This window comes from Bacillus sp. ISL-34, from assembly GCF_018613325.1.
In the GTDB taxonomy this organism is placed as follows: domain Bacteria; phylum Bacillota; class Bacilli; order Bacillales; family DSM-1321; genus Peribacillus.
In genome coordinates this window covers 115,343-173,013 of the sequence record NZ_JAGGQJ010000036.1, presented here as the reverse complement: position 1 = coordinate 173,013, position 57,671 = coordinate 115,343, and the positions used below count along the sequence as shown (strand labels likewise).

Here is a 57,671-nt window from a genome sequence, read left to right as displayed (position 1 = left end):
TTGTGGAAATGGCCAAAGCTGTAGAAGAAGGCGGGGCCGACGGGTTGACAATGATAAATACATTAGTCGGCATGCGGTTGGACTTAAAGACTGGCAAACCGATCCTTTCGAACGGAACGGGTGGGTTATCCGGTCCTGCAATAAAACCTGTTGCGCTCCGGATGATTTATGAAGTAAGCCAGCAAGTGTCGATTCCAATAATCGGAATGGGCGGCATCGCTACAGCGGAAGACGTCATTGAATTTTTCTATGCGGGTGCCAGTGCTGTTGCGGTGGGAACCGCGAACTTCGTGGATCCCTTTGTATGCCCGACCATCATTGAAGAATTACCTAAATTGTTGGATGAGCTGGGATTTGACCATATTTCAGAATGTACCGGAAGGAGCTGGAAGCAGAATGAAACAGTCACTAATTATCGCTCTTGATTTCCCTGACTTCATTCAAACAGAGAAATTCCTGAAACAGTTCCACTCGGAAAAACTCGCTGTAAAAGTGGGGATGGAATTATTTTATCAGAATGGACCATCAATAATCTCTTTCGTAAAAGAGCAAGGCCACGATGTGTTTTTGGACTTGAAGCTTCATGATATTCCGAATACGGTCAAAATGGCCATGACAGGATTGGCAACTTTAGGTGCCGACATGGTCAATGTACATGCGGCGGGCGGCCAAAAGATGATGGAAGCAGCCATTGAAGGCCTGGATAAGGGAACATCCGCTGGTAAAAAACGTCCATTATGCATAGGGGTTACCCAACTGACGAGCACATCACAAGAACAAATGAATGTTGAGCAAAACATTGCCGGATCCCTGGAGGATTCGGTCCTCAATTATGCAAAACTTACTAAACAGGCAGGATTGGATGGCGTCGTCTGTTCCACCCATGAGGTAAAAAACATCCATGAACGCATCGGTCATGAATTTTTAACGGTCACACCTGGAATCCGAAATGCAGGAGGACAGACGCATGATCAAAAGAGAATTGCCACGCCTGAACAGGCTAGGGAATTTGGAGCGGATGCCATCGTTGTAGGGAGAGCCATAACGGGGGCGGAGGATCCATTACGGACTTATTTGGATATGAAGGCAGCTTGGGAGGGAATATCATGTTAAATAAAAAGATAGCGGAACATCTATTGGAAATAAAAGCAGTGTACCTACAGCCGAATGACCCATTTACTTGGGCATCTGGAATTCAATCACCCATTTATTGTGACAACCGCTTAACTCTTTCGTACCCAGAGGTTCGCAATGAAATAGCGGAAGGATTGAAAGGATTGATTGACCAGCATTTCCCTCAGGCTGAACTGATTGCAGGCACAGCAACTGCCGGCATTCCGCATGCAGCTTGGGTGAGTGAAAAATTAAATGCACCGATGTGCTATGTTCGATCCAAAGCCAAGGAGCACGGAAAGGGCAATCAAATCGAAGGCCGCGCTGTTCCAGGACAAAAAGTGGTGGTTGTGGAAGACTTGATTTCAACCGGCGGAAGTGTAATTACTGCTGTTAACGCGCTGAAAGAAGCAGGCTGTAATGTTCTAGGAGTCGTTTCGATCTTTACTTATGAATTGGAAAAGGGAAAAGAAAAATTCGAAGCTGAGGGCATTATTAACCATTCGTTGAGTGACTACTCGACTTTGATAAAAGTCGCTAATGATAAAGGGTACGTCACGGCAGATGAATTGGAAAAGCTAAAAAAATGGCGGGAAAATCCGGCTGATACAGCTTGGATTTCAGCATGAAAATAGAGGTGGCCCAATCACGGAGGATTGGGCCACCTTTATTTTTTTACTCCTTTACCGCTTCCTTTAAGCGTATGACGGTATCGGCATCCGGTGTAATATATACGGTCTGCTGCTGCTCATAGATCACGAACCCGGGCTTGGAACCATTCGGTTTCTTAACATGGCGCACTTGTGTGAAGTCAACGGGCACTGAGCTCGATTGCTTAGCTTTACTGAAGAAAGCTGCTAATACCGCTGCTTCTTTTATCGTTTTTTCACTTGGCGCTTCATTTCGAATCACAACATGTGAGCCAGGTATGTCTTTGGTATGAAGCCATATTTCATCACGGCGTGCAAACTTATTCGTCAGGTAATCATTTTGTTTATTATTCTTCCCGACAAAAATGAGATCTCCATCTGTAGCATAATAGGTTTCAAGCTGGGGTTTTGCATTTGCAGGCTTTTTCATGCCTTTTTTCTTTTTTTGCCGAATGTATCCTTCTTCCTGAAGTTCTTCGCGAATTTCCTCTATATCTCTGGGTGACGCTGATTGAAGCTGCTGATGCAACGCTTCAAAGTAGGCCAATTCCAATTTTGTTTTTTCGATTTGTTCTTGGACGACTCCGACTGCATTTTTTGACTTTTGGTATTTGGAGAAGTACTTTTGTGCATTATCTGATGGATTTTTTAATGGGTCAAGCGGGATGGTGACCATACTTTGTTCTTCATCATAATAATTGACGACTTCTATTTCCTTCATGCCTTTTTTCATTTGATATAGATTAGCTGTAAGCAGCTCACCAAACAGCTGATACTGTTCCCCGCGTTCCGTATCTTTTAATGTACGTTCGAGCTTCCCGATTTTTTTTGAGTTCTTTTCGATTTCATTCGTAATGAACCGTTCTACATCCTGGCTCTTTTGCTTAACCCGATCTCTTTCTGCCTTTCCGAAGTAATAGCGGTCGAGCATCTCGCTCAATGAAGAAAACGTACGTTGATTTCCAGTCAGATGCTCAAGTGAAAGCATATAAAAAACTTCTTTATTTCCATCTTGTTTGATCGTCGCAGCATACTTCTGTTCCGAGATTTCTTGGATAATGCTTAAAAAAGCTGATGGAAGGGTCGTGCTGTTGGCAAGTCCAGCACGGTAGACGGCTTCCTTTGCAACTAATGGTGAAACCCCAGAAAAATGGGCAACAAGCTGTCGATCCAGCTTTCCTGCATTGAAATCGATATTCTTCCTGATATCGTCCTCGGTAGCCTCGAAGGGATTATTCTTTTCTTGTGCGGGAGGAGCCTTATACTCCTGGCCGGGCAATATCGCCCGATAACTGTTTACTGCATGTGAAACATGCTTAATGCTGTCCAAAATCATATTGCGTTCTTTATCGACTAAAACAATGTTGCTGTGACGTCCCATGATTTCGATGATTAACTGCTTTTGAGAGACATCACCAAGCTCATTGCGGCCCTTCACTTCAAAAATGATCATCCTATCAAGTTCATATTGATAAATATTTTCTATCGTGTAGCCTTCGAGGTGCTTCCTGAGAAGCATGCAGAACATGGGTGCTTCTTTGGGATTTTCATAGCTTTCTTCGGTCATTTGCACCCTCGAATAACTCGGGTGGGCTGACAATAAGAGCTTATGGTTCTTACCTCCAGCACGAACAACCAGTATTACTTCATTTTTATAAGGCTGATGTACCTTATTGATTCGTCCACCTTTTAATATAGAAGCGATTTCTTCCGTCATCGCTTTCGTAAATAATCCATCAAATGACATTCTATTTTTACTTCCTTTACATAAGATTTTCTAAGATACTCATTTTGCTAGGCGTTATCAATGCATCAGGGCTGCCCATTTTAGCTAATCACAAATTTTAATCGGACTGGGTGAAAAGCTGAAGTTGCCGTTCGGGTATATTGAATGGATGTTATTTTTATAGGTTCCTGAGATTAATTTCAAATTTTGACCATCCATCATGATTAGCGGACGTTCATTCATTATATTATCCGCATCGTTCTTCTTTCCGCAATTCTGTTTAATTATAGCATTATTTTGGACGAGTCTGAATAATCATGGAAGAAGAGCAGGTTGTTTTATGTATCGGTAAGCAGGCAGGTGTTGGATGAGTAAAGCAAAAAGCGCCTGTTGAGATGTATACAGGAGCCTATTTCATTCTATTCAAAGGGATGTGTGATACTTGATGGAGTTCAAGGAAATGAATAATCAAGAAATGGAGAAAGCACTTCAAACAAACGTTACACACGGTTTGGACGATGATGAAGTAAAGGACAGGCTGCGAAAGCATGGCTTTAACGAATTGAAGGAAGGAGAAAAACAGTCTGCCATTCTTTTATTCTTCGCCCAATTCAAAGATTTCATGGTCATAGTTTTACTTGCCGCGACCTTAGTCTCCGGGATTTTGGGTGAATATATCGATGCGATTGCCATCATGGCGATTGTTTTTTTGAATGGATTACTTGGTTTTTTTCAAGAACGTAAGGCAGAAAAATCCTTGGATGCCCTAAAGGAAATGGCTGCGCCGCAAGTTAACGTGCTTCGAGGTGGACAGTGGCTAAAAATCCCATCTAAAGAAGTTGTTGTGGGTGATATCCTGAAGTTTTCGAGCGGTGACCGAATCGGTGCCGATTTACGGATCGTCGACCATTCAAGCCTCGAAATAGAAGAGTCTGCACTTACCGGTGAATCACTCCCGGCCGTTAAATGTTCTGATCCATTGATGAATGAGGTCGAAGGTATCGGTGATCAGGAAAATATGGCTTTTATGGGAACGATGGTGACAAGAGGAAATGGAGTCGGAATCGTAACCGCTACAGGAATGAATACGGCGATGGGCAAGATTGCGGATCTCCTACAGACTGCAGAAACAAAAGAAACACCGCTTCAGCGGAGGTTGGAGCAGCTAGGCAAAATTTTGATCGTCACAGCTTTAATATTAACTGTAATTGTGGTCCTGACTGGTGTCATTCAAGGGCATGACCTCTATACGATGTTTTTGGCCGGGGTATCATTGGCTGTTGCGGCGATTCCCGAAGGCTTGCCAGCCATTGTGACCGTAGCCTTGTCTTTAGGCGTTCAGCGTATGATCAAACAAAAAGCGATTGTCCGCAAGCTTCCTGCCGTAGAAACGCTAGGCTGCGCAACGGTGATTTGCTCAGATAAGACTGGAACACTGACCCAAAACAAAATGACGGTGACGAAGGTTTGGAGTGGAGGGAAAACTTGGGATGTCAGCGGTACTGGTTATAAACCTGTCGGAGAGTTTTCTTTAAAGGGGGTTTCAGTTGCCCCTAAAAACCATAATGCCTTGCTTCAAATAATTACCTTCGGCATGCTCTGTAACAAAGCTGAGTTAAAGGAGAATGGTAAACAATATATTTTAGACGGTGATCCGACAGAAGGGGCGATGTTGGTCGCGGCAATGAAAGCAGGGTTGACGAGGGAACACTTGTCCAAGAGGTTTACGATAGTCAAGGAGTTTCCATTTGACTCGAGCCGCAAAATGATGAGTGTCATAGTGAAGGATGATAAAGATAATCATTTTGTCATCGCAAAAGGGGCCCCTGACGTATTGATCGCCCAGTCCGATACGATTCTTTGGGAAGGAAGGTCGGAAATATTAAATCGGGAGAGTAAGGAAAGGGTGCAGCAGGACATGAATGAGCTTGCCTCGCAGGCACTTCGAATGATTGCTGTAGGTTATAAACCCCTTTCAAAAGGGACGGTTTTGCTTCATGAAACCGAAGCTGAGCGTAATTTGACCTTCATGGGACTGCAGGGCATGATCGATCCCCCGCGTCCGGAGGTGAAGCAAGCAGTTAAGGAATGCAGGGATGCCGGGATCAAAACTGTCATGATTACTGGCGACCATGTAATAACCGCAAAGGCAATAGCTAAAGAACTTGGTATTTTAAAAGGAAAGGACCGTGTACTTGAAGGACGGCAATTGGCGGACATGGACGTCGGGGAGCTTGAGGAAGTTGTTGAAAGTGTTTCAGTATTTGCCCGCGTTTCCCCGGAACATAAGTTGAAAATCGTAAAAGCCTTACAAAATAAAGGACATGTCGTTGCAATGACTGGGGATGGTGTCAATGATGCCCCTGCGATAAAATCAGCGGATATTGGTATATCCATGGGAATCACGGGTACTGATGTCGCTAAGGAAGCTTCTTCCTTGATATTGGTTGACGATAATTTTGCCACAATTAAATCGGCCATCAAAGAAGGCAGGAATATTTATGAAAACATCAGGAAGTTCATCCGTTATCTGCTTGCTTCCAATGTTGGGGAGATTCTGGTCATGTTTTTTGCTATGCTATGTGCCTTGCCGTTACCTTTGATACCAATCCAGATCTTATTCGTGAACCTTGTAACTGACGGACTGCCCGCGATGGCGTTGGGCCTGGATTCCGCAGAAGAAGATGTAATGAAAAGAAATCCAAGGAATGCTAATGAAGGTGTTTTTGGAAGAGGGCTTGGCTGGAAAATCATCTCACGCGGTTTTCTGATCGGGGTTTCTACATTGATCGCATTTTATGTTGTATATCGTGCAAATCCGGATAACCTTGCTTATGCACAAACGATTGCGTTCGCTACCTTGGTCCTGGCTCAGCTTATACATGTATTCGATTGCCGAAGTGAACGTTCGATCTTCTCGAGAAATCCATTCGGTAACCTTTATCTAGTGGGGGCGGTATTATCCTCCTTATTATTGATGGTAGCCGTCATGTATGTGCAGCCTTTGCAAACAATCTTTCATACGGTACCGATTTCAGGAAGGGATTGGCTATTAGTAATAGGAATGGCATCCATTCCAACTTTTTTACTGGCTGGAACCTTTTTAGCAAGAAAAGCACAATGATATATGATATAATCTTTAAGGTGGTAGAGTCTTGCTCTATTGCCTTTTTATTTTTGTAGTATTTTATTTGTGAGCTAAAGTTTTCGTGCTGTAGCTAATATATAATGAATGTTAAAGGCTAAATTACTACATTATGTTTGATAGGATGTGGAACCATGGTTACCAGTATGACGGGCTATGGAAGAGAAGAAGCGGAAAACGAACAGGTCAAGGTTTTTGCTGAAATCAAGACCGTGAACCATCGTTTTTGTGAATATACGATTCGAATGCCGCGCCAGCTTTTGGTTTTGGAAGAAAAGGTGAAGAAGAAGGCTAATCAATACATAAGAAGGGGACGGGTGGAAATCTTCATTACAGTGGAAGGTGAAAGCCTGGTTTCCAAAAAGGTGAAGATCGATTGGGATCTTGCTGATCAGTATGTGGGATTGATGGATGAAGTCAAGGGAAAATACAATCTGGAAAGTTCCATTACATTACAGGATATGCTGCAACTTGAATCGATTTTCATGACGGAAGAAGTACCTGCGGTTCCTGCCGATTTGGAATCCCTGTTATTGAAGGCTGTCACGGGGGCATTGGAAAACCTGAAAAAAATGCGGAATCTGGAAGGTCAGGAACTGGCCTTGGACATGAAACGCCAGCTTGAAAAGTTTGGTGAGATTGTTGAAGGGGTCAAAATGCATGCACCTTCAGTCGTCGAAAAATATAAAGCCCGGTTGGAAATCAAACTGGCAGAGTTGACTGATGGATTGATCGAAGATAGCCGCATTGTGACAGAAGCGGCCATTTTTGCTGATAAATGTGATATAAATGAAGAACTGACCCGACTCGATAGCCATGTACAGCAATTTTCAAGGACGCTTACCCATAGTGAACCAATTGGAAGGAAACTTGACTTCCTTGTCCAGGAAATGAATAGGGAAGTCAATACGATTGGATCAAAGGCAAATGATTCGGCCATTACCAAAGAAGTGGTGGAAATGAAAAGTCTGCTTGAAAAATTAAAGGAACAGGTTCAAAATATCGAGTAGTCGGTTTATGATGAACCTAACAAGGTGACAATAGATATGAATGGGGGACAAAAATGTCAATTAAGCTCATTAATATTGGTTTTGGGAATATCGTTTCCGCGAATCGGATCGTATCCATCGTGAGCCCTGAATCGGCTCCGATCAAAAGGATCATCCAAGACGCCCGAGACCGCGGATCCTTAATAGATGCTACATATGGTAGAAGGACTAGGGCCGTTATAATTACAGACAGCGACCATGTCATCTTATCTGCCGTTCAACCGGAAACGGTTGCCGCACGGCTTCAAGATAGAGATGACAGCGTAGAAGAGGGGTAACTGAAACAATATGAGAGAAAAAGGTTTATTAATCGTTTTGTCCGGTCCATCCGGTGTTGGTAAAGGAACTGTAAGAAAGGCGATTTTTTCTCAGCCAGGAACGGCATTCGAATATTCAATTTCGATGACGACACGGCTGCCACGTCATGGTGAAGTGGACGGAGTGGACTATTTCTTCAAAAAACGCGAGGAATTCGAAGCACTGATCAAAGAAGGCAAATTGCTGGAATATGCCGAGTTCGTCGGTAATTATTATGGAACACCCGTGGATTATGTCCGTGAAACAATCGATTCCGGAAAAGATGTATTTCTGGAAATTGAAGTTCAAGGAGCTAAACAGGTCCGGGAGAAATTCCCTGAAGGACTTTTCATTTTCCTTGCTCCTCCGAGTTTGACCGAACTCGAAAGCCGCATCGTTACTCGCGGGACCGAGACGGAGGAAGCGATAAAAGGACGGATGAAAGTGGCCAAGGAGGAAATAGAACTTATGGATCTGTATGATTATGTTGTTGAAAATGATCATGTGGATGCCGCATGTGCTAGAATTAATGCAATTGTAATTGCCGAGCATTGCCGTCGGGAAAGAGTTGCTGTTTTATATAAAAAAATGTTGGAGGCGGAATAAATTATGTTATATCCATCAATTGATTCTCTATTACTTAAAATCGATTCTAAATACTCACTTGTATCAGTGGCAGCTAAACGCGCCAGGGAAATGCAAATAAAAGATAATTGCCTCGTAACTAAACCGGTTTCCTATAAATCAGTAGGTCGTGCCCTTGAAGAAATTCATTCCGGTAAATTGACTTACGATAATTCTTACGAGGAAAACTAAGAGAACACATAGCTTGACCTATCGGGCCTGACACCCTAAAGCAAACAGGAGCGTTACATGCTTCCATCCTGCGGCCAAGGTGTCAGGCCTGTTTGTTTTGATTTTTAAAAACGGAAGTCATGAAAGCAGGCGAGATATGAAATGTTGGAAAATCCAAATGTTATTGCGCATTTCAAATGAATTTTCTTCGCTTTTCAGTCATAATTAGAAAAAATAGAAAGTATAGTTAGGGGAAATTTGCATGCTTATCGATAAAAAAGTACTTCTTTGTGTCACCGGCGGGATTGCTGTATATAAGGCTGCTGCCCTGACAAGTAAATTAACTCAGGAAGGTGCGCATGTTAAAGTGATCATGAGTGAATCGGCACGTAAGTTCGTTACGCCGCTCACCTTTCAAGCACTTTCGAGAAATGATGTGTATACAGATACTTTTGATGAGAAGGATTCATCAGTCATTGCCCACATCGACTTGGCTGATTGGGCTGACATCATCCTATTGGCTCCAGCTACAGCCAATGTCATCGGCAAGGTAGCCAATGGAATCGCGGATGATATGATCACGACCACACTCCTGGCAACGGAAGCGCCTGTCTGGGTTGCGCCGGCAATGAACGTGCACATGTACGCCCACCCGGCGGTTCAGAAAAATATGGAGACACTTCGGTCGTTCGGATATCAATTCATTGAACCGGGTGAAGGGTATTTGGCCTGCGGTTATGTAGGGAAAGGGCGATTGGAGGAACCGGAAACAATCGTAGAACATCTCAATCGATATTTCGGTGATCGCAAATCACAACAACTGCCTCTTATAGGAAAGAAATATTTGATAACGGCGGGACCGACTCGTGAAGCAATCGATCCCGTGCGTTACGTGACGAATCATTCCAGCGGCAAAATGGGCTATGCCCTAGCCGAAGAAGCAATTGAAATGGGCGCTGAGGTGACATTGATCACTGGCCCAGTGAACTTGACACCACCTTCCAAGGCCAAAGTAATACCAGTGGAATCAGCAGCAGATATGTATGATGCGGTATTCGATCAGTTTGATTCCAGTGACGTCGTAATCATGACGGCTGCAGTGGCGGACTATAAACCGAAGATTTATCATGCTCAAAAGATGAAAAAGCAGCCAGGGGAAAATGTGATTGAATTTGAACGGACAAAGGATATCCTCATGGAACTCGGTGAAAATAAAACTCATCAGATCTTGGTAGGCTTTGCGGCTGAAACGAACAATGTTGAAGAATACGCAAAAGGGAAATTAGTCAAAAAGAACGCAGATATGATCGTTGCCAATAATGTTACCGTCGCAGGGGCAGGATTTGGAACGGATACGAACATCGTGACCATTTACGATAAAGATGGAAGTGCGACCGAACTTCCAAAAATGAGTAAAGCGGATATAGCTAAGAGCATCCTGGCAGAAGTATCTCGCATGCAAAAGGAATGATGTCATATGGATATAGCATCCGTCATCGTGGATGTACCTGCTAAACAAACGGATCGAGAATTCGACTATCGCATACCTGAAAAGTGGAACCAAGTCATCAAGCCCGGAATGCGGGTCATCGTCCCATTCGGCCCAAGAATGGTGCAGGGATTCGTCACAGGCTTTAAAGCTAAAAGCGACTTTGCGAAATTACGCTATATAAAAGAACCAATGGATTTGGAGCCCATCCTTAATGATGAATTGCTTCAGCTGGGTGACTGGTTGACCAAAGAGGCGATGTGCTTTAAAATTTCAGCGCTACAGGCCATGCTTCCGGCAGCGATGAAAGCAAAGTATGAAAAAGTGATCAAAGTCGTTGAAGATAAAAAGGATCGGCTGCCTCCATTCATTCAAAACCTTTTCGGAAAAAATGATTCAATATCTTGGAAAGACGTGATTGAAGGGGAGAACGCATCCCTCTTCCAAAAGGAAATGCAAAATGGCAATCTTGAGCTCATATATAATGTGAAAAACCGACTTAATAAGAAGACGGTCCGTGTCATTAAATCTTTGCTTTCCCCTAAGGAACTGAAAGAAATGGCATCAGCCATGTCCAGCCATGCAAAGAAACAACAGGAACTCCTTCAATACTTTATTGAACATCAAGAACCCATTCCGTTAAAAGAATTGCTTGAATTGATGAACACATCAAGCGGTACCGTCAAATCCCTAGTGTCAAAAGGGGCCTTGGCGGAAATGGATCAAGAAATATACCGTGATCCTTATGAAAACCGTGTGTTCGAAAAATCCACTCCCTTTACACTTACAGCTGAACAAGCAGCTGCCTTGAAGCCTATCCAAGAGAAAATACATCATGATGAACATGATGTTTTCCTTTTATATGGTGTAACCGGCAGCGGGAAGACGGAAGTGTACCTCCAGGCAATTGCCTCTGTCATTGAAAAAGGGAAGGAAGCCATCATGCTTGTACCTGAAATCTCCTTAACGCCACAGACGGTGAAGAGGTTTAAGGAACGGTTTGGGGAGCAGGTAGCTGTCATGCATAGCGGTTTATCTGTAGGTGAAAAATATGATGAATGGCGGAAAATTCACCGTAAAGAAGTAAAAGTGGTGGTGGGCGCGCGTTCCGCCGTGTTTGCTCCTTTTGTAAACCTGGGGCTGGTCATCATTGATGAAGAGCATGAATCCAGTTATAAGCAAGAAGAAACGCCAAGGTATCACGCCAGGGACGTTGCCATTGAAAGAGCAAAATCATATAGTTGCCCGGTTATTCTTGGCAGCGCCACACCTACACTTGAATCATTTGCGCGGGCCAAGAAAAATGTCTATAAATTATTGACACTTAGCCAGAGGATGAATAAAAATGCGTTGCCAGCAGTGGATATTGTAGATATGAGGGAAGAACTAAGAACGGGAAATCGTTCCATGTTTTCGGAGCTGCTCTTTACCAAGCTGAAAGACCGGCTTGAGAAGGGGGAGCAAACAGTTCTGATGCTAAATAAAAGGGGGCATTCTTCCTTTGTGATGTGCCGAAGCTGCGGATTGGTCATCAACTGCCCTAATTGTGACATTTCACTCACATATCATCGCTTTAATGATATAATGAAATGCCATTATTGCGGATTTGAAGAGGGAATGCCTTCAGTTTGCCCTGAATGTGAAAGTGAACATATAAGGTTCTTCGGTACAGGCACTCAAAAGGTTGAAGAAGAGCTTGCGAAAATCCTCCCTGAAGCACGGGTCATACGGATGGATGTTGACACGACGAGTAAGAAGGGTTCACATGAGCGGTTGCTGAATGCCTTTGGAGAAGGGAAGGCCGATATATTGCTAGGCACCCAAATGATTGCCAAGGGCCTTGATTTTCCTAATATCACCCTTGTTGGAGTCCTTTCAGCTGATACGATGCTGCATCTGCCTGATTTCCGTTCTTCGGAAAAGACATTCCAGCTGCTGACACAGGTCAGCGGAAGGGCAGGACGTCATCAGCTTCCGGGAGAAGTCGTCATCCAAACCTATACACCCGAGCACTACAGCATCGAGCTTTCTGCCTTTCAGGATTATGATGCTTTTTATGAACGGGAGATGCATCTAAGGAGGCAAAGTCATTACCCTCCCTATTATTATGTTGTTCTTATAACCGTTTCACATGAAGACTTGATGAAGACGGTGAGTGTTACTGAAAAAATCACCAATTATTTAGGCTCACGATTGAATCGGGATTCTATCGTACTAGGTCCGGTTGCTTCGCCCATAAGTCGAATCAACAATAGATATCGCTATCAATGTCTGATAAAATACAAACGAGAGCGGGACCTGAATCAGCATTTACGCACACTTTTGGAGCATTACCAAAAAGAAACCGCTCAGAATCAGCTGCAGATTTCAATAGATTTAAATCCACAGATCATGATGTAATTGTTTAAAAGATGGATGATTACCGCGAGCTGTTACAGCTTGCGTTTTTATATAATGAAGTGTTGTTTTTCATATCTAGGAGGTTACCTTTAATTTTGGCTATTTTACCGATTGTCTTGTTTCCTGAAAAAATTTTACAACAAAAATGCGATAAAGTAACAAGTTTTGATAAAAAGTTGGCAAAGCTGTTAAATAACATGTATGAAACGATGGTGGAAGCGGATGGCGTTGGACTTGCAGCACCTCAGGTTGGCGTGAAAAAGCAAGTGGCCGTCGTTGAAATAGAGGAAGGATCAGGTGCAATCGAACTGATTAATCCTGAAGTGCTGGAAATCGAAGGCGAACAGACAGGTGTTGAAGGATGCTTAAGCTTCCCGAGTTTATATGGTGAAGTATCGCGTCCATACCGTGTCAAAGTCCGGGCACAAGACCGAAAAGGATCTTTTTTCGAGATAGAAGCGGAAGATTTCCTCGCAAGGGCCCTTCAGCACGAAATCGATCATCTGCAAGGAGTTTTATTTACAAGTAAGGTTTCCCGGTATATTTCGGAAGAAGAGTTAGAAAGGTATGGAGAAGAATGACAAAAATAATATTTATGGGTACACCGGACTTTTCAGTGCCGGTATTGAAAAGAATCATTGATGAAGGGTATGATGTGATCGCTGTTGTCACACAGCCCGATCGTCCAGTAGGCCGCAAAAAGGTGCTTACGCCGCCGCCAGTTAAGGTCGAAGCCGAAAAGCATGGGATTCCCGTTTATCAGCCCGAAAAAATCCGTGAAAAAGAGGAACTTGAAAAGATCATCGCATTGAATGCTGACTTGGTGGTGACGGCGGCTTTCGGACAAATCCTTCCGAATGAATTGCTGGATGCCCCTAAGTACGGATGTATTAATGTACATGCCTCCCTGCTTCCTGAACTGCGTGGAGGGGCGCCCATTCATTATTCCATTTTACAGGGGAAAGAAAAGACTGGGATAACCATCATGTATATGGCGGAAAAATTGGATGCCGGTGATATATTGACTCAGGCGGAAGTTGCCATAGAGGAAGAGGATAATGTCGGAACAATGCATGATAAATTAAGCAAGATAGGGTCGGATTTACTTGCAGAGACACTTCCGAAACTTATTAATGAGGAGTTACAGCCGATCAAGCAGGATGAGGCTAGAGCGTCTTTTGCGCCTAACATCAAACGATCGGAGGAAAGAATCGACTGGTCGAAATCAGGGGAAGACATCTATAACCATGTACGCGGCCTGAATCCTTGGCCTGTTGCTTATACAACCTTAGACGGGTCCATTTTGAAGATTTGGCAGGTAAAGAAACTTGAAGATGGCAATCAGGCTGCGCCGGGCACGGTCATTGATGTACAAAATGATGGTTTCATCGTTTCGACAGGCAATGAGACGGCAATACTAGTTACAGAACTGCAGCCTTCAGGAAAGAAAAAAATGCCGGCGAAAGATTACTTGCGCGGAGCCGGATCGTTCATTAAAGCAGGCATGAAGTTAGGAGAACAGAATGAAGCAAACTAAAAAGGGAGTACGTGAAATCGCTCTCGATATTTTGGAATCTGTAGAGAAAAACCAATCCTACAGTAACCTATTATTGAACAACTTGATTAAAAAGCACCAGTTATCCGCCGTGGACAGCGGTTTGCTTACAGAAATAAGCTACGGTACCATACAGCGGAAGATGACTTTGGATTATTATTTGAACCCGTATATTAAACAACCTAAAAAAACACAAAGCTGGGTCATCAATTTACTTAGACTTTCCGTTTACCAAATGGTCTATTTGGATAAAGTGCCTGATCATGCAATCATTTTCGAGGCTGTCGAAATTTCCAAAAAACGCGGACATAAGGGTACATCCTCCATGGTCAATGGCGTGCTTCGCAATATCCAAAGAAATGGTGTTCCTTCTTTAGATGAAATTAAAGATGATCTGGAACGGCTTTCCATAGAAGTAAGTCATCCAATTTGGCTTGTGGAGCGTTGGGTAGAGCAATTTGGCTATGAAAAAACCAGGGAAATGTGTGAAATCAACTTAACTGCGCCATTACAGACGGGCCGGGTTAATTTAAAGAAGATTTCACGCCGTGAACTGATCAGCATACTAACGGAAGAAGGATATGATGTTGAAGCAAGTGAAGTCGTTCCCGAAGCAATTGTCAGCTATAAAGGGAATCTTGCTCATTCGGAAAGCTATAAATTGGGGTATTTATCGATTCAGGACGAGAGTTCAATGCTTGTTGCCCATGCATTAGGTGCGAATGAAAATGATGCCGTACTCGATTGCTGTGCTGCACCTGGAGGGAAAACGACACATATCGCAGAAGGCTTGACCACTGGACAAGTATATGCGCTCGACCTTCATGAACATAAGGTCAAGCTCATTAAAGAACAGGCGGAGCGCCTAAAGCTCAGAAACAATATTAAGACAATGGCCCTTGATAGCAGAAAAGTGCAAGAACACTTTAATAAGGAAGGTTTTGACAGGGTCCTGATCGATGCACCATGTTCCGGGTTGGGAGTCATGCGCCGGAAACCTGATGTGAAGTACACTAAAACAAAAGATGATATAATGAAACTCTCAAGTATACAAAAACAATTATTGGAATCGGCTGCCCCGCTTGTTAAGCAAGGCGGACGGTTAGTATATAGTACCTGTACGGTGGATAAAGAAGAAAATGACAAAGTCGCTGCAGCATTTTTGGAAAGCCATCCGGATTTTGAAAGCGATGCAACCTTGTCCACAAGAATGCCTGAAAGCGTTCAGCCATTTATCGAGGGTCATACTCTGCAAGTTTTTCCGCAATATTTTAGCAGTGACGGATTCTTTATTGCGAGTTTTAGAAAGAAGGTGCTGTAATGGCAGAAATCACTAAATCATCTAGAGTAAGAAAAGACACGACACCAGAAAAACCATCGATCTACTCATTGGAGCTACACCAAATTAAAGAATGGCTTGTTCAAAATGGAGAGAAGGCATTCCGGGCCGATCAAGTATATGACTGGCTTTATAAAAAGCGTGTCTCCAGTTTTGAAGATATGTCCAACCTTTCGAAATCATTACGTGATAAGCTGGAATCACAATTCACCTTTACAACTTTGAAAACTTTGATTCAGCAAACGTCCAATGACGGAACGATGAAGTTTTTATTTGAACTCCAAGATGGATATTCGATTGAAACGGTGCTGATGCGCCATGAATACGGAAACTCCATTTGCGTGACAACACAGGTCGGATGTAGAATTGGCTGTACATTCTGTGCGTCGACACTAGGCGGTTTAAAGCGGAATCTTGAATCAGGGGAAATTGTTGCCCAGGTCGTTAAAGTTCAGCAAGCACTTGACGAATCGGAAGAACGTGTTAGTTCTGTCGTAATCATGGGAATCGGTGAACCGTTTGATAACTACGATAATATGATGTCATTCTTGAAGAACATAAACCATGAAAAGGGCTTGAACATCGGGGCACGTCATATTACCGTTTCCACAAGTGGAATCATTCCTAAAATCTATAAGTTTGCCGAAGAAAGCATGCAAATAAACTTTGCTGTTTCCCTTCATGCACCGAATACCGAATTAAGAAGTAAATTGATGCCGATCAATAAGGCCTACAAACTTCCAGACTTGATCGAAGCCATCAAATACTATACAGAAAAAACAGGTCGCCGTGTAAGTTTTGAATATGGTCTATTCGGTGGCGAAAATGATACAGTGGAGCACGCAGAAGAATTAGCAGATTTAATAAAAGGGATAAAATGCCATGTTAACTTAATACCAGTTAACTATGTACCTGAACGCAACTATGTACGAACACCTCGGGACCAAATTTTTGAGTTTGAAAAAACATTGAAGAAGCGCGGCATTAATGTAACGATCCGAAGGGAACAAGGCAGTGATATTGATGCAGCCTGCGGCCAGCTTCGGGCCAAGGAGCGTAAAGAAGAGACGAGGTGACCCTATGAGGGCAATATTTAAGACAGACCGTGGAAAAGTCCGCCAGCATAATGAAGATAATGGCGGAATCTTTAAGAACTCGGAAGGCGTTCGCCTTGCCATCGTTGCAGATGGCATGGGCGGCCACCGTGCCGGGGATGTAGCCAGTGCAATGACGATAGACCTTCTGAAAAAGGGCTGGGAAGTATCCACCGGAATCGAAACGGCAAATGATGCCGAGGATTGGCTGAAGCAGCAAATCTTTTCGGTCAATCAGTTGCTTTTTGAACATGCAGAAGCGAATACGGAATGTAAGGGCATGGGGACCACCATTGTTGCAGCCATTTGCACAGACAAGTTTGCTACCATTGCCAACATCGGGGACAGCCGATGTTATTTGTATAATGAGAGCGGTTTTAAGCAGGTCACGGAAGACCATTCACTCGTTAATGAATTGGTCCGTTCCGGGCAGATTTCGAAGGAAGATGCCGAAAACCATCCACGGAAAAACGTTTTATTACGAGCCTTGGGGACAGAAATGCAAGTGGAAATGGACATTATGACGGTCATCTTCGAAGAAAATGATTTACTATTGCTTTGTTCGGATGGATTGACGAATAAAGTGAGTGAACAGGAACTGGAAGAAACGGTAACCAATGGACAGTCACTTGAAGAAAAGGCAAATTCATTAATAGATAAGGCCAATCACTACGGTGGGGAAGATAATATCACCCTTGTGCTTGTTCAATTTACTGAAGAAAGTGAAAGCAGGTGAATTGAATGTTGATTGGTAGAAGAATCAACGGCCGTTATAAACTGATCGAGATGGTCGGCGGCGGCGGTATGGCGAATGTTTACCTTGCAAGGGATATGATCCTAGATAGGGATGTTGCATTGAAAATCCTTCGCATGGATTTTAATAATGACGAAGAGTTCATCAAGCGCTTCAATCGGGAAGCCCAATCGGCAACCAGTTTGGCCCATCCCAATATCGTAAGCATTTATGATGTTGGTGAAGAAGATTCCATCTATTATATTGTAATGGAATACGTGGACGGTTTTACACTTAAGCAATACATACAAAAATATTATCCAATTCCAGTTGATGAAGCCTTGGATATCATGAGGCAAATCACGGCAGCGATTTCCCATGCCCATCATAATGGGATCATCCATCGTGACATCAAGCCACAGAACATTTTGATTGATAAAGAAGGAACCGTCAAGATTACGGACTTCGGCATTGCATTGGCCCTAAGTGCAACTAACATAACGCAGACTAACGCAGTCTTGGGCTCGGTTCATTATTTATCCCCGGAACAGGCCAGAGGCGGTATGGCCAATAAGAAATCGGACATTTATTCACTTGGCATCGTCATGTTTGAATTGTTGACGGGAAGATTGCCTTTTTCGGGTGAATCAGCCGTGTCGATAGCTCTTAAACATTTACAATCGGAAACTCCTTCGCCAAAACGCTGGAACTCTGAAATACCCCAGAGTGTGGAAAATATTATCTTGAAAGCGACAGCCAAAGATTCATATCACCGCTATGAGAGCGTGGACTCGATGGAAGACGACATACGGACGTCGCTTAATCCTGAGCGTTCAAATGAACTGCCTTTTGCCATTCCCGAAGATCATGATGCAACAAAAGCCATCCCCGTCATAACGGATGATCAGCTTTCAAGCGTCGATGAGACAATCATAAGGGGTCCTGAAAAAAATACTTTAGTTTATGCGGATGATGAGGAAAGTGTTTCTGAAGCAGAGAGTAAATCGAAAAAGAAACAGAAGAAACAAAAGAAACAGAAAAAACAAAAAAGCAAGTCGGAACATAAAGGTAAAAAACGAAAGAACATGCCTGCAATCTTGGTGACCACCTTTTTAGTTCTCGCCCTGCTTGCTGTTTTATCTGTCACTGTTTTACCTCCCCTCCTTGTTTCGAAGGAAGTGACGATCCCGGACCTTAAAGGGGAAGAATTGGATGATGCCATTACTGAATTGCTTGAATTGGATTTGGAAATTGGAGACACGATCGAGATTGAAGATGAAGAGGTCGAAGCTGGTCTTGTGATCAAAACCAACCCTAAGGAAGGTAAGACGGTCAAGGAAGGTGCAGTAATCGATATTTATCAAAGCATTGGCAAAGAGACGATTTCATTGTCCAGTTATGAAGGTCGAGACTACTCTGATGTTAAATCCCTGCTTGAAAAAATGGGATTCAAAAACATAAGCGTGACCGAAAAATATGATGACAGTGCTGCCGGCACGATCATAGATCAATCGCCCTCAGGTGCCACTGAGGTCGTACCATCCGAAACTGAGCTTGAGCTAACGGTCAGTAAAGGAGCAGATCTGCTGAGCTTGAAGAACTTAACGGGGTTCAATCAAGCTGGCCTTAATGATTATTCCAATGAAAGTGGAATAAAGATCGATGTCGAAGAAGAAATCTATGATGATACAGTAGCAGAGGGACTTGTCATTTCCCAGTCACCCGAACCTGCTACGAAGGTGGAAAAGGGCAGTACTGTGAAAGTGGTCATTTCAAAAGGGAAAGAAGAGATTCCTCCCAAGAGTGTAACGGAAGAAATCAAAATCGAGTATGACCCGGTTGAGCCGGGCAAAACGCAAAAAATACAAATTTTCATCGAGGATATCAACAATAGCATGACGGAGCCTAAAGAAACATTCTTTATCTTGGAAGATGCCAAGAGAACGATCGTATTAAATGTTTCCCCGGATAAGAAAGCCGGATATAAAGTCATGCGGGACAATCAGGTCATCATTGACCAAGCGGTCTCATATCCAGAATAAATTTAATAAATTAGGAGTGTGGTTATGCCCGAAGGAAAAATTATCAAAGCATTAAGTGGATTTTATTATGTCCTTGATGGTGAAGAGGTCTATCAATGCCGCGGACGGGGAGTGTTCAGGAAGAATAAAGTAACGCCACTTGTGGGTGATTATGTTGTTTTTGAAGCGGAAAATAAAACGGACGGGACCGTGACCGAAATAAAACCGCGAAAGAATGAATTGATACGTCCGCAAATCTCGAATGTAGACCAGGCAATCCTAGTCTTTTCGGCAGTAGAACCTGATTTCAGTCCAGCCTTGCTTGATCGATTTCTCGTACTTATCGAAGATAACGAAATCGAACCGATTATCGTCGTGACGAAACTGGACTTGGTTACTGCTGAAAACCAAAAGAAATTGTCACAGTATATCAAGGACTATCAGAAACTTGGCTATACTGTACTGGAAACATCTTCAGTTACCGCTGGAGGAATCGAAGAACTAGTGCCGTATTTAGAAGGAAAAACCAGTGTATTTGCCGGTCAGTCCGGTGTTGGGAAATCGTCGTTGCTGAATGCAATCAATCCTGAATTGGCTTTAAAGACGGATGATATTTCTTCACACCTGGGACGTGGGAAGCATACCACCCGCCACGTTGAATTGATTCATATCGGCTCTGGACTTGTCGCGGATACTCCAGGGTTCAGTTCACTTGAATTCATGGAAATGGAAGCTGAACGGTTATCCTATTGCTTCCCGGAAATGCATAAGCATGGTGAAGACTGTAAATTCCGGGCCTGCCTGCACGATAAAGAACCGAAGTGTGCAGTGAAGGAAGCGGTTGATACCGGGGAAATTCCACATTATCGATATGAGCATTATATGCAATTCTTAGAAGAAATCAGAGATAGAAAGCCGAGGTATTAAAATGGTTAAAATCGCACCATCCATTTTATCAGCTGACTTTGCAAAATTGGGAGAAGAAATTCTTGATGTCGAAAGGGGAGGAGCGGATTTAATCCATGTGGATGTCATGGATGGGCATTTCGTGCCGAATATAACGATAGGCTCACTAATTGTCGATGCTATCCGCCCAATAACAAAGCTTCCGCTTGATGTTCATTTAATGATCGAACAACCCGATCGTTATATCGAGGCCTTTGCGAAGGCGGGAGCCGATTATATAACTGTACATGTGGAGGCATGCACACATTTGCATCGGACGATCCAATTGATCAAATCCTTTGGTGTAAAGGCAGGCGTGGTGCTTAATCCAGCCACTTCAGCTTCCTTGATCCAACCTATAATCGAAGATATTGACATGGTATTGTTGATGACGGTCAATCCTGGTTTTGGCGGGCAAAAGTTCATTAAATCCGTTCTTCCCAAAATTGCCGAAGTGAAGGCGATGGCGGAAATGTATAATCAAAATCTGGAAATAGAGATTGATGGCGGAGTAAATGAAGAAACGGCTAAACTATGTATTGAACAAGGGGCGACAATCCTGGTGGCCGGCTCGGCAATATATAATCAAGAAGATCGACACGCAGCGATTCAAAGGATTCGGGGAAAGTGATATAAGCCGACACTATCATATTCGTATGATGGTGATCGGCTTTTTTTATCAATCAATCAAAGGCAGCTTGGATTATATGTAGAAAAGGATGATTTCGATGATTATTAGTATAATGGCTGGAGGTCCGGAATGTTTTTGGCCGGATCTGACATGGTATAAGGAGAAGACTGACCTTTGGGTAGGGGTTGACAGGGGAGTATGGTCCCTGCTTGAACAAGGGATCGAACCTAGATGCGGTTTTGGGGATTTTGATTCAGTTTCGGAAGGTGAATACAAGATAATTGAGCAAAGGCTGGAACAAATCAATCTATATTCTTCGGAAAAGGATGAAACGGATTTAGAGATCGCATTTAAATGGGCAATAGGGCAAAAGCCAAGTGAAATTCACATCCTGGGCGCAACAGGAGGAAGAATGGACCATTTTCTTGGGAATATCCAGCTGCTCCAAAAAGAAAGTGTCCTCCCTCATCATGGCGACATGGATATATACATAGTCGATCGGCAAAATTTATTCACAGTAAAGACAGCAGGTTCATATGAGGTCACTGCTTTGAAAGATAAGAAATACTTGTCATTGCTCCCCGTAACGGCGGAAGTCACCGGCATTACACTTTCGGGTTTCAAATACCCGCTGGATGATGCAAGCTTGGAAATAGGTTCGACGCTTTGCATCAGCAATGAACTAATTTCCGAATCTGGGAATGTTTCATTTGAAAAAGGCATATTAATGGTGATAAGAAGCAGTGATTAAAATTCATGCTTAGAGCAGATTCGGATATAATTACGATCATCCTATATCCGCTTAAAAGCTTATGTTGTAATAGAAAAATTCCACTTCATCTTTAATTGTGGGATGCAAAGAGGAGGGGCATGATGAAATTTTATACGATTAAATTGCCAAAAGTTCTGGGCAGTTTGGTAAGGGCTATGCTCGGAGCGTTTAAAAAAGGCTGATACTTATCTCCATGACACCTCTCAAATTAAGGGAGGTGTTATTTTTCGGTAAAAAGGGGCGGCCATCCATTAATGGGTGAAGGCCTTCCCTCCTTGAAGCAGACTAGACCTGATCAACGATTTGAACCCTCCCCATTAAATACCGGCCATTACAAGTAAAAAGGCATCCTAAGAGGATGCCGTAACATTATACGCGTTCTACTTTGCCCGATTTAAGAGCTCTTGCAGAAACGTATACACGTTTAGGTTTACCGTCAACTAAAATACGTACTTTTTGAAGGTTAGCGCCCCATGTACGCTTGCTAGCGTTCATTGCGTGAGAGCGGCTGTTACCAGAACGAGTTCTTCTTCCAGTGATTACACATTTACGTGCCATGTCAAATTCCCTCCTAACTACAACAAGCTTAAGTTTTTCGCAGTCGTCTTAAGTCTTTGTAAAATACTTTAATAATTTATCATACCTACCGTTAGAATGCAATACTTCAGTTAATTACTTTCAAGAAAAAAACCTTGACATACATACTTCAAAATTGAATTATATAGAGTACCGTAAGACATTTACTTTTAAAACCATGGACATTATAGTAAAATGTCTTTAGTTGATTTGATTTTTTGGGAGGGAAAAGAAAATGTCTATCGAATTACAAACGAAGTATGGACAAATTGATATCTCTAATGAGGTTATCGCTACTGTAGCAGGCGGCGCAGCCGTGGATTGCTACGGAATTATAGGAATGGCTTCCAAAAAACAATTTAAAGACGGCATTGCCGAAATTTTAAGAAAAGAAAACTTTACTAAGGGTGTAATTGTCCGTCAAGAAGAGGAAGAAGTTCATATCGATATGTATATTATCGTAAGTTATGGAACGAAAATCTCTGAAGTTGCACATAATGTGCAATCAAAGGTAAAGTACACTCTGGACAAAACTGTAGGATTAGCTGTTGATTCCGTCAACATTTTTGTACAGGGAGTTCGTGTGACGAACCCTTAAGTATAGGAGGAAAGTTTTGTGTCAATTACAAGTTTGAACGGAAAGCGCTTTGCAGAAATGATCATTCAAGGTGCCAACCATTTAGCGGCTAATGCCCAAATGGTTGATGCGTTGAATGTTTTCCCTGTTCCAGATGGAGATACAGGAACGAATATGAATTTATCGATGACTTCGGGAGCGAAGGAAGTGCAAAATAACGTCCAGGAACACATTGGGAAAGTGGGTGCGTCACTTTCAAGAGGACTGCTAATGGGCGCACGCGGCAATTCGGGTGTTATCCTTTCGCAACTGTTCCGCGGTTTTGCTAAAGCGATTGAACATAAATCGGAAATCAATAGTGAAGAATTTGCCCAAGCTTTTGAAGCAGGGGTTCAGACAGCTTATAAGGCTGTTATGAAACCTGTTGAAGGAACCATATTAACGGTTGCAAAAGATGCAGCCAAGCAAGCGGTTTCATCAGCAGCAAAGCATATAGACCTTATTCAGGTAATGGAGGAAATCGTTACGGAGGCCAATGCTTCATTAAAACGCACACCGGATCTTCTTCCAGTCTTAAAAGAAGTGGGAGTCGTTGATAGCGGCGGGCAAGGGTTGGTGTTCGTTTATGAAGGTTTCCTTGCAGAGCTGAAAGGTGAAGCCCTTCCAGTCCGACCTGCAAATGGCCCAAGCATGGATGACATGATCAATGCCGAACATCACATGAATGTACAAGGGCATATGAACACGGAAGATATATTGTATGGCTACTGCACGGAATTCATGGTCCGATTGGAAAGTGAAAAACTTGCCAATAAATCATTTGATGAAGAAAAATTCAGAAATGATTTAAGTGAATACGGAGATTCTTTATTAGTCATCTCAGATGATGAAGTCGTCAAAGTACATATTCACTCTGAACAGCCTGGAACGTGCCTGAATTATGGACAGCAATATGGTAGTTTAATAAAAATGAAAATCGATAATATGCGTGAACAGCATACTGCGATTGTAGGTGAGACGAATACACCGCTTCAAACTAAAACGTCCACCAAAGAGAAGTACGCTGTAGTGTCAGTGGCGATGGGTGCTGGCATCAGCGAATTATTCAAAAGCATCGGCGCTAAGTCCGTCATCGAAGGCGGACAAACGATGAATCCTAGCACGGAAGATATCGTTAAAGCTGTCGAAGAGGCATATGCAGATCATGTGATCATCTTGCCTAACAATAAAAATATCATCATGGCGGCCAATCAGGCTGCTGATGTACTTGGGGATCATGTGACTGTCATTCCAACGAAAACAGTACCACAGGGAATGGCTGCATTGCTGGCTTTCAACCCTTCACTTGATGCTGAAGAGAATAAAAAAGCGATGATCGAAGCCCTTTCGCATGTGAAAACGGGCCAGATTACTTATGCTGTCAGGGATACCAACATTGACGGTCTTGCAATCGAGACCGGGGACTTCATGGGAATTGCTGAAGGCACCATCAAAGTGAAGGATAAAGACATGACTCAAGCGGCAAAAGATCTTCTCTCCGATATGATTGACGAAGATTCAGAAATCCTTACCATTTTATATGGAGAAGATGCCACTGCTGAAAATGTCGAAAGTCTTGTTGCGTTTTGTAATGAGAATTTCGAAGACATTGAAGTTGAAGTGCATAATGGGAAACAACCTTTATATTCTTTCATTTTTTCAATTGAATAAGTAGAGAACCATGAAGATGAGGGAGACTTATTCGTCACAATGGTTGAAGGATCCTGAATAAAAATAAAAGGCAATAAACTGCATATGTCATTAGGCTATGCAGTTTTATTTTTATGAAAAGAAGGATTACGGACAGCGTAATTGTAATTACAATATATCAGGTTTTATTATTAAACTGACTCCCAGTGTATAGAAGGAGGAGCGAATCATGAAATTTAGAAGTGTATTCGATATAATTGGTCCTGTTATGATCGGCCCCTCTAGTTCCCATACAGCAGGAGCTGCAAGGATCGGTAGGGTTGCCAGGAATTTATTCGACCGGGAACCAAAATGGGCCCATATTTCTTTTTACGGATCGTTTGCCAAAACCTATAAAGGCCATGGAACGGATGTAGCCATTGTAGGAGGCTTACTTGATTTTGATACGTTTGATGAGAGAATCAAAGAATCGCTGGAAATAGCCCGCAAGAAGAAAATGAAAATTACTTTTCGAGAAGAAGAAGCAGTACCGGAGCATCCCAATACAGCAAAAATAACGGTTGGTGATGATGATGGTGAACTGGAACTTGTCGGAATATCGATCGGCGGGGGAAAAATCGAAATCGTCGAACTGAATGGATTTAAATTGAGGCTCTCCGGGCACAACCCTGCCATACTCGTCGTTCATGATGATCGATTTGGTGCCATTGCCAATGTTTCAAACATATTAGCCAAGCATCAAATCAATATTGGCCAGATGGAAGTCTCCCGAAAAGAAAAAGGGCAGATGGCCTTGATGACGATTGAAGTGGACCAAAACCTGGAGGATGACGTCATCGCTGAAATTACAGCACTCCCCAACATCACTCAAGTAGCGAGGATTGTGGATTGATAGGGCCATCGTTTCCACCTTAGGAAGGAGAAGAAATCATGTTTCGAAATGTAGCCGAATTAGTAGAATTAGCTGAATCAAAGCAAAAAAAAATTTCAACGCTGATGATAGAACAGGAAATGGAAGTAACGGGAAAAAGCCGTGAAGAAATCATTCGCCAGATGGGTGTCAACCTGGATGTTATGGAACAGGCAGTTGAAAAAGGACTTCAAGGTGTACGGTCCGTTTCCGGCCTGACGGGAGGGGATGCAGTCCTTCTTCAGACTTACATTAAATCAGGAAATTCCTTATCTGGTGAGCTGCTGTTGGATGCGGTAAGCAAGGCCGTGGCAACAAACGAAGTGAACGCAGCCATGGGAACGATCTGTGCGACACCGACTGCCGGATCTGCTGGTGTTGTGCCTGGAACCCTTTTTGCTTTGCAAAATAAATTAAAACCGAATCGGGAACAGAAAATTGAGTTCCTGTTTACAGCAGGGGCGTTTGGTTTTGTTGTAGCGAATAATGCTTCGATCTCTGGAGCCGCAGGGGGCTGTCAGGCGGAAGTCGGTTCTGCTTCGGGCATGGCAGCGGCTGCCATCGTTGAAATGGCAGGAGGGACACCTGCACAAAGTGCAGAAGCGATGGCCATCACATTAAAGAACATGCTTGGTCTAGTGTGTGACCCTGTTGCTGGGCTTGTGGAGGTGCCTTGTGTGAAGCGTAATGCCATGGGTGCAGCCAATGCCATGGTTGCCGCAGATATGGCGCTAGCAGGGATCACAAGCCGCATACCTTGTGATGAAGTGATTGATGCAATGTACAAAATCGGGCAAACGATGCCATCGGCTCTTAGGGAAACTGCACAAGGAGGTTTAGCGGCTACACCGACTGGACGGGAGTTGGAAGCCAAAATCTTTGGCTTACCGCTGAATAAGAAGTGAGCTCCACTTTACAGGAATCCATAACAGCAGTAAAGGGCATTGGGGCCGAAACGGCGGCAGCTTTGGGGGAAATGGAGATCCATACCGTCGCGGATCTCCTTGAGCACCTCCCATATCGCTATGAAGATTACCGATTGAGGGATTTAGAAACGGTCGAGCATGATGAGCGGGTTACCATAGAAGGCAAAGTCCATACGGTGCCGACGTTAGGGTACTTCGGAAAGAAAAAATCCAGGCTTACGATTAAAGTGTTAACTGGGAGATATTTAATAAATGTCATTTTTTTTAACCAGCCATATCTAAAGCAAAAGCTTGCGATCGGCGAAACCGTAACGGTAACAGGAAAGTGGGATCGTCATCGCCAAACCATTACAGGCTCGGAATGCCATGTTGGTGATCGTAGCCGGGAGAAAGAGTTCGAACCGGTGTACTCAGTGAAGGGCAGCATTACTGTCAAAGGGCTCCGCCGCTTAATCTCCAATGCATTTTCTCAATATGGGACAATGATAGAAGAAAATCTGCCCCCGCAATTATTGTCGGCATACAAACTGATGCCGCGTAACGATGCTCTTCGTACCATGCATTTCCCCCAATCGGCCAATGAGGTAAAAAAGGCTCGCCGCCGTTTTGTGTATGAAGAATTTTTATTATTTCAACTTAAAATGCAGGCACTTCGCAAAGTACAGCGGGAGCAGTCAAAGGGAATTGGCCAGGAGTTTGACATGGAGCAGCTGGAAGCCTTTATTGGAACTCTCCCTTTTCCTTTGACGAACGCTCAGAATAGGGTCGTCGGGGAAATAATGAATGACATGAAATCTCCCTACAGGATGAATCGTTTGCTTCAAGGGGATGTCGGGTCTGGAAAAACGGTGGTTGCCGCCATATGCCTGAAGGCGACGATTACAGCAGGTTTCCAAGGTGCACTTATGGTCCCGACGGAAATCTTGGCTGAGCAGCATACTCAATCGCTGAAGGCGATGTTGGAACCGAGTGGAGTGAAGGTCGCATTGTTGACAAGTTCGGTAAAAGGCAAAAAGCGCAAGGAACTATTGCAAATGCTGGAATCCGGGGAGCTAGATCTTTTGATAGGAACTCATGCATTGATACAGGATGAAGTGAATTTTCGGAACCTGGGACTTGTCATAACGGATGAACAGCATCGCTTCGGAGTGGAGCAGCGCCGCATCCTTCGGGAAAAGGGTACAAATCCAGATGTACTTTTCATGACGGCTACACCGATTCCGCGAACGCTCGCAATTACGGTGTTTGGGGAAATGGACGTCTCGACGATCGATGAAATGCCTGCCGGGCGTAAAGCGATAGAAACCTATTGGGCGAAACACCAAATGCTTGATCGGATCTTAACATTTGTCGAAAAGGAACTAAAGAAAGGGAGACAGGCTTACGTTATCTGTCCATTGATTGAGGAGTCGGAGAAACTCGATTCTTTACAGAATGTTCTTGATGTTCATGCAATGCTGACACAATACTTTGCGAACAGGTACAAAGTGGGACTAATGCATGGAAAGCTCCCTGCGGATGAAAAAGACGAAGTGATGCAGCAGTTTAGTGCCAATGAAGCACAAATCCTTGTTTCCACGACGGTTGTCGAGGTCGGTGTGAATGTTCCAAATGCAACGGTAATGGTCATTTATGATGCGGAGCGCTTTGGGCTTTCACAGTTGCATCAGTTACGCGGAAGGGTTGGACGGGGAAGCGATCAGTCCTTTTGCATCCTGCTGGCTGATCCGAAAACGGAAGTCGGCAAAGAACGGATGAAAATCATGACCGAGACAAACGATGGTTTTGCCCTTTCCGAAAAAGATTTGGAGCTTCGCGGCCCCGGGGACTTCTTCGGTAAAAAACAAAGCGGCCTTCCCGAGTTCAAGGTAGCCGACATGGTCCATGATTACAGGACCCTGGAAGTGGCAAGGGAAGATGCTGCAAAATTGATTGCCTCCCAAAGCTATTGGCATTCCCCTGAGTATGCACCTCTGCGAAACTATTTAGAGGGAACTGGAGTATTTACGGGAGAAAAGCTGGACTGAACTGAATAAAATATCAATAGCAGATTGTGAGATTTTACGCAATATCTTGCAATCTGTTTTTAAAATATATATACTACTATTAGTACCTAGTCATAATACTACGGATGGTGACCTTCAAATGCGAAGAAATAAGAAGGAACGCCAGCAATTATTAATCGAAACGATTAAACAGAATCCTTTTGTAACGGATGAGGAGCTGGCTGAAAAATATTCGGTGAGCGTCCAGACCATTAGGCTTGACCGTCTTGAATTATCGATACCGGAACTGCGTGAACGTATTAAAAGCGTGGCCGAGAAAAAATTCAGTGACGAAATCAGGGCATTGCCTTTGGATGAAATCATCGGGGAAGTAATTGATCTTAATTTAGATGACAATGCAATTTCGATTTTGGATATAAATAAGGAGCATGTCTTTAAGCGGAATGGAATTGCAAGGGGACATCACCTTTTTGCCCAAGCAAATTCATTGGCTGTAGCAGTCATAAATGATGAATTGGCATTAACTGCGAAAGCATCCATTTTATTTACTCGTTCTGTAAAGGAAAATGAAAGAGTGGTAGCTAAAGCGAGGGTTAAAAACGTGGACCACACCAACGATCGTTCCGTGGTGGAGGTTAGAAGCTACGTAGGTAATGAACTGGTTTTTAAAGGCGAGTTCGAAATGTATCGCTCTTAACTTGCTAGTAAAGGATGAAAGAAAATGAAGATAACGATAGATGCAATGGGTGGCGATAATGCTCCCAAGGCACAGGTTTTGGGAGCGATGAAAGCTGTCGAGACTTTTTCCGATGTGGAAATCACCTTGATAGGCAATGAAGCGGAGATTAACCAATACTTAGCGAAACATGGCCGTATAAGGGTTATACATACTGATGAAAAAATATTAAGTACCGATGAACCTGTTCGTGCGGTTCGCCGCAAGAAAAGCGCCTCGATGGTATTGGCTGCACAGCAAGTGGCTGACGGAGAAGCGGATGCATGCATTTCTTCAGGCAATACCGGGGCGCTAATGGCTGCAGGTTTGTTTGTGGTCGGAAGGATAGAAGGAATTGAACGTCCGGCGTTGGCTCCCACCCTTCCGACAATCGATGGCAAAGGTTTTGTACTGCTGGATGTAGGAGCGAACTCCGATGCGAAACCGGAGCATCTCCTTCAATTCGCGATAATGGGGTCTGTTTATGCCCAAAAAGTGCGGGGAATCGAAAAGCCCCGTGTCGGATTACTTAATATCGGAACAGAAGAAAAAAAAGGGAATGAACTGACTAAGCATGCCTTTACATTACTGCAGCAATCACCGGAGATATCCTTTATAGGTAACGTAGAGGCAAGGGACCTCCTAAGCGGGCCGGCAGATGTTGTCGTGACGGACGGCTTCACGGGAAATATGGTGTTAAAGACTCTTGAAGGGACTGCCATGAGTGTATTTAAAATGGTGAAAACGGCCTTGATGAGCAACCTCAAGAGTAAGCTGGCTGCAGCAATGGTAAAGCCTGAACTAAAAGGCATAAAAAATAAAATGGATTACTCGGAGTATGGCGGTGCTGGCCTCTTCGGTTTGAAGGCCCCTGTCATTAAGGCTCATGGTTCTTCAGATGCGAATGCAGTCTATAATGCAATACGCCAGACTCGCGATATGGTTGGGAATGACGTCATATCGACAATTGCGGAGACGATAGAAAAACAATAATAAATCATAGAGGCAGGGGAGTAACATATGGGTAAAATTGCTTTTGTCTTTCCAGGACAAGGATCACAATCAATAGGAATGGGGCATGGCTTATTTCAGGAAAACGAGCGTGCTCAGCAAATTTTTCGATCAGCAGATGAGAAACTTGATTTTCCACTATCCGAATTGATCTTTAATGGCACACAACAAGAATTAACGGTGACTTATAATGCACAGCCTGCTTTATTGACCACGAGTTATGCTTTTGTCAAGGAGCTGGAAGAGGCGGGGATCAAACCCGATTATACAGCCGGACACAGTTTAGGTGAATATACGGCATTAGTGGCATCTGGTGCAATTTCTTTTGAAGATGCCGTATATACAGTGCGTAAACGTGGTGAATTCATGGAAGCTGCGGTACCAAATGGCCAAGGATCAATGGCTGCGATATTGGGAATGGACCGTGAAGCTCTATCTGAAGTCACTTCTGAAATTACGGCCAAAGGTGAATCCGTTCAATTGGCCAATATTAATTGTCCAGGGCAAATCGTCATTTCAGGCACCTCCGAAGGGGTTAAACTTGCAAGTGCAAAAGCCAAGGAAAATGGGGCTAAACGGGCTCTTCCACTTGAAGTGAGTGGACCGTTCCATTCGGAATTAATGAAACCGGCAGCAGAAAAATTACAGGGTGTCCTCGATGAAGTAAGCTTCAAACAGGCAGAAATTCCTGTCATTTCAAACGTAACGGCTAAGCCCATTACAGCACCTGCCGAAATAAAAGAAAAATTGATCGAACAGCTGTATTCACCGGTCCTTTGGGAGGACAGTGTGAAAAATCTACTGGAATTGGGCGTGGATACGTTCATCGAGGTGGGCCCTGGGAAAGTATTAGGCGGATTGATAAAGAAAATTGATCGTTCCGTTCAAATTCACTCGGTATCCGATATAGATACTCTAACTAAAACAATTGAAACATTGAAGGGGGTACAAGCATGATCCTCGAAGGTAAAAAAGCACTTGTAACGGGAGCTTCACGAGGTATTGGCAGGGAAGTTGCATTGGAACTTGCCCGTCAGGGAGCTGACGTTGCCATCAACTATTCCGGCAGTGAAGCTAAAGCGAATGAAGTGGTTGATGAAATCAAGGCATTAGGCCGTAAAGCATTCGCCATCCAATGCGATGTTGCAAACAGTGATTTGGTGACAAGCATGATCAAAGAGGTCGTCGAACAGTTTGACAGAGTGGATATCCTGGTAAATAATGCAGGCATCACACGTGATAACCTATTGATGCGTATGAAAGAAGATGAATGGGATTCTGTGATCAATACGAATCTTAAAGGCGTATTCCTATGCACAAAGGCGGTTACAAGGCAAATGATGAAGCAGCGCAGCGGCAGGATCATCAATATGGCATCGATCGTCGGCGTCAGCGGAAATGCAGGGCAGGCTAATTATGTAGCGGCTAAAGCTGGAGTGATCGGTTTGACTAAAACCACGGCAAAGGAACTTGCTTCAAGAGGCATTACGGTCAATGCGATTGCCCCAGGTTTCATCTCAACGGATATGACTGGGGAATTGCCTGAAGACGTCCAAAAAGCCATGCTGGACCAAATTCCGCTTGCACGGTTCGGTGACCCTAAAGATATTGCTGCAGTGGCGTCTTTCCTCGCTTCCGATGCCAGCAAATATATGACCGGGCAAACTCTTCATGTAGATGGCGGCATGGTCATGTAAGTTTTCTTTGATTTTTTTCGAAATTAATTTATAATGTCTTGAGGGGAGGTGAACACATTGGCAGATGTATTAGAAAGAGTAACTAAAATCGTTGTAGATCGTTTGAACGTAGAAGAATCAGAGGTAAAACTTGAAGCTTCTTTCAAAGAAGATCTTGGTGCCGATTCCCTGGATGTAGTTGAACTAGTCATGGAATTCGAAGACGAGTTTGATATGGAAATTTCGGACGATGACGCTGAAAAAATCGCCACAGTAGGTGATGCTGTGAATTACATACAAAGCACTATGTAATGAATTGTCATTTGACTAAAAGCTCCGTTTTTTAACGGGGCTTTCTCTTATTGCTTAAAGAAGTATGATGCAGCGGCAGATAAGGGAATGAGCATGTACATGGGGTAAGCCCCGCCTGCATGGCAGTGGTCTTTGCCATTAGTTTTCTTTAAGCGGATAATAATGTATGATGGTACATAGGAAAGCTTGACAGGAATTCCTGCCAGGTTTCTTTTTATATATTGGAAAAATATGCTTTTTGAACCGTTGTGGAGGGTTTTGTGTGATGCGTAGGAACGGAAATAATCGTAAACCATCAATAAAGGATAATAAATTTAAACAGTTGCAAGAAAATCTGGGTTTTCATTTTAAAGATGAAAATTTATTGAAACAAGCTTTTACACATTCATCTTATGTGAATGAGCATCGCCGTAAGCCTTATGAAGATAATGAAAGGCTTGAATTCTTGGGGGACGCTGTACTTGAACTGACCATCTCTAAATACTTATATCAAAAATATCCGATGATGAGCGAAGGTGAACTTACCAAACTGAGGGCAGCCATTGTGTGTGAGCCTTCACTTGTTGCTTTTGCCAATAGCCTTTCTTACGGGGAATATGTATTACTCGGAAAAGGGGAAGAAATGACAGGTGGAAGAGAACGCCCTGCCATGCTTGCGGATGTATTCGAAGCCTATATTGGTGCTTTGTACCTTGATCAAGGATTAGAGCCAGTTGTGCAGTTTTTGACGAATGTCGTGTTTCCGAAGATAGACGAGGGTGCTTTTTCTCATGTGATGGATTATAAGAGCCAGCTTCAGGAGCTGATCCAGCGCGATGCCATCGGGGTCCTGCAATATAAGATCTTGCAGGAAAAAGGACCGGCTCATAATCGGGAGTTTGTTTCGACGGTCTCCCTGAATGGGGAAGAACTTGGCTCTGGAATAGGAAAGTCCAAAAAAGAAGCGGAGCAGCATGCTGCCGAGCATGCATTGATCGTTTTAAAAGAAAAAAATCAACAAGATAGTTGAACAGTAGAGGGGGAAAGGTCATGTTCCTCAAACGTTTGGACGTTGTAGGATTTAAATCTTTCGCAGAGAAAATTTCGATTGATTTTGTACCTGGTGTCACGGCAGTGGTCGGACCAAACGGAAGCGGTAAAAGTAATGTGACCGATGCAGTCCGATGGGTACTTGGAGAGCAGTCTGCGAAATCACTGCGTGGAGCAAAAATGGAAGATATCATCTTTTCGGGAAGTGACACGAGGAAAGCGTTGAATTTTGCGGAAGTATCATTGACCCTTGATAACGAGACCAATTCCCTGCCGATTGACTTTCATGAAGTCAGTGTGACAAGACGTGTTTATCGATCGGGAGAAAGTGAATTTTTCATTAATAATCAAGGTTGCCGCCTGAAAGACATCATAGACCTTTTCATGGATTCTGGTCTTGGGAGAGAAGCGTTTTCCATCATCAGCCAAGGGAAAGTGGAAGAGATCCTTAGCAGTAAGGCTGAAGAAAGACGAGTGATTTTTGAAGAAGCAGCCGGTGTCCTGAAGTATAAAACGAGAAAACGAAAAGCGGAATCGAAGCTGACGGAAACACAGGATAACTTAAACCGTGTCCATGATATCCTCCATGAATTGGAGGGGCAGGTGGAGCCGTTAAAAATTCAGTCTTCCCTCGCCAAGGAATTTTTGGCGAAGAAAGACGAGCTTGAGCAAATAGAAGTGGCTTTAACCGTTTTTGAAATAGAAGAACTTTATGAAAAATGGGAAAAACTATCACAGGAACTTGAAAAACATAATGAAATGGAACAGCAAATGGCAGGACAGCTTCATGACAGGGAAGCGCATCTCAAAAAGCTAAGGGATAGTCTTGCGACGCTTGAGACATCGATCAATGGCCTTCAGGAAATTCTCCTGAATGCCAGCGAAGAACTTGAAAAGCTTGAAGGCCGTAAAGAAGTTTTGAAAGAACGGAAAAAAAATGCCGCCCAAAACAAGTCACAGCTGGAAAAAGCGATTGTGGAAGGTGAGGCTGCCGTCGAACGTTTGTCTTTGCAAAAGGAAAGAGAAACGGAAATCCTGAATGCACTGAACTTGGAAGTGAAAAGGATTTCTGAAACCTTACATGAAAAACAAAAAAGCCTGGGCCTATTCAATAGTGATATCGAAGCGATGATCGAAGCGAAAAAGAGTGACTATATCGAGTGGTTGAATAAGCAGGCATCGGCTAAAAATGAAAAACAGTACCTGCTTCAGCAGCTAACACAGCAGGAACATAGAAATGCTAAACTTGATATGGAAAATGAAAAGTTCTTAACCGAAAGAATGGATATCACTGCTAAAAAAATGGAATATTCACAGCTGATGGACAATATGACCAAGCAGCTTGAAGAGCATGTCACTTATTTCCGGAATCAGCAGAATAAATTGAATGCGGCAAAAGATACGTATCAAAAACAAGAAACCACCCTTTATAAGGCCTATCAATTCCTTCAACAGGCAAAATCACGTAAGGAACTGCTTGAAGAAATGGAAGATGATTATGCAGGCTTCTTTCAGGGTGTAAAAGAGGTTTTGAAAGCGAAAGAAACCCTCCGAGGCATTGAAGGGGCAGTTGCGGAATTGATAAAGGTTCCAAAGGAATATGAAACGGCCATCGAAACGGCACTGGGCGGAGCGATGCAGCATGTTGTCGTGGAACGCGAAGAGCATGCACGGGAAGCCATTTCCTTCTTGAAGAAAAATAGGTATGGGCGTGCGACGTTCTTGCCATTATCAGTCATAAAGGCAAGAGAGATATCAGCTAACCAATTATCGATGCTGAAGAGTCATTCAGCTTTTGTAGGGACTGGATCCTCATTGATCCAATATGATGATAGGCATGCAGCGATTGCTGAAAACCTATTGGGAACCGTGATGATCACCACAGATTTAAAAGGTGCAAATGACCTGGCGAAAATGATGCAGCACCGTTTCCGCTTCGTAACACTTGAAGGGGATATCGTCAATCCAGGCGGTTCTATGACTGGTGGGGCCTTAAAGCAAAAAACGACCTCGCTGCTTTCAAGGAAGACGGAATTGGAAGAGCTCCAACAAAAACTTGCTGACATGGAAGCTAAAACGAATCAGCTAGAAAAGCAAGTCAAACAGCTTAAAGTGGATGTGGGTGTCCAAGAGCAAACGCTTGAACAAACCAGAAAAACAGGAGAGAGACTTCGATTACAAGAACAAACCCTTAAGGGCGAACTCCGTGAAGTGGAGCTGCAGGAAAGAAATGTGAATGAACGGCTGCATCTTTATGATTTGGATAAAAATTCATATTTAGAAGAACAACAGCAAAAAACAGCAAGACTTGAAGAATTGGAAGAACTTTTGGAATCATGTAAATCGGAAATTGAAGGGCTGGACCGACTGATTTCCGAAATGACCGAACAAAAGCAATCTCAACAATCTTCTAAAGAGAGCCTTGCTGAAGAAACGAATGAACTGAGGGTAATGCTCGCTTCTAAGCGTGGGCAGCTGCAAAACCAAAAAGAGAAGATGGAACGCATTGAATCGGATCTTTCTAAGGAAACAAGCAGGCTTGCCGAAAACAAAGATGATTTAGGGCTACTGACCAATGAAATGACAGACAGTTCAAGCGGGGAAGAGTCCCTGGAAGATATGGCTCAGCAGAAATTGCTCGACAAAAATGGAGCAATTGAAGGAATCACCATAAAAAAACAGGAAAAAAACGAGCTTCTAACGCAAGTTGAATCGCTTGAACTGTCCTTGAAAGAAGAAAATCGCCTTTATAGAGGCATTGTCGAAGTGATAAAGGATGAAGAAGTGAAATTAACTCGTCTGGATGTCGAACTGGAAAATCGCCTCGACCACTTGAGAGAAGAATATACCCTAACCTTTGAAGGTGCTAAAGAACAGTATCCATTGATGATGCCTGCAGAAGAAGCTCAAAAAAGGGTGAAGCTCATCAAGCTTGCAATCGAGGAACTGGGGACGGTGAATCTAGGTGCAATTGATGAATACGCACGTGTAGCTGAACGCTATGAATTCCTTCTAAGTCAAAAGGAAGACCTTCAACAGGCGAAAGATACATTATTCCAAGTCATCGATGAAATGGATGATGAAATGAAACGGCGCTTTGCGGATACCTTCTATTCGATCCGTGAAGAATTCGAACAAGTCTTCAAAGCTTTATTTGGAGGAGGCAGAGCGGAGCTGAAACTGACGAATCCGGATGATTTACTAAATACAGGGGTGGATATCATTGCACAGCCTCCTGGGAAAAAACTGCAAAATTTGAGCCTCTTATCCGGGGGAGAACGAGCATTGACAGCCATAGCCCTTTTATTCTCCATTCTAAAAGTGCGTCCTGTGCCTTTCTGTATCCTTGATGAAGTCGAGGCAGCGCTTGATGAGGCGAATGTCGTCCGGTTCAGCCAATTTTTAAGGAAGTTCAGCAGGGAAACGCAATTCATCGTGATTACTCACCGCAAAGGCACGATGGAAGAGGCAGATGTCCTATATGGCATTACGATGCAGGAGTCAGGCGTCTCCAAACTTGTTTCCGTCCGGATGGAAGAATCAGAAAACTTTATTGAAGTTTAAAATTCATGAATTAGAGGAAGTGGGACAATGAGTTTTTTCAAAAAGCTAAAAGAGAAATTTACGACCCAGGAAGAAAAAGAAAAATCAGTTGAAGCTGAAATATCCATAGGGGAAAAATTCAAGCAAGGTTTGTCAAAGACGAGGAATTCCTTTACGGGAAGGGTTAATGAACTTGTTGCCCGTTATCGGAAAGTGGATGAGGACTTTTTTGAAGAACTTGAAGAAATCCTGATACAGGCTGATGTTGGCTTCGATACTGTGATGGAACTGATTGATCAATTAAAAATGGAAGTCAAGCTTCGCAATATCTCTGATACGAGGGAAGTGCAGTCCGTTATTTCCGAAAAGCTTGTTGAAATCTACCAAGGTGATGATGAAGCGACTTCAAGCCTGAATATACAAGAAGAAGGTTTGACGGTCATTTTGTTTGTAGGGGTTAATGGGGTAGGTAAAACGACGACCATTGGTAAACTTGCCCATAAATTCAAAACAGAAGGTAAATCTGTCGTATTGGCTGCAGGGGATACCTTCCGGGCCGGTGCGATTGAACAACTTGAGGTTTGGGGAGAGCGTGTCGGTGTCAGTGTAATCAAACAGGGTGAAGGCTCTGACCCTGCAGCGGTCATGTTCGACGCCATTCAGGCCGCCAAGGCACGAAAAGCGGATATCCTGATCTGTGACACTGCCGGTCGCTTACAAAATAAAGTGAATTTAATGAAGGAATTGGAAAAGGTGAAACGTGTAATTGAACGTGAAGTACCAGGTGCACCACACGAGGTGCTGCTTGCCCTTGATGCTACAACTGGACAAAATGCCCTTATTCAGGCCAAGACATTCAAGGAAGCGACAAATGTTTCCGGTATTGTTTTAACAAAGCTTGATGGCACCGCAAAAGGTGGAATTGTTTTGGCGATTCGCAATGAATTGGCCATTCCCGTTAAATTTGTCGGGTTAGGTGAAAAAATGGACGATCTACAGGAATTCGATGCTGAGAAATATGTTTATGGCCTTTTTGCTGATATCATCGATAAAGAAGAGGTATAAGAAAAATTGTAAGCCGGAAGAGATGATTCTCTTCCGTTTTTTTATAGTGCAAGGTCCAAAAAAGAGGCTGAAAAAGAAAAAAATAATGCTTTGCAACACGTGGTAAGGAGTTTAACTTGACATCAAATAAACAAGGCTTTACAATATAAACTTGTAAAGGGTTTTCACTTAACAGCAGGGAGGCTTGCTAAGATGCTTGAAAAGACAACGCGGATTAATTATTTGTATGACTTTTACCAATCGTTGTTAACAGAGAAGCAGCAGAGCTACATGTCCCTCTACTATCTGGATGATTACTCTCTTGGCGAGATTGCCGATGAATACGAAGTAAGTAGGCAGGCAGTCTATGATAATATAAAAAGAACAGAAGCGATGCTTGAGGAATATGAAGCAAAGCTATTGTTATTTCAAAAATTTCAAGAGCGTAACCAGTGGATTGCGAATATGAAGGGACTCTTAGAAAAGGAATCCTTTTCAAAAGAGAAGCTGCTAGACGCAATCACAACGCTTGAGAAGTTGGATTAGGAGGCGGCAATATGGCATTTGAAGGATTGGCCGACCGACTGCAGAGCACGATGCAAAAGATTCGTGGAAAAGGGAAGGTCAACGAAGCGGACGTTAAAGAAATGATGCGTGAAGTTCGATTGGCCCTGCTTGAAGCGGATGTTAACTTTAAGGTCGTGAAGGATTTTGTAAAACGTGTCAGTGAACGTTCGGTAGGTCAGGAAGTGCTGAAAAGCTTAACCCCCGGTCAACAGGTAATAAAGGTAGTCAAGGAAGAGTTGACGGAGCTGATGGGCGGCGAACAAAGCAAGATTGCCGTTGCCTCGAAACCACCGACTGTCATTATGATGGTAGGTCTTCAAGGTGCAGGTAAAACGACGACCACAGGAAAGCTTGCCAATCTTCTTAGGAAAAAATACAACCGTAAGCCATTGCTCGTTGCGGCTGATATTTACCGTCCGGCGGCGATTAAGCAGCTTGAAACACTTGGCAAACAGTTAAGCATGCCTGTTTTCTCCCTTGGGGACCAGGTAAGTCCTGTTGAAATTGCCAAACAGGCAATTGAAAAAGCTAAGGAAGAACATCATGATTATGTGTTGATTGATACCGCAGGCCGCCTTCATGTTGATGAAAACTTGATGGGCGAACTGAAGGATATCAAAGAGTTGACAAAACCTGATGAAATCTTCCTGGTTGTCGATGCGATGACCGGTCAGGATGCGGTCAATGTAGCCCAAAGCTTCAATGAACAGCTAGGCCTGACAGGAGTCGTATTAACGAAACTTGATGGGGATACACGTGGTGGTGCGGCACTTTCAATTCGTTCAGTCACCGACACGCCGATTAAATTCGTCGGTATGGGTGAAAAATTGGATGCACTTGAAGCGTTCCATCCAGAACGGATGGCGTCAAGGATCCTCGGCATGGGTGATGTATTGACCCTTATCGAAAAAGCACAGGCCAATGTAGATGAAGAAAAAGCGAAAGAATTAGAGAAAAAGATGCGTACAGCCACTTTTACCTTTGATGATTTCCTTGATCAGCTTGGTCAGGTGCGGAATATGGGACCGCTTGATGATATTCTGAAAATGATTCCCGGTGCGAATAAAATGAAAGGGATGGACAACCTTCAGATCGATGAGAAACAAATCGGTCATGTCGAAGCTATCATCCGTTCAATGACAACGCATGAAAAGGAACATCCGGAAACCATGAATGCATCCCGCAAGAAACGGATTGCCAAAGGAAGTGGCAGATCGATTCAAGAAGTGAACCGTCTACTGAAGCAATTCGAAGAAATGAAAAAGATGATGAAACAGGTTACGAACATGCAAAAAGGAAAGAAAAAGGGATTCAAATTCCCGTTCATGTAAGGTTTATTTTAGGCAAAATCGAGGCGAAATACGGGTCGAAGCCATGTATTTCAACACTTTTTTTACCTGTTAAGAAAAAAACCTTTACAAACATGCAAGACATTTGATATTATACTATCTTGTGTGAAACTATTCGGAGGTGCTTATTTAAAATGGCAGTAAAAATTCGCTTAAAACGTATGGGAGCTAAAAAATCTCCTTTCTATCGTATTGTAGTTGCAGATTCTCGTTCACCACGTGACGGACGTTACATTGAAGTGGTAGGAACTTATAACCCGGTGACTCAACCAGCTAAAGTTGAAATCAACGAAGAGCTTGCTCTTAAATGGTTACAAGATGGAGCTAAACCATCTGATACAGTACGTAACTTATTCTCTACACAAGGCATCATGGAAAAATTCCATGTTGCAAAAAACAGCAAGTAATCGACGGTAGTTGATGAAAGCACTGATTGAAACGATTGTTTCAGCACTTGTGGATTATCCGGAAGAGGTCATCGTGACCTCCAAGGAAGAATCCGACCGGATTGTTTATATCCTCTCCGTTCATAAAGAGGATATGGGCAAGGTGATCGGTAAACAAGGGCGTGTTGCTAAGGCGATTCGGACTGTGGTATATGCAGCAGGATCTTCACAGCAGAAGAAAATCTATTTGGAGATTTCCGAATAAGGAGGGTTAATACCCCTCCTTTTTTTGTACTTCAAGAAAGCTTAGATCCCAATTGATCAGACCCGGATGTTAAACTTTACGCCTTTTAAGACGCATCTTTTACCGATTTACGTTATACTTAAGAGAATGACCCCCATTTCAAAAAGATTACCCCATCATACATAATTTTTGAAGGAAATACGAAATCATAGATAATAGGAGGTGCTGGAATGAAAATTCTCCAAAATGTAATCGTTAACCAAGTATTAACGGAATCCAGCAAGAATCAGCTCCTCGAGAAATACAAGTCAAAACGCCTTCAGCTTCAAAAAGAGAGTGAACAGCTTCGCTTTGAACTGAAAAAACTTGAAAAAACAAGAACTCTCCAACCTGCTAGTCTCCGTGCTCATTTCGAAAAAGAAATAAACCAGAGGCAAGAAAAAATTAAACTGCTTGAATTTCAAATGGAGCAGTTGGAGATCCTTCCCGCGGGAAGTGAATTGAAGGAACGGGAAGTTCAAAGTATCATTGATGTGGAAATTGGGGCAGATTGGGACGAAATTATGGCAACGAAGACCATTGTCATTAAAGATGGAATCGTCTCGGAAATTCGTTAGAGGTGAAAGAATGGAAAAGTGGTTTAATGTAGGTAAAATTGTCAACACACATGGTCTTTTAGGAGAAGTCCGTGTTATTTCTTCAACAGACTTTCCAGAAAAACGATACAAAGTGGGAAATACTCTGTATTTGTTTAGGGATACGGAGAAAAAACCTTTGCCGCTTGTCATCAGGTCGCATCGCACCCATAAAAACTTTAACCTATTGACGTTCGAGAACTATTATAACGTTGGACAGGTCGAGGCTTTTAAAAACGGGGTCCTGAAAGTCAAGGAAGCACAGCTTGGTAAATTGGACGAAGGTGAGTTCTACTTCCATGAAATCATCGGCTGTTCGGTATTTACCGATGAAGGCATGGAAGTCGGGGAAATCATTGAGGTTCTTACGCCTGGTGCCAATGATGTTTGGGTCATTAAGAAGGCTGGCAGTAAGGACATTCTTATTCCGTATATTGAACAAATTGTAAAAGAAGTGGATATCTCCGCTAAAAAGGTCATCATTACACCGATGGAAGGACTTTTAGACTGATGAAAATCGATGTGCTTTCGCTTTTTCCAGAAATGTTCGAAGGGGTATTTGGCTCGTCAATCTTAAAAAAGGCTGCGGAAAAGCAGGCTGTCAGCTATAAGGTGACCAATTTCCGAGATTATGCAGATAATAAGCATTCGACGGTAGACGATTATCCGTATGGCGGCGGTGCCGGAATGGTATTGAAGGCACAACCGATCTTTGATGCTGTGGAAGCTCTTAAAGGGCAAGCTGAGCTAACCCCAAGGGTAGTCCTGCTTTGCCCCCAGGGAGAGCGTTACACGCAGAAAAAAGCCGAAGAGTTTGCTGAAGAGGAACATCTCATTTTCATTTGCGGGCATTATGAAGGGTATGATGAGCGCATCCGGGAGCATGTCGTCACTGATGAAATATCGATAGGTGACTTTGTGCTAACAGGCGGGGAATTGGGCGCAATGGTCATTATTGACAGCGTTGTGCGCTTGCTGCCTGGCGTTCTGGGAAATGTTGACTCCCCGATTCTTGATTCCTATTCTTCTGGTTTGTTAGAGCATCCACATTATACTAGACCTGCAGATTTCCGGGGGATGAAAGTTCCCGATCCGCTAATATCCGGGAATCATAAAAAAATCGATGAATGGCGGATGAAGGAATCCCTGCGCAGAACTTGGATTCGACGTCCGGATTTGCTCGATAGTTATGAACTATCGGAAGTTGAAGAAAAATTATTGTCCGAGATTAAAAAAGAAGACTGATGTCTATTGCATCGACGTTTATAGTATGATAGGATATACCTTGTGACTTGGGCAAAATGCTCAGTCTTATAACGATGTTCCGCTGCAAACAATAAGTATTTGCAAGAGCGTCCAGGAGGAGTTGAAATCGATGCAAAATCTTATTAACGAAATCACAAAAGAACAACTTCGCTCAGATCTTCCATCATTCAGACCTGGTGACACAGTACGTGTACACGTAAAGGTTGTTGAAGGAACTCGCGAACGTATCCAGTTGTTTGAAGGCGTTGTAATCAAACGTCGTGGCGGCGGAGTTAGTGAAACTTTCACAGTGCGTAAGATCTCTTACGGCGTTGGAGTGGAACGTGCTTTCCCTGTTCACACACCAAAAATTGCGAAACTAGAAGTTATCCGTCACGGTAAAGTACGTCGTGCGAAACTTTATTACCTACGCGAACTTCGTGGTAAAAAAGCACGTATTAAAGAAATTCGTCGTTAATTCTTCGAATATCTTCATGCGGGTTTACCATGATCCACATAAGGTGAATAACCAAACAGTATCATGCAAAAGGGGAGCTTGTTTATCAGGCTCCCTTTTTGCACTTTAACGATGAATACACATACGGTGAAAACTATATAGAAACCTGCTCGCTATAGCGTCCGCAACATGTTAAAATAATTTTTGATATGCTTCAAAAAGGGTGGGTAAGGATGGCGAAAAAGAAAAATGAATTGTGGGAATGGACAAAGGCGGTCATAATCGCGGTTATAGCGGCGACGCTGATTCGTTATTTCCTTCTGGCTCCTATTGTTGTGGACGGTAATTCGATGATGCCGACATTAAAGGATACAGACCGCATGATCGTTAATAAAATCTCCTATTCGATTGGCGAACCGAAAAGATTCGACATTATCGTTTTCGAAGCTCCAGAAGGCAAGGATTACATAAAGCGGGTCATCGGATTGCCTGGGGAAAAAGTCGAATATAGAAATGATACTCTTTACGTGAATGGAAAAGCTTACGATGAGCCATACTTGGATGAATATAAAGAACAATTGATTGATGGCGGGGATTTGACGGAACCTTTTACATTAAGTGATGTCATAGAACAAGGAACGGTGCCTGAAGGCCACCTATTTGTCCTGGGGGATAATCGCCGTTTCAGTAAGGATAGCCGCCATATTGGCGTAGGTGTCGTTCCTTACGATAAAGTGTTAGGAAAAACTAAATTAGTTTATTGGCCGATCGAAGACTTTCGATTGGCGGAATAGTAGGAAGGTGCATTCCATTGACAATACAGTGGTTCCCTGGCCATATGGCCAAAGCAAGACGGGAAGTAACAGAGAAATTAAAACTGATCGACATCATCTTTGAACTTGTGGATGCCCGGATTCCGGCATCTTCACGAAATCCGATGATCGATGAAATTATTCAGCATAAACCGAGGGTCATCCTTTTGAATAAAGCTGATATGGCCGATCCGGTAAAAACGAATATGTGGCTGGAACATTATAAATCGCAGGGGAAAACGGCGATTGCCATTAACTCACAGGCAGGAAACGGTTTAAACCAGATTACAGCTGCATCCAAAAAACTTTTAAAAGAGAAGTATGAGCGGATGGAATCAAGAGGAATAAAGCCGAGAGCGATCCGTGCCATGATAGTCGGCATTCCGAACGTGGGGAAATCGACTTTAATCAATCGACTTGCCAAAAAGAACATTGCCAAAACAGGGAATATGCCTGGCGTCACGAAAGCGCAGCAATGGATAAAAGTCGGTAAGGAATTGGAATTGCTCGACACGCCGGGGATTCTCTGGCCGAAATTCGAGGATCAAGAAGTAGGCTTGAAGCTTGCGTTGACAGGTGCGATCAAAGATACGATCTTAAACTTGCATGAAGTCTCATTATACGGCCTTCGCTTTTTGGAAAAAGAATATCCGGATAGATTGAAATCCCGTTATAATCTGGATATAATTCCGCAGGAAACGCTCGAATTGTTCGATGCGGTCGGAAAGTTCAGGGGCTGTTTAGCATCTGGGGGCTTCATCGATTATGACAAAACCGCAGAGTTGGTCGTACGTGAAATCCGTTCAGAAAAGATGGGTCCGCTTACGTTAGAGGTCCCTTTGGATTATAAAGAGAATGATATCCCCGAATAACATTAACATTGACCTGATTGTTGAAGACAATCAGTGAAGAGGATTGATACGGAGTTGGAGTTGGATGTCAAAAGGCTTTCTCTTTTTGATGTCTCTTTTCCGCTCCGTATTTTTGTCTGAACTGTAGAAAGGGAGCAAGGCTGCCGATAATTAATATGATGGGTGATAAATATGATAACCGCAATGAGCATTAAGGAAATCTCCTCAAAGTTAAAGACGATAAGGGAGCCCGAAGATTTATTTTTACAGAAATGCCGGGAGGACGGACGAAAGGGAGTAACCGACTTAGTAAGCAAATGGCAAAGAGCTTATGAAAAAGAACAACAGGTAAGGGATGCTTTCACGGAAATGACGGAGTTTGAACGGCAATTGCGAAAACAGGGGTTTTCCATTCTGGCTGGTATCGATGAAGTCGGAAGAGGACCGCTGGCAGGACCAGTAGTGACGAGTGCGGTCATCTTGCCTGAATCTTTTTATTTGCCAGGGCTTAATGATTCTAAAAAGATTCCAGAAGCAAAAAGGGAACTGTTTTATGAAATGATTTTTAAGGAAGCACTATCCATAGGTGTAGGTGTTGTACATAGCGAAGTAATTGATGAAATCAATATATATCAAGCTACGAAAAAGGCAATGGTGGCCGCATTGAACGATCTGTCGGAACTTCCAGATCATTTGTTGATCGATGCAATGGAATTGGATGTGCCGATTCCGCAGCTTTCGCTCATAAAGGGGGATGCAAGAAGCATTAGCATCTCTGCGGCCTCCATAATAGCGAAAGTGACCCGTGATAGAATGATGAAGGAATATGGTGAAGAATATCCGGAATATGGTTTTGAAAAGCATATGGGTTACGGGACAAGCCAACATTTAGAAGCGCTCGGCACGCACGGGCTTACACCTTGGCATAGAAGAAGTTTTGCACCAGTTAAGGAAATCGCTGCACGAACGAAGGATTAAGGGGGGATGAGTGGTGCGATCCATAACAAGCGGTCAACCCGTAACTTCACCCATTGAAATAAAAGGAACTGCGAGTTGGACAAACGGGCAAATTCTTTTCGGGAAGGTAAATAAGGTTTTTCCTAACCAAAAGGCCGAGGTACAGATTTGTCATCAAAAAATGATTGCCATTCTCGATATCCCGCTTCGGACAGGAGAAAGGTATTGGTTTAAAGTGCAGCACCCAATTGAGGGCGTAGTCGTGTTAAAAGCTTTAGATTCCCCCGATTTGAACGATTCCGGCTTAAAGGGAACGGTTGCAAAATTAATCGCTCATCTCGGCGTAATGCCCGAACCGGCCGCAACGAAGCTTGCCGAATATCTCCTGACAAATCGCCTTCCGATAACCAAGGAAACGTTTCAGTCCGCTTTGCAATGGTTAAAAGCTGATGGTGCAGAAGTTGGTCTGCCTGTAATAAAAACGATGTTCATTCAGCAGCTGCCTTTTGTAAAAGATGTATTTGATGCCTTATTAACACAGTCCAAAGGTGAACCTTTCCACAAACTCCTCAGTGGCTTCAAGCAGCAGCTGGAGGATGGCGGGGCAGTAACGGGGACTGCCGTCAAGCTGATGGAGGTATTGGACTCCTTACAGGTTGCTAAACAGAACCAGTTTCAACAAATCGGTTTGCAAAAACTAGTGACCGCTTGGCTGGATTCCGATTCAACGCCAGAAATGAAATCCGGTGCATTTTCCCTCCTTCAAAAGACGGGTTTCATTCCAAAGGGAATGACGGAATCTGTCTTTCTGGAAAATTTAATTGATGGAGCTGACGCTAGGTCCGGTATTGCCAAGAATTCAGCGGTTGATAAATTACATCAAGGACTGCAGCTGCTTTCCGGGGCAAAAAGCGGGGCATTTGCAAAAGTTGAAGAGATCGATACTGCTATTAATCGCATATTGAACGGTCATGAACATGAGAGGGCAAAACTGACAATTGATATCCACTCGATGCCGAGAAAAAACATTGCTGCAGAAAAACTTTCCCCTCTTGCCTTTCATTTACTCCAGAGTGCTTTTACCGAAGTAACAGCTAAAAAGGCAGTAGGCGGAAAAATAGAAGTGAATGGCCTTATAGGCTACTTGAATAAGGACACAGAGCAAGTAGCTGAGTCGAAGGGTAAGGCAGCTGAATTACTGTTTAAGTCGCTTAATAAGCTTCCTGAGGCCCAATACGCTAGGATGAATGAGAAGCTGGTCCTTTCGCATGTATTGGAAGCTGAGTTTCAAACAATCGATTTAACCGATGGACCTTCTGTTGCAAATCAACTGAAAGAAATGACCAAGATTCTTGGTCTTCAGCTGGAACATGCACTCATCAACCTTTCTGGAGATGATATGGCGGAGTTCCCGAAGGAGTTGGAGACACTTAAACCGCTGCTGCTTAAATTGCTGAATGAGCAAATTCCTGCATCCATCAAGGAGATGGCTGAACAAGTCCTAAATCGGATTACTGCGCAGCAGATCCTTTCACAGGAAAATGGTCCGATTCAGAATTTACTCCTTACACTTCCACTCAATCTGGGATCTGCTCAAACGGACCTAACGTTACAATGGAGCGGAAGGAAAACAAAAGATGGCAAAATAGACCCGGATTACTGCCGTGTCCTATTTTATTTAGAATTGGAACGCCTTAAAGAGACGGTCATCGACATGCAGGTTCAAAACCGAATCATCAAAGTGACGGTCATCAATGGGCATGGTGCGGCCCTTGAAGAGGCAGCTGGTCAATATCTTGACATCCTGAGAGAGAATCTCGGAAAAATGGATTACAGATTGTCAGGGGTTTCATTTGTAAATCCCGTGAATGAAAAAGAGCGGGACCAAAGGGTGAAACCGATTCCATTTACAGAAGCCGGTTCATATAGTGGAGTGGATATTCGAATATGATGAATGATAAACGAAAAGAAGCGATTGCCTTAAAGTATGATCAAAAGACATCTAAAGCGCCCGTCATATTGGCGAAGGGGAAGGGTAAAACGGCTGAAAATATTCTGGAAAAGGCCATGAAACTGGATATACCGGTCCAAAGGGACGAATCGCTTGCTGCACTTTTAGGTCAATTGGATATAAATCAAACGATTCCGGAAGAATTGTATGGAGCTGTTGCAGAGGTATTCGCATTCATTTATAAAGTTGACAAGGATATGAATCGGTAGTTTCCTATTTTATCAGATGAATTCACCAAATGGATTTCTGTTGGTTTATGTAGAATATTAGGGAAATCACTGACGAATTTTCATTATATTAAAAAAGCACTAAATTATTTGCAAAAGGACAAGGCCATGGCCTTGTCCTTTTGCTTTTCCTTTGAATCAAGACAAGGATAACCGTGATTTTTCATAAAAGGATCTCAGAGTTAATGCGGTGAAAAGGCTTTCACAGAAGTGTTTTCACTAGATTTATAACTGCATTGACTTTTTTGAAAATAGAATTTCAGAACCAGACTATATGATTTTAATAAGAAAAAGACACAACGGCGAAGAAGGTTTTTTCCATTTTTCACATGGGTATAGAAGTATATTATAATAATATTTTAAAAATTGTGAGAAAGAAAATTATGCACGAAGGAGAATTTTGTTGTAATATGATAGAGAAAACACGCATTAAATTTCAAAGTTGTTTTTTAGTAGATAAGGAGGATGGGAAATGAATATCCATGAGTATCAGGGGAAAGAGATATTGCGACAATACGGGGTATCCGTTCCAAATGGCCGGGTTGCCTTTACTGTTGATGAAGCAGTGGAAGCAGCGAAGGAATTAGGTACGGAAGTTGTTGTCGTCAAAGCTCAAATTCATGCGGGTGGCCGCGGGAAAGCCGGCGGAGTCAAGGTAGCGAAGAATCTTGATGAAGCACGTACATATGCAGAAGAGATTCTTGGCAAGACACTGGTGACCCATCAAACAGGTCCTGAAGGCAAGGAAGTTAAGCGTTTACTTATTGAAGAAGGCTGCGACATTACAAAAGAATATTATATCGGGCTGGTCCTTGACCGTGCTACGGACAGTGTCGTATTGATGGCTTCTGAAGAAGGCGGTACGGAAATTGAGGAAGTGACCGAAAAGACACCAGAGAAAATTTTCAAAGAAGTAATCGATCCGGTTGTAGGCCTGACTGGCTTCCAGGCACGGAGGATTGCGTTCAATATCAATATTCCGGCTTCACTTATAAATAAAGCTTCCAAACTGATGGTTAACTTATATACAGCTTTCGTTGAAAAAGATTGCTCAATCGCAGAAATCAACCCATTAGTGGTAACGGGCGACGGCGATGTAATGGCGCTTGATGCTAAATTGAACTTCGATGATAATGCGATTTACCGCCATAAAGACATCGCGGAGTACCGTGATTTGGATGAAGAGGATGCGAAAGAGATTGAAGCATCAAAACATGGCCTTAGTTACATATCGCTTGACGGAAATATCGGTTGCATGGTAAATGGTGCAGGTCTTGCTATGGCGACGATGGACATCATTAAACATTATATGGGAGATCCGGCTAACTTCCTTGACGTTGGTGGCGGCGCCACTGAGGAAAAAGTGAAAGAGGCTTTCAAAATCATCCTTTCCGATCAAAATGTTAAAGGCATCTTCGTTAATATCTTCGGAGGAATCATGAAATGTGACATCATCGCTACAGGCGTCGTTGCTGCTGCTAGTGAGCTTGGCCTGGATGTCCCTCTTGTTGTACGCCTTGAAGGAACGAATGTGGACCTTGGCAAAAAGATTCTAAAAGAGTCAGGTTTAAATATTACGGCTGCTGAATCAATGGCAGATGGAGCACAAAAAATAGTATCACTTGTAGGATAATAGGCAGGGGGGAACATAATGAGCGTTTATATTAATAAAGATACGAAAGTGATCGTTCAGGGAATCACTGGTTCAACAGCATTATTTCATACAAAACAAATGTTGGAATACGGCACGAAAATCGTTGGAGGAGTCACTCCGGGTAAAGGTGGAACAGAAGTGGAAGGGGTACCTGTATTCAATACAGTTTCCGAAGCTGTCACAGAAACCGGAGCGAATGCATCTGTTATCTACGTACCGGCTCCATTTGCTGCCGATGCAATTCTGGAAGCCGTAGACGCAGAACTTGATCTTGTCATTTGTATCACGGAACATATTCCTGTCCTGGATATGGTCAAGGTGAAGCGCTACATGGAAGGCAAGAAAACTCGCTTGATCGGACCGAACTGCCCAGGAGTCATTACTCCTGAAGAGTGTAAGATTGGTATCATGCCAGGGTATATCCACAAAAAAGGCCATGTAGGTGTAGTTTCTCGTTCTGGAACTTTGACATACGAAGCCGTTCACCAATTATCGCAAGCAGGCATTGGCCAATCTTCGGCTGTCGGTATCGGTGGGGATCCCGTTAACGGAACGGATTTCATTGATGTTTTGAAAGCGTTCAATGAAGATCCGGAAACACATGCGGTGATCATGATCGGGGAAATCGGCGGAACGGCAGAAGAAGAAGCAGCAATCTGGGTGAAGGAAAATATGACTAAGCCAGTTGTTGGTTTCATTGGTGGCCGTACGGCTCCAGCCGGTAAACGCATGGGTCATGCTGGTGCCATTATCTCAGGAGGAAAAGGGACTGCTGACGAGAAAATCCGCGTTATGAACGAATGCGGAATTAAAGTTGCCGAGACTCCATCCGTAATGGGTGAAACATTGATCTCTGTCTTGAAAGAAAAAGATATTTACGAACCTTGTAAAACACATTGATTCATGCTGGGCCGACCTTTTTTTGGGTCGGCCTTTTTTCCCTCCAATTTCCTCGTTAGACACCAAGTACATCACTATCAACCAACATTAAAAAAATATCCGATTAGGGGCGTTTCCAATTGAATAAAAAAGAAAAGTTAATCCACCTCCATCATTGCCGCGGAGCAGGATGGAAAACAATCCAGACAATCATGTCCAAAGACCCGTCATTATCTTCCCTGTTCACGAAGAATCACGTTGAATGGGCAAAAATGCTCCCTATCCCTTCTTATAAGCTCAACCTCTTTCTCAAAGATTTACATTCACTCAATACCATCGATAAACTTAAAATATACGAAAATAGCCAAATTCATTGTTTGACGATCTTCGATGATGAATACCCTTTTTTGCTGAAGCAAATATTCGATCCTCCGTGGGTTCTTTATTTTAAAGGCGATAAGAGGCTTTTAACAAGGAAGAATACGCTAGGTGTTGTTGGAACACGTAAGCCAACCACGTATGGTCTGGAGGCCTTAAAAACGATTCTATTACCGCTTATAAAGAAAAAGTTCGTGATCATAAGTGGAGTGGCGGCTGGAATCGATGCAGAGTCACATAAGATCACATTAAGCGTAGGCGGAGATACGATTGGGGTTTTAGGAGGGGGGCTTATGCAAATATATCCGAAATCCAATGTACCCCTTGCTGAAGAAATCATCAATAAAGGCTTGCTTATATCTGAGACTCCACCGGAAATGAAGGCCGAACCTTGGATGTTTCCGCTTCGGAATCGGATCATCAGTGGATTATCACAGGGAGTATTCGTGGTCGAGGCAAAAGAAAGAAGCGGATCCCTTATTACGGCACAAGCTGCTTTGGAACACGGCAGGGAGGTATTTGCGCTTCCTGGTAATGTTACGAGCCCTGAATCACTGGGGACCAATCAATTGATTTCTGATGGTGCCAAACTTGTTTTGAGTGCCAGGCAGATTGAGGAAGAGTTTTGAACAATATAATATAGAAGATAGACGGAGAATCAAACGGGAAAATAGAAAAAAAGGTGGTTTTTTAGAAGGATGGGTTGAATTATTAGACAAAAAGGTTGAAAATATTGTAAAACTGTTATAAGTTTTGCAAATGGCACCTCTTGTCAAAATCCCTATTAATAAATGAATCAGGATGCTTTGAAAAGCAAAGAGGTGTTGACAAATGATTTTTGAATGATTAATAATAGTGAAGATTTATATTACCTCTTTGAGGAGGATTTATTGGATGTCAGAATACTTAGTGATTGTGGAATCGCCCGCAAAGGCGAAAACGATAGAACGTTACTTGGGAAAAAAATATAAAGTAAAGGCTTCCATGGGGCATGTGCGCGATTTGCCTAAAAGTCAAATGGGTGTCGATGTTGAACATGAATATGAACCTAAATATATAACTATCCGCGGCAAAGGCCCGGTTTTAAAAGAATTGAAAACCGCTGCAAAAAAAGCGAAAAAAATCTATCTCGCGGCTGACCCCGACAGGGAAGGGGAAGCCATTGCCTGGCATTTGGCTCACAGTCTTGATGTTGACGTAAACTCAGATTGCCGCGTGGTATTCAACGAGATCACGAAAGAGGCTATCAAAGAATCATTTAAATCACCGAGGCCAATAAATATGAAATTGGTTGATGCTCAGCAGGCAAGAAGAGTCTTGGATCGTTTGGTCGGATACAATATAAGTCCGCTTTTGTGGAAAAAGGTGAAAAAAGGCTTAAGCGCGGGACGGGTCCAATCGGTTGCTGTACGGATGATCATTGACCGGGAGAAGGAGATCAAAGATTTTATCCCGGAAGAGTATTGGACAATCAAGGCTGATTTTGTAAAAGGAAAAGAACAGTTTGAAGGTTCCTTCTTCAGCCTTGGCGGCGAGAAGAAGGAATTGAATACCGAAGAGGACGTCAAAAAAGTGCTCGCTTCTTTAAATGGCGGCGAATTTACGATAGGAGCTGTGGCTAAAAAAGAAAGAAGGCGTAATCCAGCCGCTCCTTTTACGACTTCTTCCCTGCAACAGGAAGCGGCACGTAAATTGAACTTCCGTGCAAAGAAAACCATGATGCTTGCTCAGCAGCTTTATGAAGGAATCGAACTTGGCAAGGAAGGTACAGTCGGGTTAATCACTTATATGAGAACCGATTCGACCCGGATTTCCGATGTTGCGAAAGAGGAAGTCCATACCTTCATTCAAAATAATTATGGTAAAGATTATGTTCAGGTTGAACAGCGCAAGGAAAAAAAACAGACTAATGCCCAGGACGCCCATGAAGCGGTCAGGCCAACAAGCACATTACGTGAGCCGGGTGTAGTCAAGGAGTTCTTATCCAGAGATCAATTCCGTCTTTATAAATTGATTTGGGAACGATTCGTTTCTAGTCAAATGTCTTCGGCGGTCATGGATACGATGAGCATCGACCTGCATAATGGGGATGTCATCTTCAGGGCAAATGGTTCAAAAATTAAATTCCCGGGTTTCATGAAGGTATATGTTGAAGGGTCCGATGACTCGGTGGAAGAAAAGGAAAATGCACTTCCGGATGTGAAAAAAGGGGATCAATTCTTTTCAAAAGATATCGAGCCGAAGCAGCATTTCACACAGCCTCCGCCCCGATATACCGAAGCCCGTCTTGTCAAAACCCTGGAGGAACTGGGAATAGGCCGTCCTTCCACATATGCTCCTACCTTGGATACGATTCAAAAACGGGGCTATGTTACCTTGGATAATAAACGGTTCATCCCGACAGAGCTTGGTGAGATCGTTCTTGAATTGATACGCGAATTCTTCCCTGATATTCTTGATGCAGAGTTCACTGCCAAGATGGAACAGGAATTCGACAGCGTCGAGGAAGGCAGTATCGAATGGATAAAGGTCATCGATGAATTTTATAAAGAATTTGCAGTTCATTTGGCTAAAGCCGAAGTCGAGATGGAGAAAATTGAAATCAAAGATGAACCTGCAGGTGAAGATTGCGTTGAATGCGGACATGGGATGGTCTTTAAGATGGGGCGTTATGGAAAGTTCATGGCATGCAGTAATTTCCCGGATTGCCGTAACACAAAGCCAATCGTTAAAGAAATCGGTGTTAAATGCCCAAAATGTAAAGAAGGAAACATCATTGAAAGGAAAAGTAAAAAACGCCGCATATTTTACGGGTGTGATACCTATCCTGGATGTGACTTCATATCTTGGGATAAACCGCTGCCGCGGAGCTGTCCGAAATGTGAAGGTACACTTGTTGAGAAAAAACTCAAAAAGGGCGTCCAGGTCCAGTGCATGGATTGTGATTTCAAAGAATTGCCCCAAGCATAGAAAAGACCGTGAAATCGTTTACTTTCATCGTGAACTATCGAAAAAACCAGGATTTAAATTGACTCGGCATTTGCCGAGTTTCTTTATGTTCAGGGAAGTATGATATCATGATAGTATGTGGATTTACTTCCAAGAAGAAAATGGATAAGGCTTGAAACTTTTTTATTTAGGCCATGTGATGTAAAATTCAGTGGACAAGTACATTCTTTTAAAGATATAATTCCTATTTGTGTCCGTTACCCTTTTTAGAAAAGATGGATTACAGGAGGAATGCCGCCTTTCTGGCATATTTTTTATAATTATCGTTAGCAGGAATGAGTATTTCGGGTATAAATACATAGATATCGTTAAAAATGAAACTTTTATGAAAGCAGTTTTAATGATAAATGATCCTGTCTTATCATATCTATACATGGAGGTTCGAAAAATGAAAGAAACAAAAGTAAGTGTAATCGGTGCTGGGCTTGCTGGAAGTGAAGCGGCGTGGCAGTTAGCTAAAAGAGGAATTAAAGTCGATCTATATGAAATGCGCCCTGTAAAACAAACGCCAGCCCATCATACCGATAAATTCGCTGAACTTGTTTGTTCCAATTCACTTCGGGCAAATACGTTAACAAATGCAGTCGGTGTATTAAAAGAAGAAATGCGTATACTGGATTCGGTCATCATGTCCGCAGCAGATGCTTGTGCTGTACCGGCTGGCGGTGCTTTAGCTGTTGATCGTCATGAATTTGCCGGTCTTGTTACGGAAAGGGTCAAAAATCATCCAAATGTAACAGTCATCAATGAAGAAGTGACGGAAATTCCGGAAGGTCCTACCGTCATTGCAACCGGTCCGCTTACAAGTCAGTCACTATCTGACAGCTTAAAGCAAATCATGGATGAAGAATACTTGTACTTCTATGATGCTGCCGCACCAATTCTTGAAAAAGACAGCATTAACATGGATAAAGTATATTTGAAATCCCGCTATGATAAAGGCGAAGCAGCTTATTTGAACTGTCCGATGACGGAAGAAGAGTTTGACCGCTTTTATGAAGCATTGATTGCTGCTGAAACAGTCCCGCTTAAAGAATTTGAAAAAGAAATCTTTTTTGAAGGCTGCATGCCCATTGAAGTGATGGCATCACGAGGGAAGAAAACGATGCTATTTGGTCCATTGAAGCCTGTTGGCTTAGAAGATCCAAAAACGGGAAAACGTCCTTTTGCTGTAGTTCAATTGCGTCAAGATGATGCGGCAGGAACACTTTACAATATTGTTGGTTTTCAGACACATTTGAAATGGGGGCCGCAAAAAGAAGTATTGCAGCTCATCCCTGGATTGGAAAATGCGGAAATTGTCCGTTATGGAGTTATGCATCGAAACACTTTCATAAACTCACCTAATGTTTTGAAGCCTACGTACCAATTCAAGAATCGGGATGATTTATTCTTTGCCGGTCAGATGACTGGCGTCGAAGGGTATGTAGAATCGGCTGCATCGGGACTGGTTGCAGGTATCAATGCTGCAAGGATCGTCCAAGGATTGGAGCCTATCATTTTCCCTGCGGAGACGACGATGGGCAGCATGGCAAGGTACATAACGTCGACTAATGGTAAGAGCTTCCAGCCGATGAATGCCAACTTTGGATTGCTTCCAGACCTTGAAGTGAGAATCAAATCCAAAAAAGAGCGGAACGAAACGCATGCTAAACGCGCTTTGGACACAATTCAGAACTTTGTGAAAAATTTGTAAAATATTTGCCTGCCGTTTTAAAGTATGATACTATTTATTAGCCTTTGCGAGGTGTTTCCATGATTAATCAAAAAAAGGCTTTATCATCCTTCATCGAATATTTACAAATTGAAAAGAACAGTTCACATTACACCATTGAAAATTACAAACGTGATATTCACGAATTTTTTCTGTTCCTTAATGAACAGGGCATTGAGGATATCACGTCCGTTGAATATTTTGATGTCCGGTTATATTTAACGAATTTATATGAGAAAAAACTTTCTAAGCGCACTGTTGCAAGAAAAACTTCTTGCTTGCGGAGCCTTTATAAATTTTTACTACGTGAAGGTGATGTGAAGGATAATCCTTTTTCACTTGCTTCTTTACCTAAAAAGGATGGAAGACTGCCACGATTTCTTTATGAGAAGGAAATGGATCAATTGTTTTCTTCTTTAAAGAAAGATTCACCGATAGGAATAAGGAACAATGCCTTACTTGAATTATTGTATGCTACAGGCATTCGCGTAAGTGAATGTTGTGAGATTAAACTGCAGGATATCGATCTTTCCTTAGGGACGGTACTGATCCATGGAAAAGGAAAAAAAGATCGCTACGTTCCGGTTGGTAGATATGCACAGGAAGCAATAGATTTATACATACGTACAGCCAGGATGGAATTGACTTCGTCTGACGCCAAGGCGCATGTTTATTTATTTGTTAATTTTCGTGGAGACCCTCTGACACCTAGGGGAGTTCGCTATATATTGAATGAATTGATTAAAAAGTCAGCCGCAGATGGAAGTCTTCATCCCCATATGCTAAGGCATTCGTTTGCTACACACCTATTGAATAATGGGGCGGACATTCGCACGGTTCAGGAATTGCTTGGTCATTCAAAAATTTCATCAACGCAAGTGTATACGCATGTTACAAAAGACCAATTGAAAAAAGTCTACAATGCATCACATCCGCGGCCTTAAATGTTGAAAGGGGACACTTTATGACAACGATATTTGCAGTGCATCATAAAGGTGAATGTGCCATGTCCGGTGATGGGCAGGTTACTTTAGGAAATTCAGTAGTGATGAAGCATACAGCGAGGAAAGTAAGAAAAATCTTTAATGGTAATGTCCTTGCAGGTTTTGCAGGTTCCGTTGCAGATGCATTCACTTTATTTGAGATGTTCGAAGCTAAACTTGAAGAGTATAATGGCAATCTTCAGCGCGCTGCCGTCGAAATGGCAAAGCAATGGAGAAGTGACAATGTATTGAGGAAGCTGGAAGCCATGCTGGTCGTGATGGATAAGAACCATTTACTTCTCGTTTCTGGCACCGGGGAAGTAATTGAACCGGATGACGGGATTCTCGCCATAGGATCGGGTGGGAATTATGCACTGGCTGCCGGCAGGGCATTAATGCGGTTTTCCAGTGACCATTTATCGGCAAAGGAAATCGCGCAATCATCTTTACAAATTGCAGCGGAAATTTGTGTATTTACGAATACGAATATAATCGTGGAAGAGTTGTAAGGAGGAGCGCAAATGTCAAAAAAAGCTAATTTAACACCGAGGCAAATCGTTGAAAAACTGGATCAGTATATCGTAGGGCAGCGTGAGGCAAAACGGGCAGTGGCAGTGGCTCTTCGGAATCGCTACCGACGTTCCCTTCTCTCGGATCAACTTCGTGACGAAGTCGTTCCGAAGAATATATTAATGATTGGACCGACAGGCGTCGGGAAAACAGAAATAGCTCGGAGAATGGCTAAATTGGTAGGTGCTCCTTTTGTAAAAGTTGAAGCAACGAAATTTACGGAAGTCGGGTATGTCGGCCGGGATGTAGAGTCCATGGTCCGTGATTTGGTGGAGACTTCCGTCCGCCTCGTGAAGGAAGAAAAGATGGCCAGCGTAAAGGAACGGGCAGAAGAAAATGCAAATCGCCGTTTAATAGAGCTATTAGTGCCATCCACTAAAAAACAGAGTAATTTCAAGAATCCTCTTGAAGTCTTTTTTGGAGGCAATAACAATCAAGACGAACAGGACTCGGAAGAAAATTCCGAAGATTTAAGTTTGCAGGAAAAAAGAAAAATCGTCGCTGAAAAGCTGGCTAATGGTGAGTTAGAAAGTGAAATGATAACGGTCGAAGTGGAAGAACAGGCTGCTTCGATGTTTGATATGCTCCAAGGTTCGGGAATGGAACAAATGGGGATGAACATGCAGGACGCTTTAGGAAGCTTGATGCCGAAAAAAAGCAAGAAGCGCAAATTGAAAGTAAGTGAAGCGAGAACCGTTTTAACAAATGAAGAAGCGGCAAAGTTGATTGATATGGATGAAGTTACTTCGGATGCAGTATACGGGGCTGAGCAAAATGGGATTATCTTCATTGATGAAATAGACAAAATTGCCAGTAAGCAATCCGGAAGTTCATCTGCGGATGTATCAAGAGAGGGTGTCCAAAGGGATATCCTGCCAATTGTTGAAGGCTCGACAGTAGTGACTAAATATGGGTCAGTTAAAACGGATCATGTCCTATTTATTGCTGCAGGTGCCTTTCATATGGCTAAGCCAT

56 protein-coding genes (2 of these 56 running past the window's edge) are annotated in these 57,671 nt (G+C 43.0%); 54 read left to right on the top strand and 2 right to left on the bottom strand.

All coding sequences use genetic code 11. The features are described 5' to 3' along the window. The 3 genes in view from J7E52_RS23725 to pyrE are tightly spaced (each overlapping or abutting the next) and all read left to right on the top strand, a layout consistent with a single transcriptional unit that may run on beyond the window. Nucleotides 1–425 carry the 3' portion of a dihydroorotate dehydrogenase gene (locus J7E52_RS23725; protein ID WP_214750807.1) on the top strand. The gene continues 517 nt to the left of window position 1, outside the view, so the window shows 425 of its 942 coding nt (coding positions 518–942); its start codon lies beyond the left edge, outside the window; the stop codon is at nucleotides 423–425. After that, on the top strand, nucleotides 397–1,113 hold the full coding sequence (gene pyrF / locus J7E52_RS23720; protein ID WP_214750806.1) for an orotidine-5'-phosphate decarboxylase: 717 nt from the start codon (nucleotides 397–399) through the stop codon (nucleotides 1,111–1,113). Before J7E52_RS23725 ends, pyrF begins: the two co-directional genes overlap by 29 nt. Beyond that, entirely contained in the window at nucleotides 1,107–1,742 is a 636-nt protein-coding gene (pyrE, locus tag J7E52_RS23715; protein WP_214750805.1) for an orotate phosphoribosyltransferase, read from the top strand. The genes pyrF and pyrE overlap by 7 nt, the downstream gene beginning before the upstream one ends. Nucleotides 1,743–1,788: 46 nt before the next feature. Here pyrE and J7E52_RS23710 read toward each other — a convergent pair whose 3' ends face one another. Beyond that, nucleotides 1,789–3,510 carry an Rqc2 family fibronectin-binding protein gene (locus J7E52_RS23710; RefSeq protein ID WP_214750804.1) on the bottom strand — a complete coding sequence of 574 codons (1,722 nt, stop codon included), beginning with the start codon at nucleotides 3,508–3,510 and terminating at the stop codon, nucleotides 1,789–1,791. Nucleotides 3,511–3,934: 424 nt separating this feature from the next. Between J7E52_RS23710 and J7E52_RS23705 the strand changes: the two genes are divergently transcribed. From J7E52_RS23705 to spoVM, 17 genes are all read left to right on the top strand, one after another. Continuing rightward, the gene (locus J7E52_RS23705) at nucleotides 3,935–6,613 is read left to right on the top strand and encodes a calcium-translocating P-type ATPase, SERCA-type (protein ID WP_214750884.1); all 2,679 of its coding nucleotides are present in this window, start codon (nucleotides 3,935–3,937) and stop codon (nucleotides 6,611–6,613) included. A gap of 155 nt (nucleotides 6,614–6,768) precedes the next feature. Next, nucleotides 6,769–7,644 carry a YicC/YloC family endoribonuclease gene (locus J7E52_RS23700; protein ID WP_214750803.1) on the top strand — a complete coding sequence of 292 codons (876 nt, stop codon included), beginning with the start codon at nucleotides 6,769–6,771 and terminating at the stop codon, nucleotides 7,642–7,644. A 53-nt stretch (nucleotides 7,645–7,697) separates the two neighbouring features. Then, nucleotides 7,698–7,961 carry an extracellular matrix/biofilm regulator RemA gene (gene remA, locus J7E52_RS23695; RefSeq protein ID WP_034313813.1) on the top strand — a complete coding sequence of 88 codons (264 nt, stop codon included), beginning with the start codon at nucleotides 7,698–7,700 and terminating at the stop codon, nucleotides 7,959–7,961. A gap of 10 nt (nucleotides 7,962–7,971) precedes the next feature. Further along, nucleotides 7,972–8,586, top strand: coding sequence for a guanylate kinase (gmk, locus tag J7E52_RS23690; protein WP_076366617.1), 615 nt, complete (start codon nucleotides 7,972–7,974; stop codon nucleotides 8,584–8,586). 3 nt (nucleotides 8,587–8,589) lie between these two features. Then, on the top strand, nucleotides 8,590–8,796 hold the full coding sequence (gene rpoZ / locus J7E52_RS23685; protein ID WP_214750802.1) for a DNA-directed RNA polymerase subunit omega: 207 nt from the start codon (nucleotides 8,590–8,592) through the stop codon (nucleotides 8,794–8,796). A 241-nt stretch (nucleotides 8,797–9,037) separates the two neighbouring features. After that, nucleotides 9,038–10,246: a bifunctional phosphopantothenoylcysteine decarboxylase/phosphopantothenate--cysteine ligase CoaBC gene (gene coaBC, locus J7E52_RS23680; RefSeq protein WP_214750801.1), complete on the top strand. Its 1,209-nt coding sequence runs from the start codon at nucleotides 9,038–9,040 to the stop codon at nucleotides 10,244–10,246. Nucleotides 10,247–10,252: 6 nt separating this feature from the next. Then, nucleotides 10,253–12,664, top strand: coding sequence for a primosomal protein N' (priA, locus tag J7E52_RS23675; RefSeq protein WP_214750800.1), 2,412 nt, complete (start codon nucleotides 10,253–10,255; stop codon nucleotides 12,662–12,664). Between the two features lie 95 nt (nucleotides 12,665–12,759). Beyond that, nucleotides 12,760–13,245: a peptide deformylase gene (gene def / locus J7E52_RS23670; RefSeq protein ID WP_214750799.1), complete on the top strand. Its 486-nt coding sequence runs from the start codon at nucleotides 12,760–12,762 to the stop codon at nucleotides 13,243–13,245. Then, nucleotides 13,242–14,201 (top strand): methionyl-tRNA formyltransferase, encoded by a 960-nt coding sequence (gene fmt / locus J7E52_RS23665; RefSeq protein WP_214750798.1) that lies wholly within the window; start codon nucleotides 13,242–13,244, stop codon nucleotides 14,199–14,201. Before def ends, fmt begins: the two co-directional genes overlap by 4 nt. Continuing rightward, complete coding sequence (rsmB, locus tag J7E52_RS23660) at nucleotides 14,188–15,540, top strand: 16S rRNA (cytosine(967)-C(5))-methyltransferase RsmB (protein WP_214750797.1); 1,353 nt, start codon at nucleotides 14,188–14,190, stop codon at nucleotides 15,538–15,540. Before fmt ends, rsmB begins: the two co-directional genes overlap by 14 nt. After that, complete coding sequence (rlmN, locus tag J7E52_RS23655; RefSeq protein WP_137018769.1) at nucleotides 15,540–16,634, top strand: dual-specificity RNA methyltransferase RlmN; 1,095 nt, start codon at nucleotides 15,540–15,542, stop codon at nucleotides 16,632–16,634. Before rsmB ends, rlmN begins: the two co-directional genes overlap by 1 nt. A 4-nt stretch (nucleotides 16,635–16,638) precedes the next feature. After that, nucleotides 16,639–17,388: a Stp1/IreP family PP2C-type Ser/Thr phosphatase gene (locus tag J7E52_RS23650; protein ID WP_137018768.1), complete on the top strand. Its 750-nt coding sequence runs from the start codon at nucleotides 16,639–16,641 to the stop codon at nucleotides 17,386–17,388. Between the two features lie 5 nt (nucleotides 17,389–17,393). Then, nucleotides 17,394–19,427: a Stk1 family PASTA domain-containing Ser/Thr kinase gene (pknB, locus tag J7E52_RS23645; RefSeq protein ID WP_214750796.1), complete on the top strand. Its 2,034-nt coding sequence runs from the start codon at nucleotides 17,394–17,396 to the stop codon at nucleotides 19,425–19,427. Nucleotides 19,428–19,451: 24 nt separating this feature from the next. Next, on the top strand, nucleotides 19,452–20,333 hold the full coding sequence (rsgA, locus tag J7E52_RS23640) for a ribosome small subunit-dependent GTPase A (protein WP_214750795.1): 882 nt from the start codon (nucleotides 19,452–19,454) through the stop codon (nucleotides 20,331–20,333). Between the two features lies 1 nt (nucleotide 20,334). After that, nucleotides 20,335–20,982, top strand: a complete 648-nt coding sequence (gene rpe / locus J7E52_RS23635) for a ribulose-phosphate 3-epimerase (RefSeq protein WP_214750794.1) — start codon at nucleotides 20,335–20,337, stop codon at nucleotides 20,980–20,982. A 97-nt stretch (nucleotides 20,983–21,079) separates the two neighbouring features. Continuing rightward, nucleotides 21,080–21,733 (top strand): thiamine diphosphokinase, encoded by a 654-nt coding sequence (locus tag J7E52_RS23630; protein WP_214750793.1) that lies wholly within the window; start codon nucleotides 21,080–21,082, stop codon nucleotides 21,731–21,733. Nucleotides 21,734–21,855: 122 nt separating this feature from the next. Then, the gene (gene spoVM / locus J7E52_RS23625) at nucleotides 21,856–21,936 is read left to right on the top strand and encodes a stage V sporulation protein SpoVM (RefSeq protein WP_034313769.1); all 81 of its coding nucleotides are present in this window, start codon (nucleotides 21,856–21,858) and stop codon (nucleotides 21,934–21,936) included. A gap of 187 nt (nucleotides 21,937–22,123) precedes the next feature. On the opposite strand, the gene rpmB is transcribed toward spoVM, so the two are convergent. Continuing rightward, nucleotides 22,124–22,312 carry a 50S ribosomal protein L28 gene (gene rpmB / locus J7E52_RS23620; RefSeq protein ID WP_034313767.1) on the bottom strand — a complete coding sequence of 63 codons (189 nt, stop codon included), beginning with the start codon at nucleotides 22,310–22,312 and terminating at the stop codon, nucleotides 22,124–22,126. 253 nt (nucleotides 22,313–22,565) lie between these two features. Between rpmB and J7E52_RS23615 the strand changes: the two genes are divergently transcribed. The 34 genes from J7E52_RS23615 to hslU form a co-directional block, all read left to right on the top strand. Continuing rightward, on the top strand, nucleotides 22,566–22,928 hold the full coding sequence (locus J7E52_RS23615) for an Asp23/Gls24 family envelope stress response protein (RefSeq protein WP_214750792.1): 363 nt from the start codon (nucleotides 22,566–22,568) through the stop codon (nucleotides 22,926–22,928). 18 nt (nucleotides 22,929–22,946) lie between these two features. Further along, the gene (locus J7E52_RS23610) at nucleotides 22,947–24,617 is read left to right on the top strand and encodes a DAK2 domain-containing protein (protein ID WP_214750791.1); all 1,671 of its coding nucleotides are present in this window, start codon (nucleotides 22,947–22,949) and stop codon (nucleotides 24,615–24,617) included. Between the two features lie 208 nt (nucleotides 24,618–24,825). Continuing rightward, the gene (gene sdaAB / locus J7E52_RS23605) at nucleotides 24,826–25,488 is read left to right on the top strand and encodes an L-serine ammonia-lyase, iron-sulfur-dependent subunit beta (protein WP_214750790.1); all 663 of its coding nucleotides are present in this window, start codon (nucleotides 24,826–24,828) and stop codon (nucleotides 25,486–25,488) included. 38 nt (nucleotides 25,489–25,526) lie between these two features. Continuing rightward, nucleotides 25,527–26,411, top strand: coding sequence for an L-serine ammonia-lyase, iron-sulfur-dependent, subunit alpha (sdaAA, locus tag J7E52_RS23600; protein ID WP_101224621.1), 885 nt, complete (start codon nucleotides 25,527–25,529; stop codon nucleotides 26,409–26,411). Further along, a complete protein-coding gene (gene recG, locus J7E52_RS23595) occupies nucleotides 26,408–28,459 on the top strand; it encodes an ATP-dependent DNA helicase RecG (protein WP_214750789.1) in 2,052 nt (683 codons plus the stop codon). The genes sdaAA and recG overlap by 4 nt, the downstream gene beginning before the upstream one ends. Nucleotides 28,460–28,577: 118 nt before the next feature. Further along, nucleotides 28,578–29,135, top strand: coding sequence for a transcription factor FapR (gene fapR, locus J7E52_RS23590; RefSeq protein ID WP_034313744.1), 558 nt, complete (start codon nucleotides 28,578–28,580; stop codon nucleotides 29,133–29,135). Nucleotides 29,136–29,159: 24 nt separating this feature from the next. Continuing rightward, nucleotides 29,160–30,146 (top strand): phosphate acyltransferase PlsX, encoded by a 987-nt coding sequence (gene plsX, locus J7E52_RS23585; protein ID WP_214750788.1) that lies wholly within the window; start codon nucleotides 29,160–29,162, stop codon nucleotides 30,144–30,146. A 27-nt stretch (nucleotides 30,147–30,173) separates the two neighbouring features. Next, nucleotides 30,174–31,121: an ACP S-malonyltransferase gene (gene fabD / locus J7E52_RS23580; protein ID WP_214750787.1), complete on the top strand. Its 948-nt coding sequence runs from the start codon at nucleotides 30,174–30,176 to the stop codon at nucleotides 31,119–31,121. Further along, a complete protein-coding gene (gene fabG, locus J7E52_RS23575; protein WP_396020312.1) occupies nucleotides 31,121–31,861 on the top strand; it encodes a 3-oxoacyl-[acyl-carrier-protein] reductase in 741 nt (246 codons plus the stop codon). Before fabD ends, fabG begins: the two co-directional genes overlap by 1 nt. A gap of 57 nt (nucleotides 31,862–31,918) precedes the next feature. Continuing rightward, nucleotides 31,919–32,152 carry an acyl carrier protein gene (locus J7E52_RS23570; RefSeq protein ID WP_034313729.1) on the top strand — a complete coding sequence of 78 codons (234 nt, stop codon included), beginning with the start codon at nucleotides 31,919–31,921 and terminating at the stop codon, nucleotides 32,150–32,152. Nucleotides 32,153–32,417: 265 nt separating this feature from the next. Further along, nucleotides 32,418–33,161: a ribonuclease III gene (gene rnc / locus J7E52_RS23565; RefSeq protein ID WP_137018983.1), complete on the top strand. Its 744-nt coding sequence runs from the start codon at nucleotides 32,418–32,420 to the stop codon at nucleotides 33,159–33,161. Nucleotides 33,162–33,181: 20 nt separating this feature from the next. Continuing rightward, nucleotides 33,182–36,745 (top strand): chromosome segregation protein SMC, encoded by a 3,564-nt coding sequence (gene smc / locus J7E52_RS23560; protein WP_214750785.1) that lies wholly within the window; start codon nucleotides 33,182–33,184, stop codon nucleotides 36,743–36,745. A 27-nt stretch (nucleotides 36,746–36,772) separates the two neighbouring features. Further along, nucleotides 36,773–37,789: a signal recognition particle-docking protein FtsY gene (gene ftsY, locus J7E52_RS23555; RefSeq protein WP_214750784.1), complete on the top strand. Its 1,017-nt coding sequence runs from the start codon at nucleotides 36,773–36,775 to the stop codon at nucleotides 37,787–37,789. A gap of 192 nt (nucleotides 37,790–37,981) precedes the next feature. Further along, nucleotides 37,982–38,314, top strand: a complete 333-nt coding sequence (locus J7E52_RS23550) for a putative DNA-binding protein (protein ID WP_214750783.1) — start codon at nucleotides 37,982–37,984, stop codon at nucleotides 38,312–38,314. Nucleotides 38,315–38,325: 11 nt separating this feature from the next. Then, nucleotides 38,326–39,666 carry a signal recognition particle protein gene (gene ffh, locus J7E52_RS23545; RefSeq protein WP_034313716.1) on the top strand — a complete coding sequence of 447 codons (1,341 nt, stop codon included), beginning with the start codon at nucleotides 38,326–38,328 and terminating at the stop codon, nucleotides 39,664–39,666. A 152-nt stretch (nucleotides 39,667–39,818) separates the two neighbouring features. After that, nucleotides 39,819–40,091 carry a 30S ribosomal protein S16 gene (rpsP, locus tag J7E52_RS23540; RefSeq protein WP_034313715.1) on the top strand — a complete coding sequence of 91 codons (273 nt, stop codon included), beginning with the start codon at nucleotides 39,819–39,821 and terminating at the stop codon, nucleotides 40,089–40,091. 13 nt (nucleotides 40,092–40,104) lie between these two features. Further along, the gene (locus J7E52_RS23535) at nucleotides 40,105–40,335 is read left to right on the top strand and encodes a KH domain-containing protein (RefSeq protein WP_048684915.1); all 231 of its coding nucleotides are present in this window, start codon (nucleotides 40,105–40,107) and stop codon (nucleotides 40,333–40,335) included. Between the two features lie 209 nt (nucleotides 40,336–40,544). Next, the gene (locus J7E52_RS23530) at nucleotides 40,545–40,931 is read left to right on the top strand and encodes a YlqD family protein (RefSeq protein WP_034313711.1); all 387 of its coding nucleotides are present in this window, start codon (nucleotides 40,545–40,547) and stop codon (nucleotides 40,929–40,931) included. A 10-nt stretch (nucleotides 40,932–40,941) separates the two neighbouring features. After that, nucleotides 40,942–41,460: a ribosome maturation factor RimM gene (gene rimM, locus J7E52_RS23525; protein WP_214750782.1), complete on the top strand. Its 519-nt coding sequence runs from the start codon at nucleotides 40,942–40,944 to the stop codon at nucleotides 41,458–41,460. Beyond that, nucleotides 41,460–42,194: a tRNA (guanosine(37)-N1)-methyltransferase TrmD gene (gene trmD, locus J7E52_RS23520; protein ID WP_214750781.1), complete on the top strand. Its 735-nt coding sequence runs from the start codon at nucleotides 41,460–41,462 to the stop codon at nucleotides 42,192–42,194. The genes rimM and trmD overlap by 1 nt, the downstream gene beginning before the upstream one ends. Before the next feature lie 130 nt (nucleotides 42,195–42,324). Beyond that, nucleotides 42,325–42,672: a 50S ribosomal protein L19 gene (gene rplS, locus J7E52_RS23515; protein WP_214750780.1), complete on the top strand. Its 348-nt coding sequence runs from the start codon at nucleotides 42,325–42,327 to the stop codon at nucleotides 42,670–42,672. Between the two features lie 212 nt (nucleotides 42,673–42,884). Continuing rightward, nucleotides 42,885–43,445 carry a signal peptidase I gene (gene lepB, locus J7E52_RS23510; protein WP_214750779.1) on the top strand — a complete coding sequence of 187 codons (561 nt, stop codon included), beginning with the start codon at nucleotides 42,885–42,887 and terminating at the stop codon, nucleotides 43,443–43,445. A gap of 17 nt (nucleotides 43,446–43,462) precedes the next feature. Continuing rightward, a complete protein-coding gene (gene ylqF / locus J7E52_RS23505) occupies nucleotides 43,463–44,335 on the top strand; it encodes a ribosome biogenesis GTPase YlqF (RefSeq protein WP_214750778.1) in 873 nt (290 codons plus the stop codon). Nucleotides 44,336–44,509: 174 nt separating this feature from the next. Continuing rightward, nucleotides 44,510–45,292: a ribonuclease HII gene (locus tag J7E52_RS23500; protein WP_396020311.1), complete on the top strand. Its 783-nt coding sequence runs from the start codon at nucleotides 44,510–44,512 to the stop codon at nucleotides 45,290–45,292. 13 nt (nucleotides 45,293–45,305) lie between these two features. Further along, nucleotides 45,306–47,222 carry a hypothetical protein gene (locus J7E52_RS23495; protein ID WP_214750777.1) on the top strand — a complete coding sequence of 639 codons (1,917 nt, stop codon included), beginning with the start codon at nucleotides 45,306–45,308 and terminating at the stop codon, nucleotides 47,220–47,222. After that, on the top strand, nucleotides 47,219–47,491 hold the full coding sequence (locus J7E52_RS23490) for an EscU/YscU/HrcU family type III secretion system export apparatus switch protein (protein WP_396020309.1): 273 nt from the start codon (nucleotides 47,219–47,221) through the stop codon (nucleotides 47,489–47,491). The genes J7E52_RS23495 and J7E52_RS23490 overlap by 4 nt, the downstream gene beginning before the upstream one ends. Nucleotides 47,492–47,981: 490 nt before the next feature. Further along, complete coding sequence (sucC, locus tag J7E52_RS23485; RefSeq protein ID WP_214750776.1) at nucleotides 47,982–49,142, top strand: ADP-forming succinate--CoA ligase subunit beta; 1,161 nt, start codon at nucleotides 47,982–47,984, stop codon at nucleotides 49,140–49,142. A gap of 18 nt (nucleotides 49,143–49,160) precedes the next feature. Beyond that, on the top strand, nucleotides 49,161–50,063 hold the full coding sequence (gene sucD / locus J7E52_RS23480) for a succinate--CoA ligase subunit alpha (RefSeq protein WP_214750775.1): 903 nt from the start codon (nucleotides 49,161–49,163) through the stop codon (nucleotides 50,061–50,063). A 119-nt stretch (nucleotides 50,064–50,182) separates the two neighbouring features. After that, nucleotides 50,183–51,049 carry a DNA-processing protein DprA gene (gene dprA, locus J7E52_RS23475; RefSeq protein ID WP_286198046.1) on the top strand — a complete coding sequence of 289 codons (867 nt, stop codon included), beginning with the start codon at nucleotides 50,183–50,185 and terminating at the stop codon, nucleotides 51,047–51,049. A gap of 265 nt (nucleotides 51,050–51,314) precedes the next feature. Beyond that, a complete protein-coding gene (gene topA, locus J7E52_RS23470; protein ID WP_214750774.1) occupies nucleotides 51,315–53,390 on the top strand; it encodes a type I DNA topoisomerase in 2,076 nt (691 codons plus the stop codon). 427 nt (nucleotides 53,391–53,817) lie between these two features. After that, a complete protein-coding gene (trmFO, locus tag J7E52_RS23465) occupies nucleotides 53,818–55,125 on the top strand; it encodes an FADH(2)-oxidizing methylenetetrahydrofolate--tRNA-(uracil(54)-C(5))-methyltransferase TrmFO (RefSeq protein WP_063231875.1) in 1,308 nt (435 codons plus the stop codon). A gap of 59 nt (nucleotides 55,126–55,184) precedes the next feature. Next, the gene (xerC, locus tag J7E52_RS23460) at nucleotides 55,185–56,087 is read left to right on the top strand and encodes a tyrosine recombinase XerC (protein ID WP_214750773.1); all 903 of its coding nucleotides are present in this window, start codon (nucleotides 55,185–55,187) and stop codon (nucleotides 56,085–56,087) included. 20 nt (nucleotides 56,088–56,107) lie between these two features. Continuing rightward, the gene (gene hslV, locus J7E52_RS23455) at nucleotides 56,108–56,635 is read left to right on the top strand and encodes an HslVU peptidase proteolytic subunit (protein ID WP_048684874.1); all 528 of its coding nucleotides are present in this window, start codon (nucleotides 56,108–56,110) and stop codon (nucleotides 56,633–56,635) included. Between the two features lie 12 nt (nucleotides 56,636–56,647). Beyond that, nucleotides 56,648–57,671 carry the 5' portion of an ATP-dependent protease ATPase subunit HslU gene (gene hslU / locus J7E52_RS23450; protein WP_076366543.1) on the top strand. 386 nt of this gene lie beyond the right edge of the window, so only the first 1,024 of its 1,410 coding nucleotides appear in the window; the start codon lies at nucleotides 56,648–56,650; the stop codon falls past the right edge of the window.

What these genes read in the sequence shown, in the direction of transcription:
- spoVM (WP_034313769.1), top strand. Translation starts at nt 21,856, where the DNA reads ATGAAATTTTATACGATTAAATTGCCAAAAGTTCTGGGCAGTTTGGTA.
- J7E52_RS23630 (WP_214750793.1), top strand. Translation starts at nt 21,080, where the DNA reads ATGATTATTAGTATAATGGCTGGAGGTCCGGAATGTTTTTGGCCGGAT.
- sucC (WP_214750776.1), top strand. Translation starts at nt 47,982, where the DNA reads ATGAATATCCATGAGTATCAGGGGAAAGAGATATTGCGACAATACGGG.
- J7E52_RS23550 (WP_214750783.1), top strand. Translation starts at nt 37,982, where the DNA reads ATGCTTGAAAAGACAACGCGGATTAATTATTTGTATGACTTTTACCAA.
- J7E52_RS23535 (WP_048684915.1), top strand. Translation starts at nt 40,105, where the DNA reads ATGAAAGCACTGATTGAAACGATTGTTTCAGCACTTGTGGATTATCCG.
- rnc (WP_137018983.1), top strand. Translation starts at nt 32,418, where the DNA reads ATGCGTAGGAACGGAAATAATCGTAAACCATCAATAAAGGATAATAAA.
- sdaAB (WP_214750790.1), top strand. Translation starts at nt 24,826, where the DNA reads ATGAAATTTAGAAGTGTATTCGATATAATTGGTCCTGTTATGATCGGC.
- smc (WP_214750785.1), top strand. Translation starts at nt 33,182, where the DNA reads ATGTTCCTCAAACGTTTGGACGTTGTAGGATTTAAATCTTTCGCAGAG.
- rimM (WP_214750782.1), top strand. Translation starts at nt 40,942, where the DNA reads ATGGAAAAGTGGTTTAATGTAGGTAAAATTGTCAACACACATGGTCTT.
- xerC (WP_214750773.1), top strand. Translation starts at nt 55,185, where the DNA reads ATGATTAATCAAAAAAAGGCTTTATCATCCTTCATCGAATATTTACAA.
- fabD (WP_214750787.1), top strand. Translation starts at nt 30,174, where the DNA reads ATGGGTAAAATTGCTTTTGTCTTTCCAGGACAAGGATCACAATCAATA.
- rsgA (WP_214750795.1), top strand. Translation starts at nt 19,452, where the DNA reads ATGCCCGAAGGAAAAATTATCAAAGCATTAAGTGGATTTTATTATGTC.
- ffh (WP_034313716.1), top strand. Translation starts at nt 38,326, where the DNA reads ATGGCATTTGAAGGATTGGCCGACCGACTGCAGAGCACGATGCAAAAG.
- rpe (WP_214750794.1), top strand. Translation starts at nt 20,335, where the DNA reads ATGGTTAAAATCGCACCATCCATTTTATCAGCTGACTTTGCAAAATTG.
- coaBC (WP_214750801.1), top strand. Translation starts at nt 9,038, where the DNA reads ATGCTTATCGATAAAAAAGTACTTCTTTGTGTCACCGGCGGGATTGCT.
- lepB (WP_214750779.1), top strand. Translation starts at nt 42,885, where the DNA reads ATGGCGAAAAAGAAAAATGAATTGTGGGAATGGACAAAGGCGGTCATA.
- rsmB (WP_214750797.1), top strand. Translation starts at nt 14,188, where the DNA reads ATGAAGCAAACTAAAAAGGGAGTACGTGAAATCGCTCTCGATATTTTG.
- J7E52_RS23490 (WP_396020309.1), top strand. Translation starts at nt 47,219, where the DNA reads ATGATGAATGATAAACGAAAAGAAGCGATTGCCTTAAAGTATGATCAA.
- pyrE (WP_214750805.1), top strand. Translation starts at nt 1,107, where the DNA reads ATGTTAAATAAAAAGATAGCGGAACATCTATTGGAAATAAAAGCAGTG.
- J7E52_RS23615 (WP_214750792.1), top strand. Translation starts at nt 22,566, where the DNA reads ATGTCTATCGAATTACAAACGAAGTATGGACAAATTGATATCTCTAAT.
- trmFO (WP_063231875.1), top strand. Translation starts at nt 53,818, where the DNA reads ATGAAAGAAACAAAAGTAAGTGTAATCGGTGCTGGGCTTGCTGGAAGT.
- rpmB (WP_034313767.1), bottom strand. Translation starts at nt 22,312, where the DNA reads ATGGCACGTAAATGTGTAATCACTGGAAGAAGAACTCGTTCTGGTAAC.
- remA (WP_034313813.1), top strand. Translation starts at nt 7,698, where the DNA reads ATGTCAATTAAGCTCATTAATATTGGTTTTGGGAATATCGTTTCCGCG.
- plsX (WP_214750788.1), top strand. Translation starts at nt 29,160, where the DNA reads ATGAAGATAACGATAGATGCAATGGGTGGCGATAATGCTCCCAAGGCA.
- J7E52_RS23650 (WP_137018768.1), top strand. Translation starts at nt 16,639, where the DNA reads ATGAGGGCAATATTTAAGACAGACCGTGGAAAAGTCCGCCAGCATAAT.
- rpoZ (WP_214750802.1), top strand. Translation starts at nt 8,590, where the DNA reads ATGTTATATCCATCAATTGATTCTCTATTACTTAAAATCGATTCTAAA.
- gmk (WP_076366617.1), top strand. Translation starts at nt 7,972, where the DNA reads ATGAGAGAAAAAGGTTTATTAATCGTTTTGTCCGGTCCATCCGGTGTT.
- fapR (WP_034313744.1), top strand. Translation starts at nt 28,578, where the DNA reads ATGCGAAGAAATAAGAAGGAACGCCAGCAATTATTAATCGAAACGATT.
- priA (WP_214750800.1), top strand. Translation starts at nt 10,253, where the DNA reads ATGGATATAGCATCCGTCATCGTGGATGTACCTGCTAAACAAACGGAT.
- J7E52_RS23705 (WP_214750884.1), top strand. Translation starts at nt 3,935, where the DNA reads ATGGAGTTCAAGGAAATGAATAATCAAGAAATGGAGAAAGCACTTCAA.
- fmt (WP_214750798.1), top strand. Translation starts at nt 13,242, where the DNA reads ATGACAAAAATAATATTTATGGGTACACCGGACTTTTCAGTGCCGGTA.
- hslV (WP_048684874.1), top strand. Translation starts at nt 56,108, where the DNA reads ATGACAACGATATTTGCAGTGCATCATAAAGGTGAATGTGCCATGTCC.
- J7E52_RS23530 (WP_034313711.1), top strand. Translation starts at nt 40,545, where the DNA reads ATGAAAATTCTCCAAAATGTAATCGTTAACCAAGTATTAACGGAATCC.
- rpsP (WP_034313715.1), top strand. Translation starts at nt 39,819, where the DNA reads ATGGCAGTAAAAATTCGCTTAAAACGTATGGGAGCTAAAAAATCTCCT.
- topA (WP_214750774.1), top strand. Translation starts at nt 51,315, where the DNA reads ATGTCAGAATACTTAGTGATTGTGGAATCGCCCGCAAAGGCGAAAACG.
- pknB (WP_214750796.1), top strand. Translation starts at nt 17,394, where the DNA reads ATGTTGATTGGTAGAAGAATCAACGGCCGTTATAAACTGATCGAGATG.
- pyrF (WP_214750806.1), top strand. Translation starts at nt 397, where the DNA reads ATGAAACAGTCACTAATTATCGCTCTTGATTTCCCTGACTTCATTCAA.
- rplS (WP_214750780.1), top strand. Translation starts at nt 42,325, where the DNA reads ATGCAAAATCTTATTAACGAAATCACAAAAGAACAACTTCGCTCAGAT.
- rlmN (WP_137018769.1), top strand. Translation starts at nt 15,540, where the DNA reads ATGGCAGAAATCACTAAATCATCTAGAGTAAGAAAAGACACGACACCA.
- J7E52_RS23700 (WP_214750803.1), top strand. Translation starts at nt 6,769, where the DNA reads ATGGTTACCAGTATGACGGGCTATGGAAGAGAAGAAGCGGAAAACGAA.
- sdaAA (WP_101224621.1), top strand. Translation starts at nt 25,527, where the DNA reads ATGTTTCGAAATGTAGCCGAATTAGTAGAATTAGCTGAATCAAAGCAA.
- ftsY (WP_214750784.1), top strand. Translation starts at nt 36,773, where the DNA reads ATGAGTTTTTTCAAAAAGCTAAAAGAGAAATTTACGACCCAGGAAGAA.
- J7E52_RS23710 (WP_214750804.1), bottom strand. Translation starts at nt 3,510, where the DNA reads ATGTCATTTGATGGATTATTTACGAAAGCGATGACGGAAGAAATCGCT.
- sucD (WP_214750775.1), top strand. Translation starts at nt 49,161, where the DNA reads ATGAGCGTTTATATTAATAAAGATACGAAAGTGATCGTTCAGGGAATC.
- trmD (WP_214750781.1), top strand. Translation starts at nt 41,460, where the DNA reads ATGAAAATCGATGTGCTTTCGCTTTTTCCAGAAATGTTCGAAGGGGTA.